We start from the raw sequence: 57,385 nt of genomic DNA on the forward strand, positions 1-57,385 counted from the left end.
CAACAAAGCGCTAAACAGGATGATTCCTCTCAAGATAGGCAACAAAGTGCTAAACAAGATGATTCGTCTCAAGATAAACAACAAAGTGCTAAACAAGGTGATTCGTTTCAAGATAAACAGCAAAACGCTAAGCAAGATGAACCTTCTCAAAGTAAGCAACAAAGCTCTGGAGGTAATAGTATTTATGACTTTACAAAACCAGAAAAAGATCGTATTCATTCTTTACAAAATTTAATAGAGAAGCTGAAAAAGTCTAGTGATTTTGTAAATTATCATACATCCGACGATGAAACGATGCCTTATTGGATTTCTTACTATCGCCCTTCACTTGATGGAGAAAAATTACAAAAGTATTTAATGCCCACTCTTTTAGAACGACCTAACGCATCACTAGAAGAGCTTAAGGAACATATCCCGATGAGCGGCATTACAATTACGAACGACTTACAAAAAATTGAGGATATGGTTTTAAAGGGGCATGCGATTATTCAATTGAATCAGCAAGATCAAAAATGTATGCTTGCAAACATTGCAATTGATAATTATCGTGCACCAACCCCTCCTTTAAACGAATCAACTGTTATTGGTCCGCAAGAAGGTTTCGTAGAGGATATTGATACAAACATTAATTTAGTTCGAAAACGTCTTCCTGTTTTAGATTTACAAACAAAAGAAATGATTATCGGCGAGTTTTCCAAAACAAAAGTTGTCATGATGTATTTAGACAACCTTGCTGAAAAAGATAATGTAGATTTTCTAGAAGAGTCATTACGCGCTCTTGAATATGATCAAATTAATGATAGTGCTTATTTACAAGAATTAATGGGTGAAAAATCGATTTTCCCTCTCTATATCAATACAGAACGTACTGATAGAGTTACAAAAGCACTAATTGATGGAAAAATCGCTATTTTTGTTGATGGTTCTCCAAGTGTTTTACTAACACCCGTATCCTATTTTGATTTTTTCATTTCACCAGAAGACTATAACGTCTCCTGGATGTACGCTACATTTTCAAGGATTTTAAGATTAATTGCCGTTCTATTTTCAATTTGCGCTACACCGTTATACGTTGCAGTTTTAAATTATCATTATGAACTTATTCCAAGTGATTTACTTGAAACCTTAATTTTATCAAGAGCACAAGTACCATTCCCACCTTTAATTGAAGCACTCTTTTTAGAACTTGCGATCGACTTACTGAGAGAAGCTGGCGCGAGGTTACCGATGAAAGTTGGTCAAACGCTCGGTATCGTAGGGGGTATCGTAATCGGACAAGCATCTGTACAAGCAGGTTTAACGAGTAACATTTTATTAATTATCGTTGCACTATCAGCACTCGCTTCCTTTATTACACCTATTTATAAAATGGGTAATGCGGTTCGATTACTACGTTTCCCGTTTCTCATATTTGCAGAAATAGGAGGACTTTTCGGGATTTCACTTGGATTTATCTTTTTATTTACCCATCTATTTAGACTCACTTCTTTACGCAAGCCGTACGCTTTATTTTATCCAACAAGACAACAATCTGTTAAAGATTCTTGGATTCGTTTTCCTTTAACAATGATTGATACAAGAGATGTACAAGCAAGGCCACAACATGTAAAAAAAGCAGCGAAAGGAATTTCAACAAAGCATAGATCAGACTTTGATGATTAAGAAATGAGGTGCATTCGATGAGTAAAGTTCAAGAAAAATATCAAATATCTCCTATCTTTGTTTTCTTCTTAATTCACGGTGCACAGTTCGGTGCTGGCGTTCTCGGCTTCGCTCGAATCATCGCAAAGGCCGCTGGATACGACGGATGGATGGGAGTTATAATCACAGGAATTTTAATCCACATTCTTATATGGATGATGTATGTCTTATTAAAAGAAACAAATGGGAATTTAGTTGATTTACATCGGCAAACATTTGGAAAATGGCTAGGAAATGGCATTAGCATCATCTTTATGGCTTATTTTTTAATCGTTAGTATTTCAGTCATCCGAACATATGTTGAAATTATTCAAGTATGGATGTTTCCTACCGCTTCTACCTTTATGTTAACACTCTTTTTATGCTTAGTTAGCTATTACATTATCTCTTCTGGATTTCGTGTAATTACCGGTATTTGCGTCATCTCTGTTGGTGGTACATTAGGATATTTATTTCTAAGCTTATTCGTTTTGAAATATTCACATTGGGATAATTTACTACCTATATTCACACATTCTTTTTCAGACATTTTAAAATCCGCTCAACTGTCAATCTACAGTATGACCGGTTTTGAGATTTACCTCATGGTGTATCCATTTGTGAAAAAGCCTATGCAATCTCATAAATACGCTCAGTTTGGAGCACTATTTTCAAATCTTCTATATTTATTTAGCACCCTTTTAGCCTTTGCATTTTTTAGTGAAAAACAATTGTTAAAAACGATATGGGCCCAACTTTCTATGACCCAAGTTATTCAATTACCATTTATAGAAAGACTCGAATATATTGCAATTTCAGGCTATGCACTCGTTATTATTTCAAGTTTTATCCTCCCTTTATGGGCGTCAATGAGAGCAACTCATGAAATATTCCGTGTAAAACAAAGGGGTGTTTTAATTGCTTTTATCTTTATCACTCTCATTGTTTCGCAACTTTTAACAAACAGACACGATATTAATAACTTTATTAGTAATGTATCAAAGGTTAGTTTTTGGCTCATTTATGTATACATCCCAATCCTATTTATTATTGTGTGGGTGAAAAGAAAATGGAAAAAATCAAAAGCACAAGCAAATTAATACTTATTTCTTGTATAACATTCTTCAGTCTAATTGGATGTTTACAAAAAAATATTATCGACGATGTACAACTTATTCAAGGATCCGTATTTGACGTTGCAAAAGATAATAAAGTAAAAGTGACATTCGTTTGTCCCATTCAAAAAAAAGGAAATAAAGTTCAAGTTTTTGAAGGCAGTGCAAATGCGGTAAAACAAGTAAAAGCAGACACATCTTTAGAGTCTTCTCAACCTTTTGCTAGTGGACAAATGCGTGTCGCTCTATATACGATAAGACTTGCCAAAACAGGAATGTCTACTTCATTCGATACATTACTCCGAGATGTGAATATAGGGAACGCTTTATATGCTGCTTTATTAGATGGGAATGGTACTGAACTTTTAAAAGGCAAATATTCGACTTCATACAACGTTGCAATTTATATAAAAAAATTGCTAGAACATAACATGGAGACCGGACCTTTACCAGCGGATAATCTACATATAGGAGCATTTCGCTATTATCAAGAAGGAAAAGACTACTATATTCCCATTCTAAAGAAGCATGGTGATAAAATAAAAATTACCGGAATTGGCCTTTTTAAAAAGGATAAATATATCGGTAAAATTGCGGAAAAAGATATGTTCATATTTAAAGGACTATTAGAGAAACATAAATTAGATTCACATGAATTTAAAACAGATTCTGCGTACGTAATGATTAATAATATTCGTTCTGTTCCAACTTACGATATAAAAATTAAAAACGGAAAGCCTTCTTTTTTCATTCACGTTCGTCTTGATGCACGTATTCAAGAACTATCAAAACAAATTAACTTAGAAAATAACAAGAACACAAAAAACATTGAAAAAGATGTACAAAAACAATTAGATAAACAAGCTGCTAAGTTAATTAAGCAATTTAAATCTTTAGGCGTCGATCCTCTCGGGCTAGGTGCAAAGTATAAACAACATTATCGCCCATTCAAATTAGAAGAATGGAGACAAATGTATAAAGATGTTCCGGTTCATATAAAATACACCGTAAATATTACAAATTCTGGTGTTATTGAATGAGAAATGATTGAACTCCTCTCTCCAGCATGATACAACGGAGAGAGGAGTTTTTTATTATCAAATAGAGAGAGAAGATATTTATGGGGGAGCTTATGTCTAAAAAATTAGTAAAGCCTATTTTAAATGGTATTTTATTTCTCGGCGTCTTTTTATTTGCTCATACATACTTAAAAAATGTTTCCTTCACACGTTACTTACTTGTCGTTATACCAATGTTACTCGTCGGTATTTTTGGCATCGATCTTATTTCATCGCTTTTAATAAAAAAAGAAGAATAACGAGCGAACATCTTATTTCGATAAGATGTTCTTTTCATTTCATAATCACCTTATGTTACAATAAACTTCGGCATAACGTAAGAAAGGATGAAACAACATGACAAACGAAAAAGGTTTAGATAAAGGATACGAACTTGTTGCGAAAATGCATGAAGTATTCGGACATCCTGTGACAAATACTCCAACAAAATTAACGGAAGAGCGTGCAAAAATCCGTGCAAGTTTTATGCAGGAAGAACTAGAAGAATTTCTAGAGGCAACGACTGTTGAAGATCAATACGATGCACTGATTGACCTTATTTACTTTGCATTCGGAACGTTTGCAGAAATGGGCGTACGTCCAGATAAAGGATTCGAAATTGTAAACAACGCCAACATGGCAAAACTATTCCCTGATGGGAAGCCTCGATTCCGTGAAGGCGACGGTAAGATTCTAAAGCCAGAAGGCTGGCAAGCACCGGAACCACAACTTCGTGCTGAAATTGAACGTCAGCGTCAAGAAGCTGAAAAAAACTGCTAGGATTTCCTAGCAGTTTTTTATTATGGCTTTTTTTCTGCCAATCATTAATGACCCACGTGCCCTGCGTGTCCTGCTGCTCCACTAATACTAGCTGCTCCTGCTGCTGCCCCTGCTCCTCCTGCTCCAATTCCACCTGTCCAAGGAGAGGATTGTTGTTGTTGTTGATATTGCTGATATTGTTGGTGCTGTTGGTGCTGTTGGTGCTGTTGGTGCTGTTGGTGCTGTTGGTGCTGTTGACCTTGGTGCCCATGATGACCGTGTTGGCCTTGATGACCTTGGTGATGGTGGTGACCTTGGTGTCCATGATGTTGGCCTTGGTGGTGATGTCCATGGTGACCATGTTGGCCTTGGTGAGTTTGATAAAGAACAGCTTGCGGATGAATGTGGTGGTGACCGTGGTGATGTACTTGTTGCCCCTGATGACCATGTTGACCTTGATGATGGTGATGACCATGATGGCCGTGTTGACCTTGATGGTGGTGATGACCATGATGGCCGTGTTGACCTTGATGGTGGTGATGTCCATGATGGCCGTGTTGACCTTGATGGTGGTGATGTCCATGATGGCCATGTTGACCTTGATGGTGGTGATGATGACCATGGTAGCCGTGAACTACTTGCGGATATCCACCTACTCCTCCTGCTACAACACCTACTCCCGGTACAGGAAATCCTGTCTGTACTCCTCCAACGAAAGATGGAAATGCAGTTGGTACGCCTACTGGTACTCCTCCCGCTGCTCCGCCAACAAATGTTGGGATTCCAGTTTGCACTCCGGCTACCGATGATGGAAATCCTCCTGTTAATGTTGGAATTCCAGTTTGTACACCCGCTACTGATGTAGAAAACCCTCCAGGTGTTCCGCCCATCCAGCTCGGAATTCCACCGTATCCTTGTTGTCCTCCTCCCATTAACATCATTTGTTCATAACTATCCGATCCACTCCCGAAGAAACCATGTGGTGCATTATTGTCCATCCCTTTCATTCCTTTCACCTCTTCTACTCAATTTAGCCTACCTTTTTTATCATATTTCCTATAGAAGAATAGGTGTTTGTCTGCACTAGAATTCCGCTTCTTTTTCTTCATTCATGATAAAATTAATTAACTGAATATTTTTTCTAGGAGGTATTTATATTGAAGAATGTAACAAAGGCTTCTATCAATGATTTAGATTCAATCGTCCATATAGATATTGACGTAATTGGAAACGATAGTAGACGAAATTATATTAAGCACACTATCCGTGAAGGCAGATGCATCATTGTAACAGAAGAAAATTCTATCTCTGGCTTTCTAACATACGATACAAATTTCTTTGGTTGTACTTTCCTCTCATTAATCATTGTTTCACCAACTAAAAGAAGGCAAGGCTATGCAAGCTCGTTAATCTCATATATGTTAAGTCATTCTCCTACTCAAAAAATATTTTCTTCAACGAACGAATCGAATGAAAGTATGCAGAAAGTATTTAACTCGAATGGTTTTATACGTAGCGGAATAGTTGAAAACTTAGATGAAGGTGACCCTGAGATTATTTTCTATACAAAAAAGCTCAGAACATAAACGCTCTGAGCTTTTTCAAATGATTTAGTTTGCAACAACGTTAACAAGTTTTCCAGGAACAACAATTACTTTACGAACTGTTTTCCCTTCAATTTGGTCTTGAATTGCTTCAAGTGCAAGTTGTTCCATTTCTTCTTTTGATGCGTCTTTACTCATTGTTAGTTTTGCGCGAACTTTACCCATAACTTGAACAACGATTTCAACTTCATCTTCTACAAGTTTAGACTCATCAAATGTTGGCCAGCTTGCATATGTGATTGTTTCATTGTATCCAAGTTTGCTCCATAGCTCTTCCCCGATATGAGGTGCAACTGGTGCAATCATTTTTACGAAACCTTCTACATATTCTCTTGGAAGTGTTTCAGCTTTGTATGCATCGTTGATGAATACCATCATTTGAGAAATCGCTGTGTTGAAGCGAAGCTCTGCATAGTCTTCTGTTACTTTCTTCACTGTTTGATGGTAAGCTTTTTCAAGCTCTTTATTTGGTGCGTCAGTAATTTTCTCACTTAATTCACCGTTATCTTGAACGAATAGACGCCATACGCGGTCTAGGAAACGACGAGCTCCGTCAAGACCATTTTCAGACCAAGCGATTGAAGCATCTAATGGTCCCATGAACATTTCGTATAGACGAAGTGTATCTGCACCGTGGCTTGCTACGATATCATCAGGGTTTACAACGTTACCTTTTGATTTACTCATTTTCTCGTTGTTTTCACCTAGAATCATACCTTGGTTGAATAATTGTTGGAACGGTTCTTTCGTTGGAACTACACCGATATCGTATAATACTTTATGCCAGAAACGAGCATATAGTAAGTGAAGTACAGCGTGCTCTGCACCACCGATATAAATATCAACTGGAAGCCATTGTTTTACTTTTTCAGGATCTACAAGTGCTTCGCTATTGTTTGGATCGATGTAACGTAGGTAATACCAACAGCTACCAGCCCATTGCGGCATTGTATTTGTTTCACGACGACCTTTTTTACCAGTCTCAGGATCAACAACATTTACCCACTCGTCAATGTTAGCAAGTGGTGATTCACCTGTACCTGAAGGACGGATGTTTTCTGTTTTCGGAAGAACTAATGGTAATTCCTCTTCTTTCACAGCTGTCATTGTACCATCTTCCCAGTGAATTACTGGAATTGGCTCACCCCAGTAACGTTGACGGCTGAATAACCAGTCACGTAGACGGTACGTTACTTTTTGATTTCCTGCGCTCGTTACTTCAAGCCATTCAATCATTTTTGCGATTGCTTCTTCTTTATTTAAACCATCAAGGAATGCTGAGTTTACGTGTGCACCATCACCTGTGTACACTTCTTTCGTAATATCTCCGCCTTTTACAACTTCCTTCATTGGAAGATTAAATACTGATGCGAATTCATAGTCACGCTCATCGTGAGCTGGAACTGCCATTACAGCACCTGTTCCGTAAGTTGCAAGAACATAGTCAGCAATCCAGATTGGTAATTTCTCACCGTTTACTGGGTTAACTGCGTAAGCACCAGTGAATACACCAGTTTTTTCTTTCGCAAGTTCTGTACGCTCTAGATCACTCTTCATTTTTACAGCGTTAATGTAAGCTTCTACCGCTTCTTTTTGTTCTGCTGTTGTAATTTCTGCAACAAGTGCATGTTCTGGAGCTAGTACACAGTATGTTGCACCAAATAATGTATCAGGGCGCGTTGTGAAAACTGTGAATTTCTCGTCTGTACCATCGATGTTGAAGTGTACTTCTGCACCTTCAGAACGACCGATCCAGTTACGTTGCATATCTTTTAAGCTTTCAGGCCAATCAAGCTCATCTAGATCTTCTAATAGACGATCTCCGTAAGCTGTAATTTTTAACATCCACTGTCTCATCGGACGACGCTCAACTGGATGTCCACCACGCTCACTCTTACCGTCAATGATTTCTTCGTTTGCAAGTACTGTACCAAGTGCTGGGCACCAGTTTACAGGTACTTCATCAACGTAAGCTAAGCCTTTTTCAAATAGTTTTAGGAAGATCCATTGCGTCCACTTATAGTAGTTTGGATCTGTTGTATTTACTTCACGGTCCCAATCGTAAGAGAAACCTAATGATTTAATTTGGTTACGGAACGTATTAATATTATGCTCTGTAAATTCAGCTGGGCTGTTTCCAGTATCAAGTGCATATTGCTCTGCTGGAAGACCAAATGCATCCCATCCCATTGGATGAAGAACGTTATATCCTTGCATACGCTTCATACGAGATAAAATATCTGTCGCTGTATAACCTTCTGGATGTCCTACGTGTAAGCCTGCACCTGATGGATATGGGAACATATCTAGTGCATAAAATTTTGGTTTTTCTGTCTCATCTGGCGTACGGAATGTTTTATTCTCTTCCCAGTACCCTTGCCACTTCTTCTCAATTTCTTGATGATTAAAGCTCATGAGATACCCTCCTTGAAATTCTATTTATTTTCACCGCCCAAAATACAAAAAACCTCTCATCCCTAAAAAGGGACGAGAGGTTATAGATTCCCGCGGTACCACCCTAAATTAATGTACAAATATACATTCGCTTAGATCCGTAACGTGGATTAACGGCAATTGCTACTATTAGTTTCACAACTGCAACTCAAAGGCGAGTTCATAACGAAACGTGGATTGACTTGCACCGACCGTCAACTCTCTAAACCAGCTTCTATTACTACTACTCCTTCTCACTGTTATTACACATATAAGTTACGTGAACTATCCTTCACCTAGTATCTCTTAAGAGCTTACTTAAAGCGAGGACTTCTCGGTTAATCGTTACTCTTAATAACTAACGAATTCATCTTAAGACAGCCGAGCTATCTCCCTTGTTCTAAAGGTTGTTTTATTTAAATATATTCTAAAACATGTTACATGTTCCGTCAAACTAAACTGCAATTTTTTCTTCAACTGTTTCTTCTACTTTTACTCGTTTATCATAAATGCTCGTTGCTATAAGCGCTACTACAAGCATTACCATGATTGCTATAAACAATACTTCCATATTGTATAAATCCACAATTGCTCCGCCAACGACCGGCCCGAACATTTTCCCTACAGTCGCCGCACTATTTACAACCCCTTGATAAAACCCTAATTTATCTTTTGGTGCAAGTATATTTGCAATCGTTGGAACCGCAGGCCATACAAATAACTCACCTATTGTTAATGTTACCATCGCAACGAGGAACATCGTAAATTGTTGCGCTTGACTTAACACAATGAATGAAGCTGCAAAAATGAAGATTCCAATCATAATTTGCTGTTTTAAAGAACGCTTCATCCAGCGAATTAGCATACTAACAAGTGGCTGTGCACAAACAATCATTGCTCCGTTTATCGTCCATAATAAACTATAGTGACGAAGGCTAATATTCAATTCTTGCATATGTGTTGCAATCGCTCCTTGCCACTGTACGTATGTAACCCAGCATAAAGCATATGCTACACACACGATAAGAAGTGCTTTAAATCCAGGTGTAAGTGACCAACCTTTTTTCATTTCCACTTCTTTTTGTACTCCTGGCTCCTTCTTGTCTTCCATACCACGGAATCCAATAAAAGCAATTAAGAAGAAAACAAAGTATAAAATAAAGTTCGCTAAGAAAATATAATCAAAACGATACGATGCAACTAATCCACCACATGCTGTTCCGATCGCAATACCAACATTTTGTCCAACGTACATCGCATTAAATGCCCGTCTTCCGCCTTCTGGCCAAACCGTACCAACCATCGCATACATCGATGGGAAGACCATTCCAGAACCGAAGCCGATTAACGCTAGCCATACAACATATAACGGCCAACCGTGGAAGAACACAAGACCTAAAATTGATACAAGTGTAATCACTATCCCTACTAAAGTTGATTTATAACCGCCCCATTTATCAAATAAAACACCGCCGAGCAAGTTTCCGATTACACCAGTAAGCGAGTTGATCATTAATACCATTCCGGCCACAGATAAAGATTTTCCTAAGTGATCATGTAAATAAATTGTATTAAAAGGCCATAAAAAAGAAGCACCCGTGACATTAATAATCATCCCAGCTACTAATAGCCATACTTTCCTTGGCATAGCTTCCCCTCCTATTCTATTTTTTTCGTTCATATATATAACAGTAAAATTGTAGTCGTTTTTAAATAGGAAGGCAACTGATTAATAGTTGATGAAATTCAGATAATAGTTCGTCGGTAAATGAATTTATATTGGTTGCTTCTTGGATTATATCAGCGATTATCAGAATATATCGGCGCAACTACAAATATATCAGCGATTATTAAAATATATCGACTTACCGACAAAAAACGACAACAGTAACAATATATAAAAGGGTAGACTGCATGAAATTTTCATGCAGTCTACCCTTATTTGTACTATCCAACTTCCTTTTCTCGCTTCACACGTTCTTTAGCACTCCATTTAAACACCTTATCTAGTAGCGAGTATATTCTCCCAGATTCTTTCGTTAACAAAGGTCCTAACGATGCTAATATTAAAACATACAAAGCTGAGAACGGTTTAATCGCTGCCATTAAGCCACCCGCAATTCCAATATTCGCGACGATAATAGAAAATTCTCCGCGTGATACAAGTGTTAAACCGATATTCGTAGAAGCCTTATGCGATAACCCAGCTTTACGCCCCGCAACCATTCCAGCAGTAAAATTACCGATAAGAGTAATGAAAACTGCTCCTAATGCCAACCACACTGCTCCGCCAAGTGAAAATGGGTCTATACTTAAACCGAAGCTGAAAAAGAATATAGCTCCAAAGAAATCACGAAACGGAACGACAAGCTGTTCAATTCGATCACTATGCTCTGTTTCAGAAAAAACGAGTCCTAGTAATAATGCTCCAATTGCCTCTGCAACATGAATCGTTTCTGAAAATCCTGCTACAAAGAACAAAATAGCGAATATTACAATAATAAAAATTTCATTGGACGAAATATCTAACATTTTATTTAAAAACCGTGTAGCTTTTCTAGCAACTACAAAGAATAGTAGCATATAACCTACTGCGATTAAAATAGATGTAAGAGCACCTACAAATGATGTTGCCCCTCCAAGTACTAATCCTGAAACGACTGATAAATATACCGCTAAAAAAATATCATCAAACATAATGATTCCTAAAATTAGCTCCGTCTCTTTATTACCAGATCTTCTTAAATCAACAATTACTTTCGCAACAATTGCACTCGATGAAATTGTTATGATCCCAGCAATAATTAATGTTTCTAATAAGGGGAAACCCATTATATATCCGTAAAGTAAACCTAATATAAAATTAAGCGATATATGAACAGTTCCCCCAAAAGCAATTGATTTTCCTGATTTAATTAATTTTTTAATTGAGAATTCTAAACCTAAGTAAAATAGGAGGAATATGACGCCAACACGGCCGAGGAAGGAAATAACTTCTCCACTTTCAATAAATCTTAAATCGATAAGCCCTAAATCTGGGGCATGAGGCCCCACTAGCATACCGAGTATAATAAGAAACGGAATAATCGAGAACTTTAACTTTGCAGCGAGAATAGCTGCAAAAGCGACTAATACTAACGCAGTTCCAACTTCAAAGATTAAAGTATCCATCGATTATGAATCCCCTCCTACTGAAAGCAACTCATTAATAATTCTTTTCACTTCATGTCTTTCACCTGATAATACGAGCATATCGCCAGCTTCAATGATAGAATCTGGGCCTGGATTAAAGAACTTCTTCATATTCTTTTTCAAAATGGCAATAATCGTTACGTTATATGTGTTTCGAACATGTAAACTACCAATTGTTTTTTGTACAACTGGTGCATTATTTTCCACCTTAAACCACTCAATTGATAATCCCTCAAAAGCCATTTCAATCGTATCTAAAGCTTGTGGCCTATATACCATTCCGCCCAATATAGCTGCAATTTGTCTCGCTTCAGAATCACGAAGAGAGACGCTTGAAATACTCTCTTCATGATCAGCATCAAAATGGTACATTTCTCTTCGGCCATCATCATGAATAACGATAACCATCTTTTCATTACCTTTTGTAATCACTTCAAACTTACATCCAATACCCGGCAGTTCACTCTCTCTAATATTCATATTTTCCGCCTCCTAATTTTTTAGTTACGGCTTTTATAAATCGACATCAATCTCCGTTTTAAAGCTCTCATCCTTTGAGATACCTAAATACTTTAGTGTCTCTGATGGAGTCGCGTGATGAAAATGTTTTTGCAATAGTGCAATCGCTATCCCTCTTTTGTACGCATGAAATCCGAACGTTTTTCGCATTGAATTCGTTCCGATTTTACCAACAACTCCAACTGCTTCTGCAGCATTATGAATTACACGATACGCTTGTTGGCGCGTAATTGAATTTGGCGTTTTATTAGATTGGAATACGTAATTTTCTCTTTTAACGCCAATAGATTGTACGTAATCTAAAAGCGCTTCTTTTACTTTTGTATTTAAATAAATATCTTGTTTAAATTTTTCATCTTTCACAGGAAGAGCATAAAACTCTTTAACAGTCCCGTCTTCATTTAATACATCTTCAAATTTCATGCTAAGTAGTTCTGTAATTTTTAATCCTGTGTTAATTCCAATAACAAATAAAAGATAATCTCGCTGGGAGTGCTCTTTTAAATATTTTTTCATAGCCTCAATTTGGCTTATATCTTTTAATGCCTCTACAACTTCCATACATGTATTCTCCTCATCTTATGAACGGTAATTTTCTCATTATGTTGTCCATTTTACCTTATCATGCTATGAGATTTCCATGTGTTATCCATTATTTTCACAATATACTCAGGTGGTTCTGAAAACTTTCAATGTGGAAACTTACGATTGTATAAATACGTTGCGGTAAAAAAATGTGGGGATAAAAGTTCAGCTTCTTTCTACAGATTGGATTCCTCCTTTCCTTATACAGCTACTTCTACTTTTATATTACGTTACTTACTTACATTATATTATACATTTCAGTAACATTAAAGTGTTTTTTCTGAAAATAATAAAAACCGAGCGTTTTTGCTCGGTTTTTATTATTAATCTTCTTTCGGAAGAACAATTCCTTTATACAATTGAACTGTAATGAAGTAATAAATCGCATAAATAACTACGAAAATTACAATTGGTACCCAAATACGGAAGTACGGATCGATTAAAATAAATCCGAAAATATTCATACCAACTAATACGTGAGCGATACCCACAATTGCTGGGAATAAGAATACTAAGAATAGCTCTTTATAAATCGATTTCGTTAGTAACTCACGGCGCACACCGATTTTACGAAGCATTTGATAACGCGTAATATCTTTTGATGCACCAGAAAGAATTTTAAACATAAGGCAGCTTGCCATCATTGCTAAGAACGCAATTCCAAGGAAGAATCCCATAAATACTGTTCCACTCGCAATGCCATAGAACCCACTATAAGCTTGATATTTACTATCCATTTGTTCAACTTTTACATTTTTATATTTATCTAGCTGCAACTCGTCAAGTTTTTTCCATTCTTTTTTATATGTTAAAAAATCATCTGTTTTTCCGATAAATGCTATACCTTCTTTACCATTTATCCCATCGTACATTTTTTGATCTACAATTTTAATTGCATGATCATTGTATAAATAATATGGATGGATTGTACTAAAAGCATCTGTCCATTCCGCTGAAAGTTCTTTAGTATTCGCATCTTTTTGATTCATCTCTCTAGAAACTGCACCTACCGGTAGTTCCTCTGAAACTTTTTTCGTATTTACTAAATCCTTCATAGACTTCATCTTTGCCATATCTTTTACGAAAGGACGATTTTTCTCTAAATCTTCTTTTACATAGTAAACGTATTTATCATCAACTTTATAACGATATTCGCTTTTCTCTTTAAATGTAATACCATCTAAAATTTTCTTTTCTTCAGCTGTTGGATTATGAACTACTGAATCATATATTACTAAACCATCTACCATTTTTATAACGTTATTTTTAAATGCCATACCACCTGAAATTGCACCAGCTCCAAGTGCAACTAACATTGCCACTGTTGCAAGTACTTTCGTTAAACTATTAATTCGGAAGTTTAATTGTGCAAATGTAAAAGCATTAAGTCCTTTTTCACTACGCTTTTTATTACTTTTTAACTTTTTAATAATGACTGGAAGAAGTGAGCCAAATAGCATGTAAGTACCAGCTGTCGTTGTAATTAATGCAATAAGGATTCCCATCTCTTTTAGTTTTTCCATATAGATCATAGATGCATAACCTATACCTAATAAAATAACAGCAAGGAATGCCACTACAACTGTCTTTTTACCTTTTACTGCAACACGCTCTGTTTGTGCATCTGCATGTACTAGTTGCAATACAGAAATACGTGACAATTTAATACTGTTCATAATTGCTGATAATACAAATAGTGCAAAGAAGAAGATGCAAGTAACAGTCATAGATGGTAGATAAAATGCTTTATACCCTTCACCAGCAAATTCAAGCTGTTTCATTAATAACTGTCCAATACCTTCTGCAAGTCCTACTCCAACTGCAATCCCGATTGCAAGAGACGCAGCACCTAATACGATTGTTTCAATAAACATAAGTAATGTAACTTTATGTTTTTTCGCACCTAACATCATATACATACCGAACTCTTTTTGACGAAGAGATAATAAGAAAGAGTTTGCATATAAAATGTAGAAGAACGTTATAATTGCTAATAAAAATGATCCTGCTTGGAATACGAATCCAATAGATTTAATCACTGAATTAGATTCTAAAAATGCTTTATTCAGTGCTAACGTTTGGAACATGTAAAAAATTGAAATCGACATGACAAGACCGACAAGTAAGACGATATAATCTTTCAGCTTACTTTTCAGCCCCGACATGGAAAGTTTAAATAACATACTGGAACCTCCTTTCTTACGCCTTTTGTGTACCTAAATCTGCAAGTACATCTAAAATTTCTTTGTAGAACTCTTCACGCGTACCACCGCGATGAATTTCTTTATATAGCTCACCATCTTGAATGAATAAAATACGCTGACAGTAACTTGCACTATATGGATCATGCGTAACCATCATAATCGATACGCCTTGATCTTTATTTAAGTTTGTCATCGCATCAAGTAAACTCGTTGCATTTTTAGAATCAAGCGCTCCTGTTGGCTCGTCCCCTAAAATAATTGCCGGCTCATGCACAAGTGCACGCGCTGCTGCTGAACGTTGTTTCTGTCCACCAGATACTTCAGATGGATACTTTTGAAGTATTTCTGTAATCCCTAACATATCCGCTACTTTTTCTACTTTCGGTCCAATATTACGTGATGCGACACCTTGAAGAGAAAGTGGAAGTGCAATGTTTTCATAAATAGATAAGTTCTCTAATAAATTAAAATCTTGGAAGATAAATCCTAATTTTTGCGAACGGAAATCTGAAAGCTCACCTTGCTTCATTTTTGTAATATCCGTTCCCGCAATTTCAACAACGCCGCCCGTTGCCTTATCTAACGTTGAAATTACATTTAATAATGTCGTTTTACCAGAACCAGATGGTCCCATAATTCCAACAAACTCACCCTCTTGAATTGAGAATGAAACACCCTTTAACGCGTGTGATTGGTTCTCACCTTTTTTACCGTACACTTTTTGAACGTTTTTCACGTCTACAACTGGTTTCGTCATATATATCCTCCTACGCTTGTTTTTCCATTACCTATTTTGCGCTTTTTAGAGGCGAACTGCTATTTGTTAACATTACATTTACCTTACACTTTTGTAATATAAAGAAGGTGGGCGTGTAAGTTTGGCTTTTCATACTAGTTCGCATTTCGACATAGTAAATCGGTAAATGAAATTATATCGGCGATTGTTAAAATATATCAGCGGTTCTTACACTTTTATCAGCGATTTTTCAAATATATCGGCGATTCTTACACTTTTATCAGCGATTACCAAAATATATCGACTTATCGACAAATGATGACAATAAAAATAGGCTGTTCCGCGAAAGGAACAGCCCACTGATTAAAGTTTCACTTTATTTCTTTAAAGGTGTTACCGTCCAGTACGTAATAACACGCCAAACCCATTCTAATGGACCCATTTTAAAGATTTTCATCCAAATTACACTAAACACAATTTGAATTGCATAAATTGCGATACATACATATAGCGTCTGCATGTATGTTAAGTTACCTGCAAAGTTAAATACACTACCAGCGATTAAAATCATTGCCGTTTGTCCGATATAATTTGTTAAAGCCATACGACCGTAGTATTTCAATGGTGCTAATAATGTTTGAACTGGTTTTAACTGAAGTAATAAAATTAATGCTCCTACATAGAAAGCTGAAATAATTGGTCCAACAGTAATACCAATTTTTAGAAACTGGCTTGCAGCATCCATTGTTCCATCTTCATTCATCAATATCATATTTACAAATGGGCCAGCAGGCACGTGTCCATATTGATACCATACAGCTGCCACACTTAAAACAAACATAATGCCTGTAAAAATAGCGACTTGCTTTATGCTTTTTGAAAGATTTTCAAATACACGATATTGTCCTGCAGCAAGACCTAATAAAATTAAACCAAGTGGTAATAGTTCTTTAACACCCATTACACTAAAGGCTATTGTCAAAATAAGACCAATTACTAAGTTCGCTTGTTTTTTCGCTTTATAAAACGGTAAAACGATTAATCCGCAAATTGCATATAACGTTAACGCTTCTCCAGGCTGAAACATGTAATGAATCAAACCAAAAATAAATAATGCAACTACGCGGCGGAAAAATAGAACATATCCATTTTTCCCTTTCGCAATCGCTCTTGTAATGAAGATATAGAATCCCACTCCAAATAAGAATGAGAAAATCGAGAAGAAACGACCTTCTACAAATAAGTATAGAAACCTTTGATAGCTAGCATCTACTGTATTAGGATCTGGAGTTTTAATATTAAGTAGTGCTAAAATATTTACTAAAATAATCCCCAGTAATGCGAAGCCACGAATGTAATCTAACTCATCAATTCGTTTGTTTGTAATATTGTTCCCCATAAAGCAGCTCCTTGTCCAAAATTTAATCCTCCCTTACTCTACTGGAAAAGGACAATTACAACTATCGGCAAACCTTACAGAAATCTTACACTATTGTCATATAGCAAAATAAAACCAGGTCATATTTCGACCTGGTTTACTCTGATTGTTTTGATTTTTGAGGTTGTCCTTTTTTACTATTACGCTGTTTTACTTGAACAATGGGATCAAGTTCATTCGAAAACTCAGCGTTATGTCCATTTTGTGTTTTTTGCTCTGGGTTATTTTGATCTGAACGTTTCGCCATTACATTCACTCCTTATTAGTGCGGTGTAATAATCATTTGATGTTGCAATTGGCGAATTGCCATACGTGCTCTATTTAATTGCTCACGTTGCTCATCATTCGCATGTTGTTGCATCGTTTGTAAATCGTTATACGCTTGTTCTAATTGTAACTGTGCATCTGAATACTCCATCGTATTGTAATGCTCTTGTCTCATGCCTTGTTCTAATTGTTCTTTTGCATATTCCACCGCTTGTTCCGCTTGTGTAATATACGATTCAAGTGATTGACGCTCTGCCATAATTGTCCCTCCTTGCTTCAATTCCCCTTTAGTGTGTCCCTTCCATCTCTACCTTATGAGTATGTTATAATGGATTTTGTTTCATTTTGACTCGGCTTAGGAGGGAAAATAATGAAGGTTCAAAACCCTTTTCCATATACAAACGACAATAAACGTTATCATACATGGAATTACCATTTACGAAATGAATTTGGTGAAAAAATCTTTAAAGTTTCATTAGATGCTGGCTTCGATTGTCCGAACCGTGATGGTACAGTTGCTTACGGTGGTTGTACATTTTGCAGCGCTGCCGGATCTGGCGACTTCGCTGGTGATCGCCGCGATGATGTTATAACACAATATCATGAAATGAAAGAAAAAATGCGCTCAAAGTGGAAAGATGGAAAATGTATCGCTTATTTCCAAGCGTACACAAATACACACGCACCACTTGAAGTGTTAAAAGAAAAATTCGAACCGCTTCTAGCAGAAAAAGATGTTGTCGGTCTTTCTATCGCAACTCGTCCAGATTGTTTACCAGACGATGTCGTTGAATATTTAGCGGACTTAAATAAACGTACGTATCTTTGGGTTGAACTTGGACTACAAACCGTTCATGAACGCACCGCAAACCTTATTAATCGCGCTCACGATTATCCGTCTTACGTGGAAGGCGTAAATAAATTACGTAAGCACGGCATTAGAGTTTGCTCTCATATTATTAACGGTCTTCCACTTGAAGATTACGACATGATGATGGAAACAGCTCGTGAAGTAGCGAAACTTGATGTACAAGGAATTAAAATCCACTTACTTCACTTATTAAAAGGAACGCCAATGGTGAAGCAATATGAAAAAGGACAACTCGAATTCCTTTCTCTTGAGGATTACGTAAGTCTTGTTGTTGACCAACTTGAAATTATTCCAGAAGACGTAATTGTGCACCGTATCACAGGTGACGGCCCACCTGATTTAATGATTGGTCCAATGTGGAGCTTAAATAAATGGGAAGTATTAAATTCCATCGATGCAGAATTTGTACGCCGCGGAAGCTGGCAAGGAAAATATGCAAATGAGGAGAAACAACAATGAAATTAGAACGTGTATTACCGTTTGCTCGCACACTGCTGCAAACGGCTGTTAAAGAAGGCGACTACGCTGTAGATGCAACTTTAGGAAACGGCCATGACACTTGCTTCCTAGCTGAAATCGTTGGGGATAGCGGAAAAGTATTTGGATTTGATATTCAAAAAGAAGCGATTGAAAGCTCAACAACTCGTCTAAAAGAAAAAGAACTTTTTGAACGTACTGTTTTAGTTCACGATAGTCACGATACACTTCTATCCGTACTACCAGAAGACGCAAAAGGAAAAGTAACAGGCGCTATCTTCAACTTAGGTTACCTTCCTGGCGGTGACAAGCATATCGTTACAAAACCGAACTCAACAATTTCGGCAATTGAACAATTACTAGAAGTAATGGCACCTGAAGGTATCATCGTCCTCGTCATTTACCACGGACACCCAGAAGGACAAGTAGAACGCGACGCTGTTCTCAAATTTGCAGAAGAGCTAGACCAAAAACAAGCTCACGTACTGCGATATGGCTTCATTAACCAACAAAACAACCCGCCATTTATTGTGGCGATTGAGAAACGATAAAGTGAAACTTTAATCAGTGGGGGGAATCCCCACTGATTATTAGTTGAACCAATCGGGCATTTATGGGCAGTTTATTTCCCAACTAACTTCTTTGCTCCAGCCGAATTTTAAGGTGGGAGTTTTACTGCCCGTTAATACGGGGTAATATATCAACGATTTTTCAATTATATCTATCGTAACTCGGGATATATCAACGATTTTTTCGATATATCTATCATAACTTACAATATATCAACGATTTCTCGGATATATCGATTGTTCGACAAAACATAACAAAAAAAGACGTGCACTCATTGCACGTCTTTTTGTTATCCTCCTATATAATGGATATAAACATTCTTAAAGGAGACGACACAATGATCGGAATACTAGCAGGAATGGGGCCAAAATCAACTGGACCATTCGTCGATACAGTTGTAGCAGGGTGTCAAACAATATACGGAGCAAAGCATGATATGGACTTTCCTCATATGATGATTTATTCATGCCCAACACCGTTTTACATGGATCGCCCTATTGATCACGAAGCGATGAAAAAAGCGATTATTGAAGGAGCACAAAAACTTGAAAGTACTGGCGCAAGCTTTATCGCTATGCCGTGCAATACGGCGCATCTTTATTTCGAGGAATTACAGCATTCTCTGTCCATTCCGATTTTAAATATAGTCGATGAGACGTTACAAGCAATTCCTGAAACTACAAAAAGAGTCGCTCTTCTTGCAACGGAAGCGACAGTTCAAGCTGGTATTTATCAAGACGGGATTGCAAAGCGGAATATAGAATACATTCATTATGAAAAATGGCAAACGATGATTAATCAAATTATTACGTATATTAAAAGCGGAGAAGTTGAAGAAGCTCGCAAATTATGGAACGCACTCGTTGTGCAATTGAAGGATGAAGTAGATACCGCAATTATCGCATGTACTGATTTGAATGTTGTGGCTAGTGAGGATTTTGTTGATTCTTCTCAATGTCTTGCGAAAGCGGTTGTTAGGATGTACTTATCAAATATAAAGAGATCTTCATAAACATAGAAAACACTCCTTCTAAAATGTGTTTTATGTTTAATAAAAATCCCACAAACTTTTAACTTTCTTCACAATTCTTTCAAAGTAATCACACTTAATCTCGCTATATTAAATAAGTAGTTATTCATATAGGGAAGGTTAGGGGAACTAAGAGTATGAAAGTAAATCGTTCGCTTCATTACATTTTTTGGCGTTGGCATTTTTATGCTGGGCTTTTTATTACGCCGCTTCTTATTACTTTGTCACTGAGCGGAATTGGGTATTTATTTCGGGAGGAAGTTGAAGATTTCATCTATAAAGATTTATATTTTGGGAAGAGCGCCCAAACAGAGTCTATTTCGATGTCTGATTCTATTTCCTTAACAGAGAAAAAATATCCACATTATAGTGTGGCGAAAATTAGTGAGTTTAATGGGGATTATAATACGAGACTTACGATTACAAATGAATATACAGGGCAACAAAAGTATGTGTATTTAGACAGTAATAATCAAATTGTTGGGGATCAAAATGCAAGTGAAACGTTTGCCAATATAATGCGGGAATTACATAGTTCTCTTTTAGTTGGTGGCACTGTCATCAACTATACTGTAGAACTTGCGGCGTGCTGGACAATCTTTTTAATTGTAACTGGTTTGTATATGAGTATACGACAGTTCAAAAACACACCAGCATCCAATAAGCGAGAAAAAGCAAAACGACGTCATTCTATTATCGGTATTATATTTACAATTCCACTCGTTCTGCTAGTCGCATCTGGATTGCCATGGTCAGGATTTATGGGTAACCAAATTTATAAAATTGCGTCGTCGAATGAATCTCTCGGATATCCGAAATTGTATATGGCGCCGCCTGAATCAAAGGTAAAAGAATTGCCATGGGCAACAAGAAAAGAAGCTCCTCCTGAATCGGATTCAAATGAACCGAAAGCTATTTCTGTCGATGAATTACAAAAAGGAATTGAAATAAAGAAGCCATACGTTATCTCACTACCAGCTGATCCGAAAGGTGTATTCACTGTTTCGAAATCGAGCGGTTCTGGTATTACAGGTATGCATGTTGCACCAAATGAAGAGATAACAGCTTACTTTGATCAATATAGCGGAAAGCTTATTTCCAAAACGGACTATCGTGATTATGGATTACTTGCACAATGGTTCACTTACGGCATCCCGCTTCATGAAGGACATTTATTTGGATGGCCAAATAAAATATTATGCTTACTAACAACATTATCTCTACTACTTCTTATTTATTACGGAGTAAAAATGTGGTTAGCAAGAAAGCCGAAAGGAAAATTAGCAGCACCTCCAAAACAAAGAGATAAGAACAGTATATTCGTTTTCTTTATCATGATGGTTATACTGGGCGCTGTCATGCCTTTATTTGGATTATCTGTATTAGTGATTTTTGCGATTGAACTTCTTATATATGTATTTTCAAAAATACAATCATAATGAAAAGAAAACCACTCTACATGAGTGGTTTTCTTCATCACTGCGCTGTTTTCTTTCGGTACATCTTCCCGTTCCAATAGAAGAATCGTGAAGTGAGGCCTCCGTACTTTACAATGCGCCGTGCCATTTTGTGCATATTCTTTTGTGCTGATACTTTTTGATCTGATAAATAAATACCAAGTAACCCTCGGCTTATAAGGCGATGAAACTTCGCATGAGGCAAATCACCAATGCTCTTCTCCGCTTCTTCTACAAAATGTTTCATCCGATCTAATATCGCTTGCTCGTTTTCGTAATAACTACAGAAATTCAAATCTCCGCCTATACGGTCTTCTTCTTGATCAATGAAATAATCAAGTAAGATATGAAGCCCTTGTACGTAAGGGAAGTATCCTTGTCTAATTTTCGCAATATCTTCATCATGTAATTCATCATGAAAGGCATATGCGACAAGACAGAAGATTCCAAGCGTAGAACCGGCACATGCTGAAAATTCAAACCAACTCATCTCTGGTAAGTTTTCTTTATGCGCTTCAAACCACTTTTGTAATCGTGGTTCTCTTTCTTCTAATTTTACATGTTTATGAATTTGTAAATCACAATAATAACAAGCAAGTTCATGAAGAACAGGAGCAATTTTATCATAGTGCTTCGTTTTCTTTAAAACATCTTGGCATGTTTCAACAAGTTCATCTAAATAACCACCATCATCTTGATCATCACGATAACGATAATAATTACCGCCGCCTTCTACTTCAGGTGATAATGCCATTAACATCGATTCATGCAGTGCGGCAAAATCATTTGGATCAAGTGATGTACTGCGATCACATAAATTATCTAAATAGTCGCTGATCGTTTGATACGCTACGATAAAACGAATACATTCTTCTCGGTGTTCATTTGCTAGCAGAGCTAAAATGCCACCGCCCTCGCAATGAAACGTTTTATGCTCAATACTTGCGATTGCCTGACTATGAAGCTCATCATTCGGAATATGGTAGGCACGCTCTTTCCACATCGCTAGCTCATGGTGTACAACCGGAAACACATCACGGTATACTTTCGCCATGAGCGTTATGGGATTACTCGGTACGTTCACTTCTTCCTTCATCTCCTCTATTAAATGTACAAATAATGATTTATTTGTTTGTTTTTACTATATTATTGACATGCATTTCAGTAAATGACTGAATATAACTCAAAATTTCATCACGCTCATACTCATTTAATAGCTCGTGATAACAATTCGGCCATTCTTTAAAAGCCTTATCACTTATTTTAACATTATCAAACCAAGTGCGGACACGTGTTTTATCTACAAGTTTATCCTCACAAGCTTGCATTAGCAAGAGCGGAACATCTGGAAAATCATCTATTTTTTTATGAGCAATTTCGATAGACTTAATCAATTCACTATACCAACGTACTGATACTTTGCGCAAGAACAAAGAATCATTCTCCATTGCATCTCTCACTTCATGGTTACGTGTTGACATTTCCACCGTAAGATTCGTTGCAAATTGCAATTTTGGAGCCACAACATTTAATATTCTTGAAGCAAATTGAAGCGGAGCAGAGGGTCCAGTCACTACCCCTAAACAAGGCGAACTCAAAATAATACCTTCTACATCTTCTCTCTTCGTTTCTTGCATCATACGAATGACAATAAGACCACCCATACTATGACCGAATAGAAAAATAGGTAACCTATACTTTCTTGCTTCTTTCACCCATAATTTAACTTCCTCTATGTATTCATCAAATGAATCAATATGTCCTCTATTTCTTGAAGTCGTTCCATGTGACGGAAGATCCCCCATCACGACGTGGTAGCCGATATGATTCCACATTTCCGCAACGGCTTCGTAACGTCCGTGATATTCCATTGCGCCGTGCACAATAACAATGACCGCTTTTGCTTCCTCCGCTTCATAATTCCACATACGGCTCTCCTCCATTTCACTCTTTCTCATAATTTGATACACTAAAACTAGTCTCTAGGAAAGGAAGACTTTACATGATATATCCTTACAAAGAAAAAAAACCGAAAATTGCGAGTAGTGCTTTTATCGCTGACTATGTTACGATTACAGGCGATGTTTCCGTTGGCGAGGAATCAAGTATTTGGTTTAATACAGTCATCCGTGGTGATGTGTCACCGACAATCATTGGAGACCGAGTAAATGTACAAGACCAATGTACACTTCACCAAAGCCCGCAGCATCCTCTTATTTTAGAAGATGACGTAACAATTGGGCATCAAGTCATTTTACATAGTTGCCATATTAAGAAAGATGCTTTAATTGGAATGGGATCTATTATATTAGATGGTGCTGAAATTGGCGAAGGAGCTTTTATCGGCGCTGGAAGCCTCGTTTCACAAGGAAAGAAAATTCCGCCGAACACGTTAGCTTTCGGTCGTCCCGCGAAAGTCATTCGTGAATTAACAGAAGAAGACCGTAAAGATATGGAGCGTATTCGCACGCAATACGTTGAAAAAGGTCAATATTATAAATCATTACAGAAGTAAATTTCCGCTGCCATAAGATTGGCAGCTTTTTTTATATAAAATCTAACTTTTTCTTTACAAAACATTATTACTCCCTCAACAAAATCTTATTAAAATAAAAGCTAATATCTCCATATATATGTAGATGAGGGAGGAGAATTTTCATGAAGGTCAGTGGGTTATATAAAATAGAATGTTACATTTTCAGAGGAATTAACCGCTACTTTGATCAAAAAACATTAAATATCTTTTTCAGCAATATTACTCATATCGGTGGCGCGACTTTCTCCATCGCACTCACACTTTTCTTTTTAATTTTCGCAAAGGGAACTTTGCATCAAGCTGCAATTGCAACTGCTATTTCGTTAGCAATTAGCCATATTCCTGTGCAAATATTAAAAAGGTGGTATCCGCGAAAACGTCCTTATTTAACAATTCAGGATGCAAAATATCCAGTCCATCCATTAAAAGACCACTCTTTCCCGTCTGGTCATACAACAGCCGTTTTCTCTGTCTTCATTCCATTTATTTGCTATAATCCAAGCTTACTTGCTTTCCTATTACCGTTAGCATTATGCGTCGGTATTTCACGTATTTATTTAGGACTTCACTATCCGTCAGATGTATTCGTCGGTATGTGCCTTGGCACTTGCTCTGGCATCATCTCTTTTTATCAATTCATCCCACTTTTCACATAAAGGAGTGATATGATGAGAGTCGCCATTTTTACCGATACTTTTACGCCACAAGTTAACGGGGTTGCGAAAACGTTAGAGCGATTAACACAATATTTTCAGAAAGAACAGATCTCCTATTCTGTTTTCGCTCCTCAGCATACAGCTAAAGATAATTTTGTAGCGAATGTGAATAAGATGAGAAGTATCCCGTTAACAATATTATATCCAGAATGTCGTTTTTCTTTTCCTACTCCGCGCATTAAACGAGAACTACTTTCCTTTAAACCTGACATTATTCACATTGCCACACCTTTCAACATGGGACTTTGTGGATTGTATTATGCAAAAAAGTTAAACATCCCAGTTGTCGGTTCTTATCATACTGATTTCGATGCCTATTTACGTTATTACAAAATCGAATTCCTCTCCAATATGCTGTGGAACTATTTAAAATGGTTTCATAGTCATATGCAAAAAAATTTTGTACCTTCCTTTGAAACATTACATCAATTAAAAAACAAAGGCTTTCAGACCCTCTCTATATGGGGACGTGGTGTAGATTGCACACTCTTTCATCCTGCTTACAATACAGACCTATTCCGAAAAAAATATAATATTACAGCGAAGTATGTCCTTTCCTATGTTGGACGAATTGCTCCTGAAAAAGATATTGATACGCTGCAACACCTTATCGTTAAAACAGCACATACTCGAAACGATATTCATTGGCTCATTGCAGGAGACGGTCCTCTAGCAACAAGTTTACGTGAAGCTGTTCCGAAAACAAATATCACTTTTACTAGCTATTTACAAAGTGCAGATTTAGCTGAAGCATATGCTTGTTCTAACATAATGGTGTTTCCATCAGCTACTGAAACATTCGGAAATGTCGTACTTGAATCACTCGCATGCGGTACACCTGTCATTGGTGCAAGTAGTGGCGGGGTTAAAAATATTATTACAGATGGAAAAACGGGAGTTCTTTGTCCGCCTAAAAATGAAGATGCATTTCTATCATCCATTTATTTTTTATTACAAAATGAAGAAAAACTTGAGCAGATGGGAATAGCAGCTTCATCTTTTGCGAAATCAAAGAGCTGGGATGAGATCTTTCACGGTTTGCTTAACCAATATGAAGAAGTCCTGCAGCATAACGCATCAGAGTTGCTTGCTTAAATAGAAAAACTCCCTTCAAAAAAACGAAGGGAGTTTATTACATGGTCATAAATTTTAGTTTAATAAATGATACATAAGGTTAAACATTGTTTTATTTCTATATTAATTATATCAAAAATAAACATAACTAAACAGACTTGTAATAAAAACCCATAAAAATTAATATATGGTTATACAGTATTTTAAACTGTATAATGATTTTAAGAATTCCCCTTAAAATCAACTTACTCACATACCTTTATACAGCAATTGTTCCCCAATTCTGTATATCAAAAAACCTTTCATTCATTTGAAAGGTCTTTTTGAGCCTGCACATATTCTTCTTTCGTATTTACATTTATAAACCAATCCGCATTCGCTTGTACATCTTCTCCAGAAACATACTTCACATTACATAGTGATAAAAGCTGGCCCATACTTCTTTTTTCTTCCTGAAGTAAAGCATAAATCTTTTCTTTCACGCGGTTATGATACGCCGCAAGTAGCGGTTGTTTTCTTCCATTAATAATAGGTACAACCGCATCATATTCATTGCTCGTTTGCTCTAGTAAAATGGCAAACCATTGATGCGAAACGTTTGGTGCATCGCAAGGCATAATAGCGTACCAATCTGCTTCTATGTATTCCATACCTGATACAATGCCCGCAAGCGGTCCATTTCCTTTATAGTGCGGGATATCTTCTATAACAGGAACTTGTACGAATTGCTCTACTCGCTCTTTTATATCAGTATGGCTAATTACTACAATGTCTTGCAAAGTAGTTCCCATCACTTTCACAATATGCTCAACAAAAGTAGTTCCCTTCCAAATTGCTAACGCTTTCGGCTCACCAAATCTACTCGACATACCGCCCGCTAATACAATTCCAGCACACTTACTCATTGGCGATGCAGCTCAAATGTAATATGGCCTAATTCCGGTAAAATTAATTTATTCATCGCAAGTCGAACCGCTCCGCTAGACCCTGGCATCGAGAAGACTACTTTGCGCCCAATTGTACCACCAATCGCTCTACTTAACATTGCGCTGCTTCCGATATCTTCTAAATAACTAATCATACGGAACAGCTCACCAAATCCAACAATTTCTTTATCTAATAACGCTGATACTGCTTCAATTGTGACATCACGTTTCGTAATACCAGTACCGCCATTTGTTAATACAACATCTACATCTTCCTTATGATAACCAGCTAACACCGCTTGCTGAATACTTTCTTTATCATCTTTTACAATTTCATAAGAAGTTACTTTATGTCCCGCTTCTTTTAACAATTCATGTAATAGTTGTCCGCTCTTATCTGTTTCTTCCGTACGTGTATCGGAAATCGTAACAATCTTGCAACGCACTTCTTTGGGGGCTTGTTTTTTATGTTCAGTTACACTCATTTTTTATCTTTCCTTTCTTAAAGACTTTTCTTCATTTTATCATACATACCTTTACACAATTATGTATGAAGCCAATCATGCGCCATGATACAATATAAGTATACTAACCCACAAAAAGGAAAGTGTACTTTCTTATACTCCTAGACTACACATCTTTAGCTACTCTTTATATTTTCTACATAATAGAATTCAATTTTAAAACTTGTACTAAAAAATAAATTGGAGGTCTACATAGTATGGAACTTTATAAAAAATTAACAACAACATTTATCCTCTTATTCATCGCTTCAATCACTGTCGGCTTTTCCTTAAAAGGCGCAATTCCATACGCTACATTAGTAAGCATTATATTCGCGACACTATTTTTACTAAGTAGTGCCTTTTGCGCAAGTAAAGCACGTCAAATGAAAGGTTGATTACATATGTTCAAAAAGAAATCAATCTTTTGTAAATCATGTAAAACAGAAATACAAACGTATGAAAAAGCGTGGATTCATATGCCCTTTCCGGCGAATGGCATGACGAATATGAAAAAGTATATTGAATTAGAAGGACAAATTTATTGTAGTTCGTGTGTTGAGATAATGAACAAAAACCAGTAAATACAAAAGGGGTGTTTACATTGTTTGAATCCAACCGTATCCAGTTACGAAAGTTTTCCGAAGATGATATTCTAACATATTATAAATGGCATAATGATATAGACGTTATGAGTTCAACTACACTCACTCTTGATAAACATTCCTTTCAAGACACAGAAAAACTTTGCCGGCAATTTATTCATTCTTCGAACTCTAAGAGCTATATCATTGAAGAAAAAGCTACGCATCTTCCAATTGGTATTACTTCTTTAATTCATATTGATTCGTATAATCGAAACGCTGAATGCATTATTGATATTGGTAAAAAGGATTACTGGGGGCAAGGTTATGGGCAGGAAGCTTTAACCCTATTATTGGATTATGCATTTTTAGAATTAAATTTACATCGCCTTTCTTTACGAGTATTTTCTTTTAACGATAGAGCAGTTAAATTATATAAATCACTTGGTTTTCAACATGAAGGAACTTGTAAAGAAGCTATATTCCGCAACGGCACTTGGCATGACATTGAACTCTTCGCTTTATTCCAACGTAATTATAAATAAAAAAAGCTTTGCGCTCACCGCGCAAAGCTTTTTTTCATATATTATAGACCAGCTTGCTCTTTTAAAGCTGCAGCTTTGTCTGTACGTTCCCATGATAGATCTACATCAGTACGTCCGAAGTGGCCGTAAGCTGCTGTTTGTTTGTAAATTGGGCGACGTAAGTCTAACATTTTAATAATACCAGCCGGGCGAAGATCGAAGTTGTTACGAACTAGTTCTACTAGTACGTCTTCAGATACTTTACCAGTGCCGAATGTATCAACTGAAATTGATACTGGTTGTGCTACACCGATTGCGTATGCAAGTTGTACTTCTGCTTTTTCAGCAAGACCAGCTGCTACGATGTTTTTCGCAACATAACGAGCTGCATATGCTGCAGAACGGTCAACTTTTGTTGCATCTTTACCAGAGAATGCACCGCCACCGTGGCGAGCGTATCCACCGTAAGTATCAACGATGATTTTACGTCCTGTTAAACCAGCATCACCTTGTGGTCCACCAATTACGAAGCGGCCAGTTGGATTAATGAAGAATTTCGTTTCTCCATCCATTAATTCTGCTGGTACTACAGCTTTAATTACGTGCTCTTTTAAGTCGCGATCGATTTCTTCCCATGTAACATCTGGGTGATGTTGTGTAGAAATTACGATAGTATCAACACGTACTGGTTTACCATTTTCATCATACTCAACTGTAACTTGCGTTTTTCCATCTGGACGTAAGTATGATAATGTATCATCTTTACGTACTTCAGTTAAACGGCGAGCTAATTTGTGAGCAAGCGAGATTGGAAGTGGCATTAATTCTTGTGTTTCATTACATGCAAAACCAAACATTAAACCTTGGTCTCCTGCACCAATTGCCTCAATCTCAGCGTCAGTCATTTGACCTTCGCGTGCTTCTAGCGCTTGGTCAACACCCATAGCGATGTCAGCAGACTGCTCATCGATAGATGTTAAAACAGCACAAGTTTCTGCATCGAATCCGTATTTTGCGCGTGTGTAACCAATGCCTTGAATTGTTTCACGAACGATTTTCGGAATATCTACGTAAGTAGAAGTCGTAATTTCCCCCGCTACCAATACTAAACCAGTTGTTACAGTTGTTTCACAAGCTACACGTGCATTTGCGTCTTTTGATAAGATCGCATCTAAAATTGAATCAGAAATTTGGTCACAAATTTTATCTGGATGTCCTTCAGTTACAGACTCAGATGTGAACAGATGACGTTTTTTTGTCATGTGGTAAACCTCCCTACAGTAATTGTATATATTGTACGGAACTCATCCTTAATTTGCCACAAACTGCGACATACATTTATTCTCCCACACAAGCATACAGAAAAACCTTTCCTACTTTACATAGAGGAAAGGTTTAATTTGCTACTTGCATACTGCTTTTTGCCCTTCGCTCTTATCGTTCGAGACCTGTAGCCTCGCACAGGTTTTAGCACCTATTCACCTGCATTTATCAATACAAGTGAGGTTGCTGGGCTTCATCGGGCCTGTCCCTCCGCCAGCTCGGGATAAGAGAGTATCCGTCCCAACCTATACTAAAGAAATGATATTCATTTGTCAATTAATATTCACATTTTCCTGAAAGTTTTTCTCAATACGCCTGAAATGAAATATTAATAAGGAAATAATGCATTCACACAAACAAAAAGAAATAAATAGTATACATTATTTATATAATTGTGTTATACTCTTGTTGGGGATTACGAGAAATATTTCATTAAATGAAAAGGATGGTATATAAATATGAGTACTGTGAATGTCCAAATTGGTTTACACGAATTATTGAACGGAAGCAATGCACAGATTCAACTAAGTGTTCCGCAATTAGTGGAAAAAGTATTAATGCGAAATGAAGGGAAATTAACTTCTACTGGTGCCGTTTCTGCTTCAACAGGAAAATATACAGGACGTTCTCCTAAAGATAAATTTATTGTGAAAGAAGCATCGGTTGCTGACAAAATTGCTTGGGGAGCTGTGAACCAACCGATTTCTGAAGAACATTTTAATAAATTATATACTAAAGTTTTAGAATACTTAAAAGAAAAAGAAGAGTTATTCGTCTTCAAAGGATTTGCAGGCGCTGACCGCAATTACCGCCTACCAATTCAAGTTATTAACGAATATGCATGGCACAATTTATTTGTACATCAATTATTCATTCGTCCAACTGAAGAAGAATTAACGACTCATGAATCAGAATTCACAATTGTTTCTGCACCGAATTTCAAAGCTGATCCAGCTGTTGACGGTACAAACTCTGAAGCATTCATTATGGTTTCATTCGAAAAACGCATCGTATTAATTGGTGGTACAGAATACGCTGGAGAAATGAAAAAATCAATCTTCTCTATTATGAACTTCTTATTACCTGAACAAGATATTCTTTCTATGCACTGTTCTGCAAACGTAGGTGAAGAAGGCGATGTAGCATTATTCTTCGGTTTATCTGGAACAGGTAAAACAACATTATCTGCTGATCCAAACCGTAAATTAATTGGTGATGATGAGCACGGTTGGTCTGATAACGGTGTATTCAATATTGAAGGCGGTTGCTACGCGAAATGTGTAAACCTTTCTCACGAGAAAGAACCACAAATTTTCGATGCAATCACATTTGGATCTGTTTTAGAAAACGTTATCATTAATGACCAAACGCGTATCGCAGACTATAACGATACTACTTTAACAGAAAATACTCGTGCTGCATACCCTATGCATGCGATCGACAATATCGTACTGCCAAGTGTTGCTGGACACCCAAATACAATCATTTTCTTAACTGCTGATGCATCTGGCGTATTGCCTCCAATCAGTAAGTTATCAAAAGAACAAGCTATGTATCATTTCTTAAGTGGTTACACTAGTAAACTAGCAGGAACAGAGCGCGGTGTTACATCTCCGCAAGCAACATTCTCAACTTGCTTCGGTTCACCATTCTTACCACTTGATGCATCTCGCTATGCTGAAATGCTTGGTGAAAAAATTGAGAAACACGATGCGAAAGTATTCTTAGTAAACACTGGCTGGACTGGTGGCGAATACGGCGTTGGTAAACGTATGAACTTAGGTTACACTCGTGCAATGATTCAAGCTGCATTAAACGGTGAACTTGCGAAAACTGAAACAGCTAAACATGACATCTTCGGTCTTGAAGTTCCACTTCACGTACCAGGTGTACCTGACGAAGTGTTAATGCCTGAACAAACTTGGGCTGATAAAGCTGCTTACAAAGCAAAAGCAATCGAACTTGCAAATGAATTCAAAGCTAACTTCAAAAAGTTCGACAGCGTATCTGAAGACATTATTAACTTAGGCGGTCCAATCGCTTAAATTAAAACTTTCTGTTGGAATAACCCTTTACTCATATGAATAAGTGTCGTGTAACCGTAAAGTTTCGCGTACTCACCGACAAAACCCAATGCGGCTTAACGGTTACACACACTTACATAAAAAAGAAGCTTACGTGAAAACGTAAGCTTCTTTCTATATCTTATATAAAGTGAAGCGCTAATCTCTTCATCTGTGACTTAGATTATAAAATTACAGCTGCAAATTTATACATTATATTCCTACTCGCTACATCTCTCTGGTTTCACACCACATGGGAGCAAAAAAGGCCCTGACCGCTTCTATCCGTGGCTGGATCATCTATTCCATCTAAAAAGAAGTCTTTTATCTTTTTTAGCTCTTTGTTAGTTCTTTCTCATCTTTCATGCTATAGTATCCTAAATTAACAACGATTAAGAAATAACCACCCATAATCCCTACTGCAAATGCCCACATAACCATGTGGTGCTCAATTTCGTACATAATAATAGCACCCAAAATGGCAGCTACAAAACGGTTAAACATACCGAGTGTCGGTGCTTTCGTCTTCTTTACAATACTATCTCCAAGCTTCTCAATTCTTCTCCCTAAAAGCCAAACGCAATACATACTTACAATAAGCCCAATTCCAGCGCCTAAAAAATGTGCCGAAAAAGGTGTTAACATCCAACCTAGTAACAAAATACCTAGTATATAATACGATTGGATTTTAAATGATCTTAGTGACATACTAATCATGCTGTACCTCTCTTCATTCGTTCTTATCTATCCAACAAAAAATTTCTTTCAAATTCATATTCCTTACATCCATTTCACTCAAATTAAAAAAAACATAAACAGTATGTTTATGTTGTTTAAATGTTTTTAGGAAATAATATTATACAAGATTTCAAACATCATATTCTCATATTTTGTGACGGTTTTTCAAACTTTTTTCGTCCATTTATGAAAAAAATGATATCAATCTATGAACATACGGATATGATGTAATAAACACACAAATAAAGGGGGCGTCTAATGATTTATTTTTTAATGGCTCTCATTCACCTCATTATCCCTGCACTTATTGGACTTTCATTGTATTGGTACACGAAAAACCATAGCATTTTTTACGCTGTCCTCGGTGTTCTTCTTCCAGGTATTATTCTTATTACACTCTTCCGTATTCCATTTTTAAACTTAATTCCACTTATTACTGCTATCTTATTTCTCATCTTCTTACCAAAAATAAAAAAATAGGAAAGCAGATCATAGGTGATCTGTTTTCCTATTTTGATATAGGTTCCCCTGCAATAGAATGAACTTTTACTTTCTCCGATTTCACAAACCATAGACCGACAAAAATGATAATTCCACCGATGATTTGTTGAAACGATACATATTCATTTGCCCAGACAGCTGCAAATAAAACAGCTACAAGCGGCGTTATATACATATATACCATCGTATGTGACGCCCCAATTTTTTGAACACCAACATACCACATTACTAGACCAAATACTGTTACAAAGAAAATAGAATATAGTAAAGCAAATAGTGTCATTCCGTGAGTAATGTGAAATGGCATGACAAACACATGTGGACCACTTAACACTAATAGCGGAATCGCACCCACTAATGCAGACCATGCTGTAACACGTAATGCTGAATATTTTTTAATTAATGGTCCTGCTAAAACAGGATAAAGCCCCCAGCATATTGATGTAATAAGTCCAATTCCATTGCCATAAAAAGAACTAGTAAGCGAATGTCCTGCTACTAAAACTAATGCTGCACCAACAAAGGCAGTCATAGAACCGATTAACTTTCGAGAAGAAAACTTTTCTTGTTTCAAGAAAATCGCAAATGCAGTTGTAAAAATAGGTGAAATAGAAATGAGTAAAGAGGCATTTGTAGCAGATGTATATTTGACAGTTTCCATAAATAACGTTTGATACAGTACAATACCTACAATGCTAACGATAATTAATCTAGGTATATCCTTTCGCTCCATATAAACCGACTTTTCAATAAAAAAGGTAAGGAGTAACAGAAGCGGTGCCGCCGCCATCATGCGAAGTGCAGTAAACTCAATTGCTGTAAATTCTAAAAGTCCATACTTCGCAATTGTATAGTTAATCCCCCAAATAATAACAACACTTAAAATTAACAACTCAATTCCCCATCTTCTCATGCGTATCCCCTCCGCAAAGAAGATTATACAGAAAATTCAATCACATGTACATTTCATTATGTGAAAAAATCTTTTTACTATTGAAACGTTTTGGTAAATGAAATTATATCGGCGATTTTCTGAATATATCGGCGCAACTCCATTTATATCGGCGATTTCCCAAATATATCAGCGCAACTCCATTTATATCAGCGATTTTTTCAATATATCGACTTATCAACAAAAATCGACAATAATAGCGACTTATAAAATAAAAAAGGTGATTCCAAAATACATTTTGGAATCACCTTTCCTTTACTATATTCGAACGTGTAACTTCATATTTGGATTATAAAACTGGCTCGGGCTCTTTAACTGAAAAGTTCCTCCACCTTCATGCCAATCAACAGTTAACTTATCATCCATAAATACAAGCTTTGTACGATCAGCGATAAAGTTCATTGTGCTTGATTCAATATCCACATCGCGCTCATCTTTCTCTGCTACAGCTACTAAATCGATAATTCCGCTCATAACACAACCGCAACCTTCATTATCGTAAAATAACTTTATATATTTCGCTTCACTTGGAATCGTATCCATAATCTTTTTATATGCTGCTTCTGTTACAGTAACGTACATACGTTAATCTTCATCCTCTCTTCTCTTATCATTCATATATTGTATCACCATTTTTCTCAAAAGTTATATACAGAAAATTAAGACTAATATACAATGTATGTGATAAAGTTTCAGCAATCGAGCTTTTATGAGTAGTTCATGCAGGAGAAAGGATGTTTACTATCCGTGTTCAAACTACAACGATATCCTATGTTATTAGGTCTATTTAGTAGTTTCTTCATTTCTAGCGGAATGCTATTACAGCATGTACTTCCCTATTCTCCTTCTATTAGCTGGATCCTAGGTTTTATTTGTTACCTATCCACTTCTTATTTTACTACGAAGAATACAAACAACTCATAAAGCAAGAATCATCTTAAGGAGGATTATCAAACATGCCAGCCTTAAAAAAAATAGAGCAATCACTCAATCACTTATTCCAAATTGAAAAATACGGAAAAGATAGTGCCTTTAGTCGATTTATCCCAGCCGTATATGATCCTATCAAATTTCCTTGGCAACAATTTTTCGAAGCAAATTTTGTAGATTTATTTAACGGCCTTATGATGCACGGATCTGAAAATGTAAACAAAGTATTTTTAGCTGTATTCCCTACAGATGACGTTCTCGAAACATTCATTTCACAATCCACACCTGGTGATTTACTCTTTATGCACCATCCCCTTGTAATGGAGTGTGGTGATCCGCTTGGAAGATCAGGTCGCGGTTTCATACCAATTCCTGAAAAATATTTGCAAGGAATAAAAGAAAAACAACTTTCTATATATACATGTCACGTACCAATGGATTTTCATCAAACGCATGGAACGAGTATTTCAATTGCAAAAGCATTAAACGCTACTGTAGTGGACGACTTTGCATATGGAGGTCCAGAACAAGAACCAATTGGCCTTATTTGTGAAATAGATGAAACATCAACAGAAGCACTCCAAAAACATCTAAAACAACTCTTCCAGATTCCTTACACAGACTTCGAAGGTAAACGACATGATTCCATTAAAAAAATCGCAATTATCGCTGGGTGTGGCGATGTTGTATCTTTAATGAAGGAAGCAGAAGAAAAAGGTGCTGAAGCATATATTACAGGAGAAATCCACTGCCATATCGACAATGATTACGGCCGACATAAATACTCGCTCATTATGGATTATGTAAAAGAAACGAATATGTCTCTAATTGGTGTGTCACACTCTGCCTCTGAATATTTAGTGAAAGAGACATTGATGTATGATTGGTTTAAAGAAAATTTTGATGTGGATGTTATTTTGCTTCCGCAGGAGAAATGGTGGCTCTAACGCTATCATTTTTTAAATTTATATACACAATACAATCGACCACAGAAAAATAGAGAAATGTGAAAGCACCACCTGTACCAACGTAAATGCTTTCGTTGTGCCGGAAAACGAACCTACTGGTAGCACCGAGTTTACTGGTGCTACCAGTATTACAGCATGAATATATATTCTATTTTTCTAATCACTGACATATAGCAATTCATTTCATAAAAAAAAGACCCGAGATTCGGGTCAACAAATAGAAATATAAATGAACTACAACAAATAACAGACAAAGCCATTATATATTTTTCATAGTAAAACATCCATTATTTTCTTTTTACACTATCAATATATTATTTTTCGTTATCGTCCTCTTTTTTAGAACGTCTACCTAAGAAGAACACAAAAGCATTACTTCCAAATAAGTGATGTTTTTTCTATTTAATGCAGTGGTAACATAACCTCAACCGTTGTTCCAACCCCAACTTCACTTTCAAAACTCATTTTACCATTGTGGTCTTTAATAATTTTTTCTGTAACTACTAAACCTAGACCAGTTCCTGTTTCTTTCGTTGTATAAAAGGCTTCATTTAACTTTGGAATTTTATCTTTTGGAATACCACATCCCTCATCTTTCACTTGAACGATGATTCCATCTTTTACAGTAACTTTAATCGTAATTGTTCCCCCAACTGACATTGCTTCAATTGCATTTTTGATTAAATTAAAAAAGACCTGTTTTAATCGTTTTTCATCACATGTAATGGACGGTAAGTCTTTACTGTAAATACCTTGTATGTGGACTCCTTGTTTTAAAGCAGGCTTTTCCATAACTCGAATAACATAAGAGATAATTTCTTGTATGTTATGAGTTTCTGATTCTAGTGATTTAGATTTCTCAAATCCACTAAGTTCTGTAGCAATTATATGAATCCGATCTACTTCTTGTTTCATAATATCACTATAAATTTTATCCTCTGGATGCTTGTCGGCTTGTTTATTCACAAGTTTTTTTAAGTTTGCTAAAGGTCTTCTAATCTTATAACCAATAACCGTTGCCATTTTTCCAACAGCTGCTAGTTTTTCTGTTTGTTTTATTTCTTTGTCCATCATCTCAAGCGTACGAACGTAAGACTGAACCCTCAAAAATATAATCCAACATATAATAGTAAATACACTATATAATGCCATTGGGATTAAAACGAGAGAAGATTGAATAATGATTCCTGTAAGAGCGTACTTCCCGACAAGTATCGCTGGAACTAACCAGAAATATCTTTTGTTCACAAAGATTGGTGCGAACAAAATAAAAAATACTTCTACTATATTTCCACCGTCAAATTCCGCATCGCTACCATAATAAATCATAATGTTATGGATACAATCTAATACATTATAGCCAATTAGAATAATATACTTTACCACAAAAACATTCTTCCATTTCATAAAGTATATTCCACTGCAAAACAATACTACCGTCAAAAAGTAAAGCCATAAACCTAAACCATCTTCAAACTTTCCTACGCCTTCTTGCTCTCCCGCGATTAAAGGTACGATAAATTCATAGGCAAGATCATACACAAAAAATATAATAAAAAATAAACTTAAAAATACTTTCAATGCCTTTATTTCTTCATTTTTAAATATATAGCCTTTATTCATATGGTAACTCCTAGCTTTTCTTCCACTTGGATTTCAGTATTTCCACACTTCCTTGGGAGAATGATGTCTATTCTCGTTCCAGTATCTCTTTCACTTGAAATATGCAGCTCACCAAGGTGCTCGGCGACAATTCGATTCGCTACCGTAAGTCCCAGACCAATTTTATCTTGTTTCGTTGTATAAAAGGCTTCTGTAACACGGGTTAAGTTTTCTTGCTTAATACCATGACCATTATCGATTACGCTGATTATTACATATTCTTTCCCTTTATTCTCTAATTGCAAATGTAATATGCCACCTTGTTCCATTGCCTCTAAAGCATTTTTTATCGTATATAAAAAGACTCCTCTTATTTTTCGTTCATCACATTCAACTTCTATTGTTTTTTCTTCCACATTAGAAATAAACTGCACGTTTAATTCATTCATTTTTCCGCGAAGACTTGTTATTACTTGTAATACAATTTTTCCTACATCATGTTTCTTATAAATAGAAGGTTTGCATGTAGCAACTTCCATCAACTCACTTATCATATTATTCATATTTTCTATTTCAAAAATCATACGTTTATAAATAGGATCCTCTTCATGCTTCTCTCGTTGTAATTGCGTAAATCCTTTTAATGAAGCCAGTGGATTTTTAATTTCATGTCCAACAGTCGCTGCCATTTTTCCGATTACTGCTAATTTTTGTGATTCACTAGCAATCGCAATACTTTCCTTTACGGCTGAAAGATATTGTAAAAATCGATTTAAAATGATATATGCAACTATTAACATAAGTGTACACATAATAAGGAACATAAATGCTTTTATTTCCTCTAATACAAATAAATAAATTAAATATTTTCCTACAATAGAGGAAAGCAAAAACACATAAAATTTTTTATTTAAAAATATGGGTACAAAGAAAATGAGAATAATTTCTATTATATTTGTCGCATCAAACGCCGCCTTATTATAAAAAATATACGAAACTATATTAGCGATTTCTATCCCTATGTATGCAAATATCCATGCATATTTAACAAGGTTTGCCTTCTCTTTTTTCAGTAAATATATATTCACGCATAGTATTGCTACTCCGCAAATAACTTGCCATATTATGTTGTATCCCTTATCCATTATTGATTTATCTTCTAATACGATTGCATAGAAAATTTGATATACAATAACAATGACATATAACACCCATAAAAGGAGTTTTGCATTCCTTTCTTCTTCTTTATATGATAGAAAACTTTCTTTCACTTCAACACCCCTTCAAAATAACATCTCAAAGAATACCATTTATTATAATAAATGATTTTCATAGACAAACAAAGATAAATCGAACATTTGAGGAAAATCGTACCAAAAACGCAATATATTTAGACTATATACAGAGCATAAAATCTATGATCATTAATACGTCTATTATGGAGGATGTTTTATATAGACGGCCTAAAAAGTAAAACAAAGCTTTTAGAATGGAGCCTATTGATAGAACAGGGGGAGTTTTATGTTTGTTACTGTCGAGAAAGATGTGCATATTTTTGTGCAAGACGTTAATCCTGGTCCAGGTAGTAAGACTGTTTTCTTCGTTCACGGATGGCCTTTAAATCATCAAATGTATCAATATCAAATCAATGTTTTACCAGAGCATGGCTTTCGTTGTATCGCCATGGATATACGAGGGAATGGGCAATCTGATAAGCCATGGACTGGTTACACGTATGATCGATTAGCCGATGATATCGCAATTGTTCTAGAAGCACTCCAAGTAGAGAACGCTACATTAGTCGGTTTCTCAGTTGGTGGTGCTCTTTCTATTCGCTATATGTCTCGCTATCATGGGCGCCGCATTTCTAAGCTCGCATTAATTGACGCTGTCTCCCCCTCTTTCGTTAAAAATCAAGAGTCCCCTTACGGTGTACCGAAAGAACAAGCAGATGCTCTCATTAATCAAATGTATGCTAATTTACCAAAATTTTTAAATGACGTATCTTTATCCTTTTTCAATAGAAACTTAGGGGCTGCAACCCTTGAATGGTTTTCTTATCTCGGTATGCAGTCCGCTTCTTATGCCCTTATCAAAATTTTACAAGCAGCTGCAAATGAAGATGTAACGAAAGATTTAAATAAAATTAACGTCCCAACAAAAATCTTCCACGGCGTTCACGACCAACTAATTCCTTACAAAAGTGCTGAGCTTACGCAACAACGAATTAAAAATTCTCAGTTACATGCTCTTACAAATAGTGGTCATGGTTCACCAATCGATCAAGCGGATGAATTAAATAAAGAACTGATAAAATTTTTACATGCATAACAACTGCAATACAAGAACGAAAGTTAATATAATAGATTTTTTCACAAAACATAAAATTCACATATTTCTCACAAATACACAAATAAAACGATTACATTTTCATATATACTAAATGTACAGGTAATACTCCCTAAACCCAGCTTGTCTGGTTACCCCGTTAAATACTATGAAAAAAGAACTTGTATCGTTATACAAGTTCTTTTTGTTTCTTTTATTTAAAGAGGATATCTGTACTATATTGATTTCCAACGAGTAAATCATATTGGAGCATTTTATATTGCTCTAACATTTCTTTTTGTTTCTTTGTTAAATCATTGATTACTTCTCCATTTTTATCAACTTTTAATTCATCTCTAAGCACTGGTATTTCCTTGTAAAGTTCCGATAAAAATTGATAAAATAAGGATTTATTTAATCCTGCATAATCAAAAATAAGATTAGAAAAATGAATTGGGCTTACTAAACCTAAATTATCATTTGGCATATCAAAGTTTGCATACATTAATAGCGGCGTTTGCGCCATCGCTAAACGTTCACTCGGTGTTTTTTCATTCGTTATATACCCGTTTTCTTTATAAAAAGATTTATTTGTTCCTAGTGATGGAAGATGATCTCCAAAGAATACTAATAATGTAGGTCTATCTAAATTATCTAGTTGCTCTATTAAATATTGAAGTGCCTCATCTGAACGTCTTAACCCTTCTGTATACGTCTCTAATTCTCCCTTTGATTCTTCATTTTCTAGCCCGCTAATTTCTATTAGGTTTTCACCAAATCGGCCCTCTGTAAATGGAAAATGATTTTGCATCGTAACTGCATGAATAAATGTAGGCTGTTTTTGTTCCTCTAACTCAGCAATTATCTCTTTACTCATCGCTAAATCACTAATATAATCTCCATCAATATCCACATTTTTCATCGTGTCCTCTGCATTAAACTTATCAAATCCTAACACCTTATATACATCATCACGTTTAAAGAATGTGCGACCAAATGAATGAATTGCACTTGTGTAATACCCTTCTTTTTTCAACGCCGTAGGGATTGATGGAATTTCTTTCTTATTTGTAATAACCTGCTGATATGGTATAGAACCTGGCTTTAACAAACTCATTGAATAACTTGTTAATGCCTCAAATTCAACGTTCGCTGTATTTCCCCCAAATGTAGGAGAAATAGTTTGTCCCCCAGGAAAGTTTTCTATATAATGATGCAAATTTGGTACAGGATCTTCACTAAAAGAAAGGTTGGTTACTTTCGTCGGATCCCAAAACGATTCACTCATTACAAAAATAATATTCGGTTTCTCTTTTTTCTTTTGATTCCCTATATTTCCACTATATTGTTTTTTTATATCGTTTGCTATTTGAAGCATATTTTCTTTAGAATAATTTTTTGGTTTTTCCATAACTGTTGTATCTAAATTGCTAATAAACCCAAGTACAAAACCATTTGAAGCGTAGTTCTCATTTTGATTCCACAAAACAAAATCTACACCTGATTTTTGAAATACTTTATTCATAAATGTATTCGCAAAATTACCGTACGCATATAGAACAAAAATAGATCCTACTACTAATAAGGCTCTTATTCCTAGATGAATCTTTACATTTTGAATATACCTTCTCATATATATCCCTGCTACAATACAAGCTACGATACTTACGATAATGACAAAAATATAACTCCAACTAAAATAGTCCATCACCATCGGTATAACAGATTGCATATGCGTAATTTGTGTGAAATCAGAAGGATATAACGGATCACCTCTGAAAATAAGCTTCAAATAATTCACAATACATAAAATGACTAACGTACAGCTCGTTAAAACCATACTTAGAAAAACCTTACCTATTAAATTATATACAAGAATATATATTGCATAAATTACTACAAAACTTAATATAAACTGCATATTATAAAAGTAAATCCAATTCATTGCCTCTATGAAACTCATATTAACTTGCATGACAATATAAAATAACGCTACTGTATGAGCTAATAAAAGTAATATAAAATGCACTCGCAGGGATGCTCTAAGTATAGACATCTCTTTTTTATTGAAATGCGTAATATAAAACGTTATGCCCCATATGAAAATCATCATAACACTTAAAACAAGCTTTTGATTTAAATGATCTTTCATCATGTCTAAATTAAAAACCTTTAAAATCATAAACAGCATAGTTATTACTAATAAAGTCACCATACTACTTATAATGCTAGAAATTAATATATTTCTTTTTGGAAGATGAAAAAGTGTAGAACCATACTTCAATTCATTCCCTCGTTTCTATGTCTTAATTTCCCCCGCATCGAAAGAACTATTTCTATTAAAATAACATATATTACATATTTCGTCTGCATACTTGCTTCTACCATAAATGTATTGTCTTAATATTCCCTTAATCAACAGTTAAATTGTGGTATACAAATTACTCATTCTTGAAAAACTTAATTTCAGCATTCCACTTTATGATATAATAACTATGTTTTGGAAATCCTTAATACTATTAAAGATTTCACATAAAAATACGAAAGAATTAATAAAAAAGGAGTTGCTCATTTTTGCTTACTAAGTTTAAGAGTTTGCCTAAAGCGGTATATGCAATTTTGGCGCTTTCTTTCCTGTTGCACGTTTTTTGTTTAGTAAAACAGCCAGGATTAGATGGAGAGTTAGTCAAAGTAACATATGGTGCAAATGATGCCTTTAACTATTCGTTAACAGCTGAACAACTATTAAAACATGGTGTATTTGGTTATGTGTATTTAGAACCTAGTGAAGTTCCAGGGAAAAATGCATATATTACACCAGGTCAGCCATTACTATTAGCTGGCGCTATGATTATTTCTGATATTACATCCATTCCTTACTATTACGTAGCAACTGTTATTAACATGATCATGAACCTTTGCACAGTGCTATTAGTATTCTTAATAGGAAAAGAATTGTTCGAAAAAAACATTTATGGAATTGTTGCAAGTATTTTATATGCTATTTATCCAAGTAACTATACATACTTCCGTACATTGCTAACAGAAGTTCCATCCATATTCTTATTGGCGTTATGTGTATATGTATTTGTTCTCGCATGGAAATACAATAAAGTGAAATTCCATATATGGTTTGGAATTGTCGTTTCAATTTTACTTATGTTCCGTCCAAATCCAGCTCCAATGATGCTCATTCCTGTTCTTGTTGTGTTATTTACATATGGATTTAAAGAATCCATTCGAATCGGATTGTTATGGTTTATCGGACCTTTCTTTATTATTGGCGCATGGGTTGTTCGTAACTACTTAGCACTCAACCAATTTATTTTATTCTCAACCCAAGGTGCAGATCCACTAATTGCCGGTGCAGATCCATTTAATAAAATTGGATATGAAAATATAGTAAATGAAATGAGAGCTAAAGGCTTAGATGACAAAGGTGCATACGCAAAAGAATTAATTAAGAACGGATTTAAGACGGACTTCACTTATTGGTTCTCTTGGTTCACTGTCGGTAAAACAATTGAATTATTCAAAACAGCTCCTGCTGTAGACCAATATCGTATTCACAACTTTATGCAACTATGTCATAGAGTGTTTATCATCGGTACATTCTTGAGCAGCTTCTGCTTCATGCTAAATTCATTTAAACATAAACGCGTTATGATGCTAGTAGCAAGTTCAATTATTTACATTATCTTCTCAAACTTATTCTTAGCAATTAATCGCTATGGATTTTTCATTAATCCTCTTATGTGCTTAATTCTTGCATACGGATTAATTCACATTGTGCAGAAGCTTCCATTCTTCCGCACTAATCAAGCATAATAAGAAAGAGGTCGTCCACCGTTGGACGACCTCTTTCTTATTCCCCCACACTTTACACACGGCCAATTTGTCCATTCTGTAATCACACTTTAATTCCGTATGTATGTGTGTCTGTATTTGTCAAAATATCTTTCACAACACCACTCACTGTTTTACGTATAAATGCAAGTTTTTTACAACTATTACTATAACGAAAAGAGAAAATGATTAGTATGTGTATTATATAAAAGGAAGCAGCCATATTTTCCATACGATACATACGAGCACTATAACTACAAAATCAAAAAAATCTAATCTCGGTCCTTTTTTCATATTCATATGTAGCCACATATGAAACCATTTTATTTTTGTATATTTATGGATGTTTTTCTTTGCAAATCGGTAAATAAGCATTTGCACGATAAAAAATCCGGCCACAAAAATAAATAATAAGATGAGAAATCCAATCACAAAATTCCTCCTATTTTTGTAGCGTTTTTTCTACTATCCGATTTTTCAAAACCCACTCTTCAAACTGGGCACTTCCAAATTCCCAACTAAGATCGCGAGCATGTACAGAAAAAACGTAATAACCGGCATATTCGTCCATAAACCTACCTAACTCTACATCGTCTTTCTGAATACCGTATACTCCAAAATTAAAATACACATCCCATACGTCTTCATTCTTCCTCTTATAAGCGATCGATTCCATATCACATTCTGTCCCGAAATAATCAAGATGTAAATGTACGCTATCATCGTATTCGTACTCCATTTTATCACCCCTTATATTTGTACTTCTTTACCACCCAAAAAATTCCTGCTATCTACACTCACATATGGGCACTTACCTACATATCATGCTTGTAGAGTGACTTCTAGGAGGTGTTATATAGTGAAAAAATTAATCGCGATTTTTTGCATCATGTTACTAGCTGTTTTTACTTTTGCTGCTTGTAGTAGTAAAAAAGAAAGTACGAAAGAACAAACTCAAAACATTCGCGTTGGCGAAGTTACCCATTCTCTCTTCTATGCCCCATTATATGTCGGGATTGAAAAAGGATTTTTTAAAGATGAAGGACTAAATATTGACCTACAAACAACAGCTGGTGGCGATAAAACGATGACCGCCCTATTATCTGGCGGAATTGATATTGCTCTCGTCGGTTCTGAAACGTCTATTTACGTTCATCAACAAGGAGCGAAAGACCCTGTCATTAACTTTGCACAGCTTACACAAACAGATGGGACATTTTTAGTTTCACGTAAAAAACTAGACTCTTTTAATTGGAATGACGTAAAAGGTGTTACATTTTTAGGACAGCGTAAAGGCGGCATGCCGCAAATGGTTGGGGAATACGTTTTAAAGAAAAATGGCATTGATCCTCGGAAAGATACGAACTTAATTCAAAATATCGAATTTGCTAATATTGCAAATGCCTTTGCATCTGGTACAGGAGAGTTTGTGCAGCTCTTTGAACCGACTGCAAGCATATTCGAAAAAGAAGGTAAAGGTTATATCGTCGCTTCATTCGGAAATGAATCTGGTACTGTTCCTTATACAACGTTCATGGCAAAAGAAAGTTTCTTAAAGAAAGATAAAGCTGCTGCTGAAAAGTTCACACGTGCGCTCTATAAAGCACAGCAATGGGTTGATACACATAGTCCAGAAGAGATTGCTGATGCTGTTTCTCCGCTATTTAAAGACACTTCGAAAGACATTACAGTAAAAGTAATTGAACGGTATAAAAAACAACATTCTTATGCGACAAATCCACTACTAGATGCGGAAGAATGGAAACAGCTCCAAACGATTATGAAAGATGCTGGTGAATTACAAAAAGAAGTCCCACATGAAGCGCTCGTCAATACAAAAATTGCCGAAAGCGTTATTAAGAAATAGAGGCGAAGTGTATGAGTTTTTTACAAATACGTAACGTTTCTCACTGTTTTTTCGCAAAAGAGAATGCCAAACTTATTCTCGAAGATATGAGCTTACAAGTGGAAGAAGGCGAATTTATTTCTATACTCGGCCCAAGTGGTTGCGGTAAAACAACGCTCCTCTCAATCATTGCTGGACTACTTGATCCAATTGATGGTATCGTCTTTTTAGATGGTGAACCAATTACAACGAAAACTTCATCTATGGGATATATGTTGCAGCAAGATTACTTATTCCCGTGGAAAACAATTGAAGAAAATATTATGCTTGGACTTCATATTCGAAAGATTTATGATGAACAGATGAAAGAACATACTTTAAATCTTTTAAAACAAGTCGGTCTACATGGGGTAGAAGGACAATATCCTCGTGAACTATCCGGCGGTATGCGTCAACGTGCTGCTCTCGTTCGAACGTTAGCAACTGATCCGAAAATTTTATTACTAGATGAACCATTCTCCGCACTCGATTATCAAACGAAATTAAAACTAGAAGAACTCGTTTTCAACTTACTAAATAAATATAAGAAAACATCACTACTTGTTACTCACGATATTGAAGAGGCGATTGCGATGAGTGATCGTATTTATTTACTGCAAGCGAATCCTGGAAAAATCGCAAAAACCTTTATCGTCCCGGAAAGTATCCGTTCTTTATCACCGTTAGAAGCACGCCATCACTACGATTTCCCAGCCCTCTTTCAAGATATATGGAAGGAGCTGGAACGACTTGGATAATATAAAACAACTACATGAACAATTTCGAAAGAAAGAACGCAGGCGTGCTTGGATTGCTCGCTCATTACAGCTTTTACTACTTATTCTTTTCTTTGCACTATGGGAAATAGCTAGCAAAAAAGAATGGATCGATCCTTTACTCTTTAGTTCTCCTTCGAGTATTTGGGATCTCTTCTTAACGAAATGGATCGACGGTTCACTTTGGGTCCACATATGGACGACATTGCTGGAAACAGGAGTAGGCTTCATTCTCGGAACGGTACTCGGTGCTATTATTGCCACGTTTCTTTGGTGGATGCCACTTCTAGCCCGCGTACTTGATCCTTACCTCGTCGTCCTAAATGCAATGCCAAAAGTTGCACTCGGTCCAATCATCATCGTTATTTTCGGTCCAAACATTTCATCTTCTATCGCAATGGGAGTAATCATTTCCATCATCATTACCATTCTCGTTATTTACAGTGCATTTCAAGAAGTCGATTCTAACTATATAAAAGTGATGGACACATTTGGCGCAAATAAATGGCAATGTTATAAGCAAGTCGTTCTCCCTGCATCCTTTCCAGCAATTATCTCAACGTTAAAAGTAAATGTTGGTTTATCCTGGGTCGGTGTTATTTTCGGAGAACTTCTCGTTTCCAAACAAGGACTTGGCTACTTAATTAGCTACGGATTCCAAGTCTTTAACTTCACACTCGTCTTACTTAGCGTACTACTCACATGTGTTCTTGCAACTCTTATGTATGTATTTGTTGAGGCATTTGAAAAAATTCTAATTGGAAAAAGAAAAAGAAGCTGACTCAAAACAGTGCGCTATAGTCAGCTTCTTTCTTTTACCTTTTATCACACATTTTCGTTTCATTTGTAATGTTTCCATCCGCAACCGTAACTGTATGGAAACAGTCTTTCACACGTACTGTAACGACATTATCTTTTCGATCTATCACATGATAATCATTAAACTTTTCATTCAAAGCACTACGAATTTGCTCCCCTTCAAAAATCGGAAAACCGTGAGACATTACCCAAATGAGACCAGCAACAGCAAGAATCGTTTTCATACGTTTCATTACCTCCTCGAGAGTAAACTTATAGTCCCTACAACACGCGCATTATAATTGTGTCTAAATTGTGACATTTTTATACTAATTCTATTTTATACCGCAAGTTCCTTCTTCTTTTTAATAAAAATACAGAATTTTCAATTTTATCAACATAAAAAAACGCAAAGAATTAAAAATTCTTCACGCTTTTCTTTAACGAAACTATATCGAAAGCATAACTCACATTAGTCTCCACTTTGTTGTTCTATCGTTTTTGAAACATCATATAATCCCGACAGCACTTCCGCTCTCATTTTTACAAGCTCAGGGAACTGATAGAAGAAAGCAATTTTTTTATATTTTAACTCTGTTCCTTCTTTCACCTTTTTTGAATCTTGTAAAATGAACGCTGTAAATGTATCTGCGATATCCTCCGTTACATTTGTTGTTCCATACAGCGATACAAAATCATCATGCTTTTCTTTATAAAATTCAATTTGTGCCTCTTCACTTTCTTCTACTTTCTTTTCTGTCCACTCTTGCTCAATTGGTTTCCAAAATTCATTATAAAATTGGTTAATATACGAAGTTTTTCTCGCACATCCATTTTTCAAGAACACCGTTTTACATTTATTTCGATATGATGAAATGTCTTTCTCTTCATCAAACGCCTCTAAATATTTCCTATCCACTGGTACTTGTTTATGCCCAATCGTTAATACGTGAGCCGTTTCATGAATTAATGTTTTCATCACTTCATCTATATTCACCCCAGAATCGAGCACGTCTAAACTAAGCAACCAATCTCTCGGGTCATCCATACTTGGCATGACATGGGCAACAACGCCGTCATAACCATCCGTTATTAAATCCAACCCTGTTATATTCTCACGATATTTCACTGGAATGAGAGTGCGATACATGTCCCATAACGTTTCATGATACTCTCTATCTTGCCGCTGGCTTAACAAATCATCTTTTGCTACTTTGTCATCTGCAAAAACTTTATTCAATCTCTTACGATCCAATTTCTCAAAATAAGGATCTACAATTTCATCATCATCGATATAATAAGAAGCTAAAAAGAAGTAATTGTCATCCTCTTCTTTTTTCTGTTCCGCCTCTTTCATATTCATACTTTCATACTCTTCTATGTCATAATCCTCTTCTTTTTCAAGTTCTGAAAGTCCCTCTATCTTTTTATATACTTTTTGTAATGTTTTATCTCCTATTTGCGTACACTCTTCTTCTGTTTTACAAATTTCTTTTTCTTTCGTAACCTCGATAGCACTCTCGCATCCTGCAACTAAACTGCTTGCTATAATACAACACACTAACTTGCCATACAGTTCCTTCATACAATCCCCCATTATTCCATTCTACAAAATATCATAATCATTTTTTTACGAATATGCGATAATTAATTATAAAAACTGCAAGGAGGCTTCCCATGATTCGTGCAATCTTATTCGACTTAGATGGAACACTATTAGATCGGCGCCAATCTTTAGAACAATTTATTTGTGAGCAATATAATCGCTTCGCCTCACATTTGAAGAGCATAGAGAAATCAAAGTATTGTTCTCGATTTCTTGAACTCGATAATAATGGCTATACGTGGAAGGATAAAGTATATGCTACTCTCCTTTCCGAATACAACATTACTACTTTAACGCAAGAACAACTACTACACGACTATATTACAAACTTCCAACATCATTGTATTCCTTTCAAAAACACGCATGAACTACTTCAACAGTTAAAACAGCGAAACATTAAAATTGGTATTATTACAAATGGTTTTACTGAATTTCAGATGAGCAACCTTCGAGCACTACATATACATACGTATACAAACACCATTCTCGTTTCAGAAGCTGAAGGAATTAAAAAACCTCATCCTGAAATTTTCGAACGTGCTTTGCAAAGACTAGATGTGAAGGCAGAAGAATGTCTTTATGTTGGAGATCATCCAGAAAACGATGTGCTTGGTTCTGAACAAGTAGGGATTCTTGGTGTTTGGAAAAAAGATTCGTTTTGGGGGAATTTTAAGCATTCACGTATCGTAGATGATTTGTTGGAGGTGCTTTCGTTTTTAGAGGTGGAGGTATCAACACAATAATAACAAATAAATTATATCAGCGATTTTCACAATATATCAATTCACCAACCAAAAGTAACAATAATAAGAGGAGGCGTTTTTCACAAACGCCTCCTCTTATTATTCATACACTGTAAACTGAGGTTTACTCGGATGATCTTTTACTAGCGCATCATCTGGAAACTTTGAAACTTTTTGATATACGGCAATGTCACCGATACAACCTCCTGTTAGTAGAATTCCTAAAAATGAGAGTGGCTCCAGATTCATAGCTAATCCCAATACAATTGGCAAAATTCCAGTTGGTAAAAACGGAAGCATTAACACTTTCTTCATTTGCTTTACTGTAACCGCCTGTTTAGAATGAGCATATGCAACACCTAATTTCCAATTAACGCCCCATTTTAGTTCACTCCACGGAACACCTCCGATATAGCGAAAGCCAATTAAATGTATCGCCTCATGAATACAAACGAGAACAATCATTGCGATAATAAAAAGAAACATCGTTAATAATGTAACTTCAACTTGAACCCCACCTGAAAGAAATATATGCAAATAACCAATTCCAAACGACAAAGCAATTATTATAAAAAATAAAGAAAAGTTTAATTTAACCATCGAAACAGTAACAGTCGTTTCTTTTCTTTTATCCATCTTCCCCCTCCTAAAATGTAAATATATCTTTACAAAATTGTATAATATACCCAAAATAATGTAAAGATATATTTACATTTATTCTTACATACAAAAAAAGAAACCGGCTACTTTACTTCGTAAAACAGCCGATTTCTTCTATATGTTTCATCGTACGCGCTAATACGTCATCGCGCATTATAAAGCTAAATTTTCTATTCGTTTTAATGTTGTCAGGAATGTCTTTTAATAAAACAGACCCTTTCGTTTCTTCGTAATGCGTATGTTCTTCTACCGCACTAATTGTTGCAAAATAAATGTTTTTAATGATTATTTTGTCTTTTCCAGATACTTTGTATTGTCCTAAGTAAGTTAAATCAGAAACTATGCCGCCGGTTTCTTCATGAACCTCTCGAACTGCCGCTTCTTCCGGTGTTTCCCCTAGTTCTACTTTACCACCTGGAAATTCAAGACCGCGACGTAAATGATGCGTTAATAACCATTGATCCCCGTACCGGCATACAACCCAAACATGCTTTGGCTCAGGAGAAAATGGATAACGTTCAAACGATAATTGTACAGTGTTGTGGTAATAATCTTTAAATTTGTACATGCCATTACTCCCCTATTGATGGTTACAAGTTTTTCCTACCACAAATTGTAGCATATTCTCGCTTTTCTGCATAATATTATCCAATTACAATCCATTGATTATTCCCATTTGCGCGACTAATTCTTTCGTCTCATGATTTCCTAAATCATAAATCATTTTATATGCTTTTTGTAGTTGTTCATCATATCGGTCATTATTTGAATCGTGATGATACTCAACAAATGGAACGTGGGAGCGTACAAATGACCCTAAATCTTCTACATATGCTTGATCGAAGTGCTCTCTTAATTCCGTAATTTCCTCATCATTTGCGGAAATCTCAAAATTATAAGTATCCGCCGTCTTCACTTGTGAAATTTGACCGTTTCCTATTGATATATAATATGTTTTTTTCGTCTCCATGTAACACCCTTCTTTCATCCTTTTAATTTCTATTGTTTTCATCAATTACAAAATTATGTAAAATAAAGAAAAGGAGGGGTTTTATGTTCAAAATATTAATTATCGGTATTATCATCGTCCTAATCATCCTCGTACTCTCCATCATGACAATTAATAAAGGCTATGCTTATAAACATTCCGTCGATAAACTAGAAGATAATCCTTATACAAAAAAGAATAAGGAGGATTCATAATATGCTTCGTATACTCCGCATCATAGTAGCCCTCACTGTGATCGTTATGTCGGCAATTGGATCATATACAGGTCAAAATAAATTTTTACCTCTTTCATAATTTCTATTAGGGGCTTTAATGTTTCTCATCGCATTTGAACAAATAAAGAAAAAGGAATTAGCAACTGGACTTATTTGTATTATTGCCGGTGCTTTCATTTGGATAGTTCTCATTATTACCTACATAAAATAAGAGGAGGTCTTTTATGCTAAAAAGGGGGGCGGATTACTTTATCACTTATTGCCTTATCTATAGCAATCTATGGATTTTTTACTGGTAGTAGAGAAATAATGCCTTATATGTTCATCTTTTTAGGAGGTATGGCCCTCACCATAAGTTTAGAGGAAATATTAAAACGACAAACAGGAGGTAGTCTGCTCGCTCTACTAGCAGGGGCCGCTGCTTTATTTATTGGTTTCACAGAAATATTCTAGTAAATGGTCTAAAGGAGGCTATACAATGCTAACTCTAACTATATTACGGATTTTTTTAGCATTTCTCATGCTTCTCTTACTCACTCTAAGCACTTATGTCCATGTTACCGATAATTTTTCACTTCTTCCATACTTACAATTTATTCTCAGTTGTTCCTTTATTCTTCTAGGAATTAATGAATTAAAATCCGGACGAAAATCAATGAGTATCCCGTATTTTTTCGTTTCTGGTCTTATATTCTTCTTCTTAATATCGAACTACTTTCACTACATGTAGAATGAAATTTTGACCAATTTAGCATTTATAATTATTTTCTCTCAGTAACTATGTCTTTCTACTAAGGGGGATTCCATGTTAAAAAACATTCGAATTATAATCGCCACTATCGCTCTTTCTCTCGCCCTATTTAGCTTCTTTGCAAACTTCACTATTCTTTTACCTTACGTGTTCACCCTTTTGGGAATCGATGAAATAAAGCAGCAGCAAAAAGCGAAAGCATTTGTTTATTTTCTCTGTTCTGCCTTTATTTTATATGTTGGAGTATCTAATATATTTTCATACAAAAGAAGAGTATGGTCGCTCTTAGCACAATAAAAAAACTGCCCTTTCACAGGCAGTTTTTCTTTTTATCCAAAAACTTTCTCAAGTTCATCTTTATCTTGGCTTAACCAGAAGTTCATTAAGCGTTGTGCTCCTTCTAAGTCGTGAAGCTTCGCTTGACCACATTGCGTTTCATTTGCAGCCGGAATTTCTGTAATTTGAACCGCATCTTTTAATGTTAGTTCTAATAAATCAATGATTTCTCGTACTGTCGGTGTTCCGCTTACTACAAGATAATATCCTGTTTGGCAGCCCATCGGTGAAATATCGATAATATCAAAATGCGGATAACGATCAATATATTTACGTAAATTAAATGCTAATAAATGCTCTAACGTATGAATAACATCTGGTTTCATTGCTTGTTTATTCGGTTGACAGAAACGAATATCAAATTTATTTACAATACCGTCACTACCTACATTGTGAACTCCGCAATGTCTTACATAAGGTGCCTTTACAATCGTATGATCTAATTCAAAGCTTTCTACTGATGGCATACAACATCTCTCCCGCTTTTAATTTAATTCCGTTATATCCAATATGATATAACGGAAATGCACATTAGTAAAGTATTATGTACAGTCGTGCTATAATACTTTAAGAATATGCTGAAAAGGAGACCGTTATGAAACAGATTTTTATTGGGATTATACGCTTTTATCAAAAGTTCATTTCTCCGATGACGCCACCAACATGTCGTTTTTATCCAACTTGTTCTCATTACGGATTAGAGGCGTTTCAAAAACATGGTGCACTCAAAGGCTTTTGGCTTACTTGTAAACGTATATTAAAATGTCACCCTTTCCACCCGGGAGGATTTGATCCTGTCCCAGATAAAAAGGATGACAAAGTAAATTCTTAATTGTCGTAACCATTCACAACTAAATCTAATTTTCCTGTATCAGGATCTATAACAAGACCGTGAACAGGTACTTCTTCCGGAAGTAATGGGTGGTTGCGAAGTACTGATACGCTATGTTCTACACTTTCTTCCACACTAGAGAAACCGCGCAAGAATTGTTCTAAATCGATTCCAGAATAACGAAGCATATCTAATTTCTCTTCTGTTATACCGCGTTCTTTCATTCTCTCAATCGTACTGCTTGCTTGAATTTTTGCCATACCACAATCATGGTGACCAACTACACATACTTCATCAGCGCCAAGTTCGTATACAGCGACTAAAATACTACGCATAATACTTCCAAATGGATGTGAAATAACAGCGCCTGCTACTTTAATAATTTTCACATCACCGTTACGCATATTCATCGCTTTTGGTAATAGTTCGACAAGTCGTGTATCCATACAAGAAATAATTACCATCTTTTTGTTTGGAAATTTCCCCGCTACAAACTCTTCATATTTTTTCTCTTCAACAAATTTCTCATTGTACTGCAAAATCTCTTCTAATGACTTCATAGTAAAGGACCCTCTTTTCTCTCGTTTACACTACATAAATAGTGTACCAAAATATGAAAAACTCAAAAAGGATATCGCTTTATAGTAAAAATAAGATATTTTCAGATAATCGACATAATTCTTTCAAAATATACACACATCTTTGTAACAAGTTTCACATACTTTAAACGTATTTTCACTATAAACTGATTGTAGATAATGTAAAAAAGGAGTGAATATTTATTATGTCCGACGTTCTGTTACTGAGTCGTTTTCAATTTGCAATTACTATTTTTTATCACTTTTTATTTGTACCTTTGACAATCGGACTTGTCATTTTAGTAGCATGTATGGAAACTCAATACGCCCGCACATTGAATCCAACATACCGTAAAATGGCAAATTTCTGGGGTAAATTATTTACAATTAACTTCGTAATGGGGATTATAACCGGGATTACGATGGAATTCCAATTTGGAACAAACTGGTCTGAGTACTCCAAATATATGGGAGACATTTTCGGATCACCTCTCGCAATCGAAGCACTCGTTGCCTTCTTCTTAGAATCTACTTTCATGGGAATATGGTTATTCGGTAAAGACAAAATTTCACCAAAGTTCCGTGCCTTCTGTATGTGGATGGTTGCACTTGGAACAAACATTTCCGCCCTTTGGATTATTACAGCAAACGGCTTTATGCAAAACCCTGTTGGATACGTCGTGCGTAACGGCCGCGCTGAATTAAATGATTTCTGGGCACTCGTTACGAATCCATACGCTTGGAACATGTTCTTCCATACTGTAGTTGGTTGTTATATCGTAGGTGCTTTCTTCGTTATGGCAATTAGTGCTTATCACTTATTACGTAAAAATGAAGTAGAATTCTTCAAAAAATCATTTAAGTTTGGTTTAATGTTAGGCTTATTCGCCGCAACAATTACACCGTTTATGGGACATCAATCTGGTGTATCAGCAGCTAAATATCAACCCGCAAAAGGTGCTGCGATGGAGGCAGTTTGGGAAACTGGAAAAGGACAAGGCTTCTCAATTGTTCAAATTCCTGATGTAAAAAATGAGAAGAACTTTGAATTCCTTACGATTCCAAAACTCGGAAGCTTCTTCTACACAAATTCATTTAATGGCGAAATTGTTGGTTTAAAAGATATTCCGAAAGATGAACGTCCAAATGTTAACCTCGTGTATTATAGCTTCCGCTTAATGGTTGCACTCGGCATGTTCTTTATGGCATTAACTTGGTATGGCTTCTATTTAAACCGAAAAGGAAAACTAGAAAACTCAAAACGTTATTTGAAAATTACAATATGGTCTGTCTTACTTCCTTATATCGCAATTAACGCAGGATGGATTGTCGCTGAAGTAGGTCGTCAACCATGGACAGTATATAAACTAATGCGTACAGCAGAATCTGTATCACCTATATCTGTCCCGCAAATTTGGTTCTCATTAATTAGTTTAATTTTATTCTACACTTTACTTTTAATCGCAGACGTATACTTAATGCTGAAGTTCGCGAAAAAAGGACCTGCCGCATTAGAAGAACCTGCTACTGAGGGAGGTGTAGCTCATGTCTCATGATATGCTTGCAATCATCTGGTTCGGTTTATGGGGCGTGATTTGGACAGTTTACTTCATTCTTGACGGGTATGCACTTGGTAACGGAATGATTTTTCCTTTCGTTACGAAAGATCGACAAGAACGAAATCAATTACAAGAAGCAATTGGCCCGTTCTGGGGCGGTAATGAAGTATGGTTAATTACAGCTGGTGGCGCAACATTTGCTGCCTTCCCAGTCACATATGCTAATATGTTTAGTTATTTATATACACCGTTATTCTTAGTATTACTTGCACTATTTGCTCGTGCCGCTGGACTGGAATTCATGCATAAAGATGATTCACCAATTTGGCAAAAAACTTGTAAATGGGCATTTGCAATTGGCAGTTTCCTAATCGCCTTCTTATTCGGTGTTACGTTCGCTAATCTTTATTACGGACTACAAATCGGAAAAAATGGCTATGAAGGAAATTTACTTAGCTTACTAAACCATTACGGTATATTAGGTGGTCTTTTCTTCACTGCTATATTTGTCGTATCCGGTGCCCTTTGGGTCATGATTAAAACGACTGGTGAAGTATCTGATCGTGCTTATAAAATCGCAAGACCATTTTCAATGGCAGCTGCTATTATTTTAGCTATCTTCTATGTAGCAACTGCTAATCGGACAAACTTATTCCAAAACTTTACGGAATATCCGGTACTATTCATTCTTCCAGTACTTGCAATGCTAATGAGTGTACTCGCACTTATTATGGTGTACAAACATAAAATTGGCCTTGCATTCACATTCGTTTGCCTAACAATCGCAATGTTTATGACAACTGGCTTTGCAGGTATGTTCCCAAGAATGTTACCATCTCGTATTAACGATGCATACAGTACAACGTTATATAACGCAGCTGGTAGTCAATTAAACTTAAAAATTATGTTCTTCGTTGCAATGGTTATGGTACCAATCGTTATTGGATATCAGCTTTGGAGCTACAGTATTTTTAAAAATAAAATTCATAAAGACTCTGCTAAAGGGTATCACTAAAGTAAAAAAAGACACTTCGTTTGAAGTGTCTTTTTTTGTACGTATGATTTTCGATAAGATGTTATATTTCTAATCTAACAACTATAATACAGAAGAATCATTAACAGCTCACAGCTAGAGTGTAACATACAACAAACATGTTACTTTATGCAATTTTGCATTTTAAAATTATAACGTTGATTGAATAACTTGATCATACGCATCATTATCCCTTACATCCGCCGTACTAATCCCGCTAAACGTTTGTACTTTCATTCCTGTATTTGATGATCCCGATCCATTATAAGCTTTCGTCTTTTCAATCGGCTGTACGTTATATTTATCCCCTACATTAATTGTTCCATTGCAGTTTTCAATAATAACACCTTCCACAACTGCCGGCATTTTGTCACCCACTTTCATTTCTTTACTTTTATTTTATGAAAATCGCCTAGAAAAATAGCATGTTTCAATAAGAAAAAGCACTCAATTTGAGTGCTTTTTCTTTAAGCATAAAGACAAGTTTGGAGACAG

At 35.8% G+C, this 57,385-nt stretch carries 63 protein-coding genes, 2 pseudogenes, 1 riboswitch and 1 other annotated feature; of the genes and pseudogenes, 32 read left to right on the plus strand and 33 right to left on the minus strand.

Annotated features, from left to right (window positions below; genetic code table 11):
• From HFD78_RS19315 to HFD78_RS19335, 5 genes are all read left to right on the plus strand, one after another.
• Positions 1-1,662, plus strand: a 1,662-nt coding sequence (locus tag HFD78_RS19315; protein ID WP_238797738.1) for a spore germination protein, incomplete at its 5' end; no start/stop codon positions are given.
• A 17-nt stretch (positions 1,663-1,679) separates the two neighbouring features.
• The gene (locus HFD78_RS19320; RefSeq protein ID WP_000049056.1) at positions 1,680-2,780 is read left to right on the plus strand and encodes a spore germination protein; all 1,101 of its coding nucleotides are present in this window, start codon (positions 1,680-1,682) and stop codon (positions 2,778-2,780) included.
• The gene (gene gerHC, locus HFD78_RS19325) at positions 2,750-3,835 is read left to right on the plus strand and encodes a spore germination protein GerHC (RefSeq protein WP_000411387.1); all 1,086 of its coding nucleotides are present in this window, start codon (positions 2,750-2,752) and stop codon (positions 3,833-3,835) included. Before HFD78_RS19320 ends, gerHC begins: the two co-directional genes overlap by 31 nt.
• A 92-nt stretch (positions 3,836-3,927) precedes the next feature.
• Positions 3,928-4,113, plus strand: a complete 186-nt coding sequence (locus HFD78_RS19330; protein ID WP_000038781.1) for a hypothetical protein — start codon at positions 3,928-3,930, stop codon at positions 4,111-4,113.
• Between the two features lie 97 nt (positions 4,114-4,210).
• Entirely contained in the window at positions 4,211-4,633 is a 423-nt protein-coding gene (locus HFD78_RS19335; protein ID WP_000180554.1) for a pyrophosphohydrolase domain-containing protein, read from the plus strand.
• Positions 4,634-4,677: 44 nt separating this feature from the next.
• Here the strand turns inward: HFD78_RS19335 and HFD78_RS19340 are convergent, their stop codons facing one another.
• Positions 4,678-5,619 (minus strand): hypothetical protein, encoded by a 942-nt coding sequence (locus HFD78_RS19340; RefSeq protein WP_098219757.1) that lies wholly within the window; start codon positions 5,617-5,619, stop codon positions 4,678-4,680.
• 150 nt (positions 5,620-5,769) lie between these two features.
• Here HFD78_RS19340 and HFD78_RS19345 point away from each other — a divergent pair, with 150 nt between their 5' ends.
• Positions 5,770-6,198 (plus strand): GNAT family N-acetyltransferase, encoded by a 429-nt coding sequence (locus tag HFD78_RS19345; protein ID WP_000800325.1) that lies wholly within the window; start codon positions 5,770-5,772, stop codon positions 6,196-6,198.
• 24 nt (positions 6,199-6,222) lie between these two features.
• Here HFD78_RS19345 and leuS read toward each other — a convergent pair whose 3' ends face one another.
• The 10 genes from leuS to HFD78_RS19395 all read right to left on the minus strand — a co-directional run bounded on the left by leuS (position 6,223) and on the right by HFD78_RS19395 (position 17,849).
• A complete protein-coding gene (gene leuS / locus HFD78_RS19350) occupies positions 6,223-8,631 on the minus strand; it encodes a leucine--tRNA ligase (RefSeq protein WP_000009466.1) in 2,409 nt (802 codons plus the stop codon).
• 65 nt (positions 8,632-8,696) lie between these two features.
• Positions 8,697-8,916: a binding site (T-box leader), on the minus strand.
• Between the two features lie 187 nt (positions 8,917-9,103).
• The gene (locus HFD78_RS19355; protein ID WP_001137554.1) at positions 9,104-10,297 is read right to left on the minus strand and encodes an MDR family MFS transporter; all 1,194 of its coding nucleotides are present in this window, start codon (positions 10,295-10,297) and stop codon (positions 9,104-9,106) included.
• Positions 10,298-10,596: 299 nt separating this feature from the next.
• The gene (locus HFD78_RS19360) at positions 10,597-11,820 is read right to left on the minus strand and encodes a cation:proton antiporter (protein WP_000380174.1); all 1,224 of its coding nucleotides are present in this window, start codon (positions 11,818-11,820) and stop codon (positions 10,597-10,599) included.
• A 3-nt stretch (positions 11,821-11,823) separates the two neighbouring features.
• On the minus strand, positions 11,824-12,321 hold the full coding sequence (locus tag HFD78_RS19365; RefSeq protein ID WP_001026053.1) for a cation:proton antiporter regulatory subunit: 498 nt from the start codon (positions 12,319-12,321) through the stop codon (positions 11,824-11,826).
• A 33-nt stretch (positions 12,322-12,354) separates the two neighbouring features.
• Positions 12,355-12,921 carry a tyrosine-type recombinase/integrase gene (locus tag HFD78_RS19370; protein ID WP_000454205.1) on the minus strand — a complete coding sequence of 189 codons (567 nt, stop codon included), beginning with the start codon at positions 12,919-12,921 and terminating at the stop codon, positions 12,355-12,357.
• Positions 12,922-13,268: 347 nt separating this feature from the next.
• Complete coding sequence (locus HFD78_RS19375) at positions 13,269-15,128, minus strand: FtsX-like permease family protein (protein ID WP_000897800.1); 1,860 nt, start codon at positions 15,126-15,128, stop codon at positions 13,269-13,271.
• Between the two features lie 16 nt (positions 15,129-15,144).
• On the minus strand, positions 15,145-15,906 hold the full coding sequence (locus HFD78_RS19380) for an ABC transporter ATP-binding protein (RefSeq protein WP_000165837.1): 762 nt from the start codon (positions 15,904-15,906) through the stop codon (positions 15,145-15,147).
• Positions 15,907-16,261: 355 nt separating this feature from the next.
• Positions 16,262-17,284 carry a DUF418 domain-containing protein gene (locus tag HFD78_RS19385; protein WP_098219760.1) on the minus strand — a complete coding sequence of 341 codons (1,023 nt, stop codon included), beginning with the start codon at positions 17,282-17,284 and terminating at the stop codon, positions 16,262-16,264.
• Between the two features lie 136 nt (positions 17,285-17,420).
• Positions 17,421-17,570: a hypothetical protein gene (locus HFD78_RS19390; protein ID WP_001129340.1), complete on the minus strand. Its 150-nt coding sequence runs from the start codon at positions 17,568-17,570 to the stop codon at positions 17,421-17,423.
• 15 nt (positions 17,571-17,585) lie between these two features.
• Positions 17,586-17,849: a YtzC family protein gene (locus tag HFD78_RS19395; protein WP_000840871.1), complete on the minus strand. Its 264-nt coding sequence runs from the start codon at positions 17,847-17,849 to the stop codon at positions 17,586-17,588.
• A 111-nt stretch (positions 17,850-17,960) separates the two neighbouring features.
• On the opposite strand from HFD78_RS19395, the gene mnmL reads away from it, so the two are divergent.
• From mnmL to HFD78_RS19415, 4 genes are all read left to right on the plus strand, one after another.
• A complete protein-coding gene (mnmL, locus tag HFD78_RS19400; protein ID WP_000868034.1) occupies positions 17,961-18,920 on the plus strand; it encodes a tRNA modification radical SAM protein MnmL/YtqA in 960 nt (319 codons plus the stop codon).
• A complete protein-coding gene (gene mnmM / locus HFD78_RS19405) occupies positions 18,917-19,489 on the plus strand; it encodes a tRNA 5-(aminomethyl)-2-thiouridylate-methyltransferase MnmM (protein WP_000764497.1) in 573 nt (190 codons plus the stop codon). The genes mnmL and mnmM overlap by 4 nt, the downstream gene beginning before the upstream one ends.
• 356 nt (positions 19,490-19,845) lie before the next feature.
• Positions 19,846-20,520 (plus strand): aspartate/glutamate racemase family protein, encoded by a 675-nt coding sequence (locus tag HFD78_RS19410; protein ID WP_000579320.1) that lies wholly within the window; start codon positions 19,846-19,848, stop codon positions 20,518-20,520.
• A gap of 155 nt (positions 20,521-20,675) precedes the next feature.
• Positions 20,676-21,977 (plus strand): PepSY-associated TM helix domain-containing protein, encoded by a 1,302-nt coding sequence (locus HFD78_RS19415; protein WP_000867838.1) that lies wholly within the window; start codon positions 20,676-20,678, stop codon positions 21,975-21,977.
• A gap of 37 nt (positions 21,978-22,014) precedes the next feature.
• On the opposite strand, the gene HFD78_RS19420 is transcribed toward HFD78_RS19415, so the two are convergent.
• Entirely contained in the window at positions 22,015-23,079 is a 1,065-nt protein-coding gene (locus HFD78_RS19420; RefSeq protein WP_001102467.1) for a tetraprenyl-beta-curcumene synthase family protein, read from the minus strand.
• Positions 23,080-23,119: 40 nt separating this feature from the next.
• Positions 23,120-23,923, minus strand: coding sequence for an alpha/beta hydrolase (locus tag HFD78_RS19425; RefSeq protein ID WP_000267424.1), 804 nt, complete (start codon positions 23,921-23,923; stop codon positions 23,120-23,122).
• A 74-nt stretch (positions 23,924-23,997) separates the two neighbouring features.
• Between HFD78_RS19425 and HFD78_RS19430 the strand changes: the two genes are divergently transcribed.
• The 3 genes from HFD78_RS19430 (at position 23,998) to HFD78_RS19440 (ending at position 26,342) form a co-directional block, all read left to right on the plus strand.
• Positions 23,998-24,510 (plus strand): gamma carbonic anhydrase, encoded by a 513-nt coding sequence (locus HFD78_RS19430; protein WP_000640184.1) that lies wholly within the window; start codon positions 23,998-24,000, stop codon positions 24,508-24,510.
• A gap of 143 nt (positions 24,511-24,653) precedes the next feature.
• Positions 24,654-25,187 carry a phosphatase PAP2 family protein gene (locus HFD78_RS19435; protein WP_000868592.1) on the plus strand — a complete coding sequence of 178 codons (534 nt, stop codon included), beginning with the start codon at positions 24,654-24,656 and terminating at the stop codon, positions 25,185-25,187.
• Positions 25,188-25,199: 12 nt separating this feature from the next.
• Positions 25,200-26,342: a glycosyltransferase family 4 protein gene (locus HFD78_RS19440; protein ID WP_001261607.1), complete on the plus strand. Its 1,143-nt coding sequence runs from the start codon at positions 25,200-25,202 to the stop codon at positions 26,340-26,342.
• A gap of 281 nt (positions 26,343-26,623) precedes the next feature.
• Here the strand turns inward: HFD78_RS19440 and HFD78_RS19445 are convergent, their stop codons facing one another.
• Positions 26,624-27,226: a molybdenum cofactor guanylyltransferase gene (locus HFD78_RS19445; RefSeq protein WP_000030834.1), complete on the minus strand. Its 603-nt coding sequence runs from the start codon at positions 27,224-27,226 to the stop codon at positions 26,624-26,626.
• Positions 27,223-27,732, minus strand: a complete 510-nt coding sequence (locus HFD78_RS19450; RefSeq protein WP_000117124.1) for a MogA/MoaB family molybdenum cofactor biosynthesis protein — start codon at positions 27,730-27,732, stop codon at positions 27,223-27,225. Before HFD78_RS19450 ends, HFD78_RS19445 begins: the two co-directional genes overlap by 4 nt.
• A 236-nt stretch (positions 27,733-27,968) precedes the next feature.
• Between HFD78_RS19450 and HFD78_RS19455 the strand changes: the two genes are divergently transcribed.
• Genes HFD78_RS19455 through HFD78_RS19460 form a run of 3 tightly spaced genes read left to right on the plus strand, consistent with a single transcriptional unit; the run spans position 27,969 to position 28,879 of the window.
• Positions 27,969-28,148, plus strand: a complete 180-nt coding sequence (locus tag HFD78_RS19455; protein ID WP_000424800.1) for a hypothetical protein — start codon at positions 27,969-27,971, stop codon at positions 28,146-28,148.
• A 6-nt stretch (positions 28,149-28,154) separates the two neighbouring features.
• Entirely contained in the window at positions 28,155-28,334 is a 180-nt protein-coding gene (locus tag HFD78_RS29565; RefSeq protein ID WP_000473617.1) for a hypothetical protein, read from the plus strand.
• 20 nt (positions 28,335-28,354) lie between these two features.
• Positions 28,355-28,879: a GNAT family N-acetyltransferase gene (locus HFD78_RS19460; protein ID WP_000464118.1), complete on the plus strand. Its 525-nt coding sequence runs from the start codon at positions 28,355-28,357 to the stop codon at positions 28,877-28,879.
• Between the two features lie 41 nt (positions 28,880-28,920).
• Here the strand turns inward: HFD78_RS19460 and metK are convergent, their stop codons facing one another.
• Entirely contained in the window at positions 28,921-30,120 is a 1,200-nt protein-coding gene (gene metK, locus HFD78_RS19465) for a methionine adenosyltransferase (RefSeq protein ID WP_000163123.1), read from the minus strand.
• A 169-nt stretch (positions 30,121-30,289) separates the two neighbouring features.
• Positions 30,290-30,411: riboswitch (SAM riboswitch) on the minus strand.
• A 228-nt stretch (positions 30,412-30,639) separates the two neighbouring features.
• Between metK and pckA the strand changes: the two genes are divergently transcribed.
• Positions 30,640-32,226 (plus strand): phosphoenolpyruvate carboxykinase (ATP), encoded by a 1,587-nt coding sequence (pckA, locus tag HFD78_RS19470; RefSeq protein WP_000108802.1) that lies wholly within the window; start codon positions 30,640-30,642, stop codon positions 32,224-32,226.
• 351 nt (positions 32,227-32,577) lie between these two features.
• Here pckA and HFD78_RS19475 read toward each other — a convergent pair whose 3' ends face one another.
• Positions 32,578-32,961, minus strand: coding sequence for an ATP synthase subunit I (locus HFD78_RS19475; protein WP_098515659.1), 384 nt, complete (start codon positions 32,959-32,961; stop codon positions 32,578-32,580).
• A 279-nt stretch (positions 32,962-33,240) separates the two neighbouring features.
• Here HFD78_RS19475 and HFD78_RS19480 point away from each other — a divergent pair, with 279 nt between their 5' ends.
• Positions 33,241-33,462, plus strand: a complete 222-nt coding sequence (locus HFD78_RS19480) for a hypothetical protein (RefSeq protein WP_000639042.1) — start codon at positions 33,241-33,243, stop codon at positions 33,460-33,462.
• Positions 33,463-33,490: 28 nt separating this feature from the next.
• On the opposite strand, the gene HFD78_RS19485 is transcribed toward HFD78_RS19480, so the two are convergent.
• Together HFD78_RS19485 and HFD78_RS19490 are read right to left on the minus strand one after the other, a co-directional pair.
• A complete protein-coding gene (locus HFD78_RS19485) occupies positions 33,491-34,396 on the minus strand; it encodes a DMT family transporter (RefSeq protein WP_097813947.1) in 906 nt (301 codons plus the stop codon).
• Positions 34,397-34,693: 297 nt separating this feature from the next.
• Positions 34,694-35,017 carry an iron-sulfur cluster biosynthesis family protein gene (locus HFD78_RS19490; protein WP_000289569.1) on the minus strand — a complete coding sequence of 108 codons (324 nt, stop codon included), beginning with the start codon at positions 35,015-35,017 and terminating at the stop codon, positions 34,694-34,696.
• Positions 35,018-35,391: 374 nt separating this feature from the next.
• On the opposite strand from HFD78_RS19490, the gene HFD78_RS19495 reads away from it, so the two are divergent.
• A complete protein-coding gene (locus tag HFD78_RS19495; protein ID WP_001111132.1) occupies positions 35,392-36,312 on the plus strand; it encodes a Nif3-like dinuclear metal center hexameric protein in 921 nt (306 codons plus the stop codon).
• Between the two features lie 423 nt (positions 36,313-36,735).
• Here HFD78_RS19495 and HFD78_RS19500 read toward each other — a convergent pair whose 3' ends face one another.
• Both HFD78_RS19500 and HFD78_RS19505 read right to left on the minus strand, forming a co-directional pair.
• Positions 36,736-37,956, minus strand: a complete 1,221-nt coding sequence (locus HFD78_RS19500; RefSeq protein ID WP_001032637.1) for an ATP-binding protein — start codon at positions 37,954-37,956, stop codon at positions 36,736-36,738.
• On the minus strand, positions 37,953-39,206 hold the full coding sequence (locus tag HFD78_RS19505) for an ATP-binding protein (protein WP_061654617.1): 1,254 nt from the start codon (positions 39,204-39,206) through the stop codon (positions 37,953-37,955). Before HFD78_RS19505 ends, HFD78_RS19500 begins: the two co-directional genes overlap by 4 nt.
• A 250-nt stretch (positions 39,207-39,456) precedes the next feature.
• Between HFD78_RS19505 and HFD78_RS19510 the strand changes: the two genes are divergently transcribed.
• Positions 39,457-40,266 (plus strand): alpha/beta fold hydrolase, encoded by an 810-nt coding sequence (locus tag HFD78_RS19510; protein WP_097813950.1) that lies wholly within the window; start codon positions 39,457-39,459, stop codon positions 40,264-40,266.
• A 211-nt stretch (positions 40,267-40,477) separates the two neighbouring features.
• On the opposite strand, the gene HFD78_RS19515 is transcribed toward HFD78_RS19510, so the two are convergent.
• Complete coding sequence (locus HFD78_RS19515; protein WP_061654618.1) at positions 40,478-42,547, minus strand: LTA synthase family protein; 2,070 nt, start codon at positions 42,545-42,547, stop codon at positions 40,478-40,480.
• 290 nt (positions 42,548-42,837) lie between these two features.
• Here HFD78_RS19515 and HFD78_RS19520 point away from each other — a divergent pair, with 290 nt between their 5' ends.
• Entirely contained in the window at positions 42,838-44,091 is a 1,254-nt protein-coding gene (locus tag HFD78_RS19520; RefSeq protein WP_000956220.1) for a glycosyltransferase family 39 protein, read from the plus strand.
• 82 nt (positions 44,092-44,173) lie between these two features.
• Here the strand turns inward: HFD78_RS19520 and HFD78_RS29570 are convergent.
• From HFD78_RS29570 to HFD78_RS19535, 3 genes and pseudogenes are all read right to left on the minus strand, one after another.
• Positions 44,174-44,245, minus strand: a pseudogene (locus HFD78_RS29570) (DUF2196 domain-containing protein); the annotation flags it as partial.
• A gap of 65 nt (positions 44,246-44,310) precedes the next feature.
• The gene (locus tag HFD78_RS19530) at positions 44,311-44,541 is read right to left on the minus strand and encodes a hypothetical protein (protein WP_030028720.1); all 231 of its coding nucleotides are present in this window, start codon (positions 44,539-44,541) and stop codon (positions 44,311-44,313) included.
• 10 nt (positions 44,542-44,551) lie between these two features.
• Positions 44,552-44,848: a DUF3986 family protein gene (locus HFD78_RS19535; RefSeq protein ID WP_000455580.1), complete on the minus strand. Its 297-nt coding sequence runs from the start codon at positions 44,846-44,848 to the stop codon at positions 44,552-44,554.
• Positions 44,849-44,968: 120 nt separating this feature from the next.
• Here HFD78_RS19535 and HFD78_RS19540 point away from each other — a divergent pair, with 120 nt between their 5' ends.
• From HFD78_RS19540 to HFD78_RS19550, 3 genes are read left to right on the plus strand one after another with little or no spacing between them, the layout of a single operon-like run.
• A complete protein-coding gene (locus tag HFD78_RS19540) occupies positions 44,969-45,976 on the plus strand; it encodes an ABC transporter substrate-binding protein (protein WP_000733151.1) in 1,008 nt (335 codons plus the stop codon).
• Between the two features lie 11 nt (positions 45,977-45,987).
• Positions 45,988-46,752, plus strand: a complete 765-nt coding sequence (locus HFD78_RS19545) for an ABC transporter ATP-binding protein (protein ID WP_000009025.1) — start codon at positions 45,988-45,990, stop codon at positions 46,750-46,752.
• Complete coding sequence (locus HFD78_RS19550; protein ID WP_000368771.1) at positions 46,745-47,551, plus strand: ABC transporter permease; 807 nt, start codon at positions 46,745-46,747, stop codon at positions 47,549-47,551. Before HFD78_RS19545 ends, HFD78_RS19550 begins: the two co-directional genes overlap by 8 nt.
• A 34-nt stretch (positions 47,552-47,585) precedes the next feature.
• On the opposite strand, the gene HFD78_RS19555 is transcribed toward HFD78_RS19550, so the two are convergent.
• Together HFD78_RS19555 and HFD78_RS19560 are read right to left on the minus strand one after the other, a co-directional pair.
• Positions 47,586-47,813: a hypothetical protein gene (locus tag HFD78_RS19555; protein ID WP_000849112.1), complete on the minus strand. Its 228-nt coding sequence runs from the start codon at positions 47,811-47,813 to the stop codon at positions 47,586-47,588.
• A 227-nt stretch (positions 47,814-48,040) separates the two neighbouring features.
• The gene (locus HFD78_RS19560) at positions 48,041-49,153 is read right to left on the minus strand and encodes a recombinase family protein (protein ID WP_114159786.1); all 1,113 of its coding nucleotides are present in this window, start codon (positions 49,151-49,153) and stop codon (positions 48,041-48,043) included.
• 92 nt (positions 49,154-49,245) lie between these two features.
• Here HFD78_RS19560 and HFD78_RS19565 point away from each other — a divergent pair, with 92 nt between their 5' ends.
• Positions 49,246-49,917 carry an HAD family hydrolase gene (locus HFD78_RS19565; protein WP_000617256.1) on the plus strand — a complete coding sequence of 224 codons (672 nt, stop codon included), beginning with the start codon at positions 49,246-49,248 and terminating at the stop codon, positions 49,915-49,917.
• 99 nt (positions 49,918-50,016) lie between these two features.
• On the opposite strand, the gene HFD78_RS19570 is transcribed toward HFD78_RS19565, so the two are convergent.
• The 3 genes from HFD78_RS19570 to HFD78_RS19580 all read right to left on the minus strand — a co-directional run bounded on the left by HFD78_RS19570 (position 50,017) and on the right by HFD78_RS19580 (position 51,547).
• Positions 50,017-50,553 (minus strand): DUF3267 domain-containing protein, encoded by a 537-nt coding sequence (locus HFD78_RS19570; protein ID WP_000361289.1) that lies wholly within the window; start codon positions 50,551-50,553, stop codon positions 50,017-50,019.
• A 112-nt stretch (positions 50,554-50,665) separates the two neighbouring features.
• Entirely contained in the window at positions 50,666-51,145 is a 480-nt protein-coding gene (gene mutTA, locus HFD78_RS19575; protein ID WP_000276385.1) for an antimutator 8-oxo-(dGTP/GTP)ase, read from the minus strand.
• A gap of 84 nt (positions 51,146-51,229) precedes the next feature.
• Positions 51,230-51,547, minus strand: coding sequence for a hypothetical protein (locus HFD78_RS19580; RefSeq protein WP_000448409.1), 318 nt, complete (start codon positions 51,545-51,547; stop codon positions 51,230-51,232).
• Positions 51,548-51,630: 83 nt separating this feature from the next.
• On the opposite strand from HFD78_RS19580, the gene ytzI reads away from it, so the two are divergent.
• The 4 genes and pseudogenes from ytzI (at position 51,631) to HFD78_RS19600 (ending at position 52,849) form a co-directional block, all read left to right on the plus strand.
• The gene (gene ytzI, locus HFD78_RS19585; RefSeq protein WP_000472790.1) at positions 51,631-51,780 is read left to right on the plus strand and encodes a YtzI protein; all 150 of its coding nucleotides are present in this window, start codon (positions 51,631-51,633) and stop codon (positions 51,778-51,780) included.
• A 1-nt stretch (position 51,781) separates the two neighbouring features.
• Positions 51,782-52,012: pseudogene (locus HFD78_RS19590) on the plus strand (DUF3953 domain-containing protein).
• 32 nt (positions 52,013-52,044) lie between these two features.
• Complete coding sequence (locus HFD78_RS19595) at positions 52,045-52,254, plus strand: DUF3953 domain-containing protein (protein WP_097813953.1); 210 nt, start codon at positions 52,045-52,047, stop codon at positions 52,252-52,254.
• Positions 52,255-52,606: 352 nt separating this feature from the next.
• On the plus strand, positions 52,607-52,849 hold the full coding sequence (locus HFD78_RS19600) for a DUF3953 domain-containing protein (protein ID WP_061138891.1): 243 nt from the start codon (positions 52,607-52,609) through the stop codon (positions 52,847-52,849).
• Positions 52,850-52,881: 32 nt separating this feature from the next.
• Here HFD78_RS19600 and luxS read toward each other — a convergent pair whose 3' ends face one another.
• Positions 52,882-53,355: an S-ribosylhomocysteine lyase LuxS gene (gene luxS / locus HFD78_RS19605; RefSeq protein WP_001141371.1), complete on the minus strand. Its 474-nt coding sequence runs from the start codon at positions 53,353-53,355 to the stop codon at positions 52,882-52,884.
• 128 nt (positions 53,356-53,483) lie between these two features.
• On the opposite strand from luxS, the gene yidD reads away from it, so the two are divergent.
• Positions 53,484-53,720, plus strand: coding sequence for a membrane protein insertion efficiency factor YidD (gene yidD / locus HFD78_RS19610; RefSeq protein ID WP_000809334.1), 237 nt, complete (start codon positions 53,484-53,486; stop codon positions 53,718-53,720).
• On the opposite strand, the gene HFD78_RS19615 is transcribed toward yidD, so the two are convergent.
• A complete protein-coding gene (locus HFD78_RS19615; protein WP_000838164.1) occupies positions 53,717-54,280 on the minus strand; it encodes a beta-class carbonic anhydrase in 564 nt (187 codons plus the stop codon). The two genes, yidD and HFD78_RS19615, sit on opposite strands and share 4 nt — an antisense overlap.
• Before the next feature lie 224 nt (positions 54,281-54,504).
• Here HFD78_RS19615 and cydA point away from each other — a divergent pair, with 224 nt between their 5' ends.
• A complete protein-coding gene (gene cydA / locus HFD78_RS19620; RefSeq protein ID WP_001286194.1) occupies positions 54,505-55,854 on the plus strand; it encodes a cytochrome ubiquinol oxidase subunit I in 1,350 nt (449 codons plus the stop codon).
• On the plus strand, positions 55,844-56,872 hold the full coding sequence (gene cydB / locus HFD78_RS19625; protein ID WP_000017662.1) for a cytochrome d ubiquinol oxidase subunit II: 1,029 nt from the start codon (positions 55,844-55,846) through the stop codon (positions 56,870-56,872). Before cydA ends, cydB begins: the two co-directional genes overlap by 11 nt.
• 168 nt (positions 56,873-57,040) lie before the next feature.
• Here cydB and HFD78_RS19630 read toward each other — a convergent pair whose 3' ends face one another.
• A complete protein-coding gene (locus HFD78_RS19630; RefSeq protein WP_002062565.1) occupies positions 57,041-57,274 on the minus strand; it encodes a spore germination protein in 234 nt (77 codons plus the stop codon).
• Between the last annotated feature and the right edge of the window lie 111 nt (positions 57,275-57,385).

The organism is Bacillus sp. EKM501B, assembly GCF_011800505.1.
Lineage (GTDB): Bacteria > Bacillota > Bacilli > Bacillales > Bacillaceae_G > Bacillus_A > Bacillus_A cereus.

Excerpts from the sequence above, each read along its gene's own strand:
- HFD78_RS19320 (WP_000049056.1), top strand. The coding sequence starts at position 1,680 with ATGAGTAAAGTTCAAGAAAAATATCAAATATCTCCTATCTTTGTTTTC.
- gerHC (WP_000411387.1), top strand. The coding sequence starts at position 2,750 with ATGGAAAAAATCAAAAGCACAAGCAAATTAATACTTATTTCTTGTATA.
- HFD78_RS19330 (WP_000038781.1), top strand. The coding sequence starts at position 3,928 with ATGTCTAAAAAATTAGTAAAGCCTATTTTAAATGGTATTTTATTTCTC.
- HFD78_RS19335 (WP_000180554.1), top strand. The coding sequence starts at position 4,211 with ATGACAAACGAAAAAGGTTTAGATAAAGGATACGAACTTGTTGCGAAA.
- HFD78_RS19340 (WP_098219757.1), bottom strand. The coding sequence starts at position 5,619 with ATGAAAGGGATGGACAATAATGCACCACATGGTTTCTTCGGGAGTGGA.
- leuS (WP_000009466.1), bottom strand. The coding sequence starts at position 8,631 with ATGAGCTTTAATCATCAAGAAATTGAGAAGAAGTGGCAAGGGTACTGG.
- HFD78_RS19355 (WP_001137554.1), bottom strand. The coding sequence starts at position 10,297 with ATGCCAAGGAAAGTATGGCTATTAGTAGCTGGGATGATTATTAATGTC.
- HFD78_RS19360 (WP_000380174.1), bottom strand. The coding sequence starts at position 11,820 with ATGGATACTTTAATCTTTGAAGTTGGAACTGCGTTAGTATTAGTCGCT.
- HFD78_RS19365 (WP_001026053.1), bottom strand. The coding sequence starts at position 12,321 with ATGAATATTAGAGAGAGTGAACTGCCGGGTATTGGATGTAAGTTTGAA.
- HFD78_RS19370 (WP_000454205.1), bottom strand. The coding sequence starts at position 12,921 with ATGGAAGTTGTAGAGGCATTAAAAGATATAAGCCAAATTGAGGCTATG.
- HFD78_RS19375 (WP_000897800.1), bottom strand. The coding sequence starts at position 15,128 with ATGTTATTTAAACTTTCCATGTCGGGGCTGAAAAGTAAGCTGAAAGAT.
- HFD78_RS19380 (WP_000165837.1), bottom strand. The coding sequence starts at position 15,906 with ATGACGAAACCAGTTGTAGACGTGAAAAACGTTCAAAAAGTGTACGGT.
- HFD78_RS19385 (WP_098219760.1), bottom strand. The coding sequence starts at position 17,284 with ATGGGGAACAATATTACAAACAAACGAATTGATGAGTTAGATTACATT.
- HFD78_RS19390 (WP_001129340.1), bottom strand. The coding sequence starts at position 17,570 with ATGGCGAAACGTTCAGATCAAAATAACCCAGAGCAAAAAACACAAAAT.
- HFD78_RS19395 (WP_000840871.1), bottom strand. The coding sequence starts at position 17,849 with ATGGCAGAGCGTCAATCACTTGAATCGTATATTACACAAGCGGAACAA.
- mnmL (WP_000868034.1), top strand. The coding sequence starts at position 17,961 with ATGAAGGTTCAAAACCCTTTTCCATATACAAACGACAATAAACGTTAT.
- mnmM (WP_000764497.1), top strand. The coding sequence starts at position 18,917 with ATGAAATTAGAACGTGTATTACCGTTTGCTCGCACACTGCTGCAAACG.
- HFD78_RS19410 (WP_000579320.1), top strand. The coding sequence starts at position 19,846 with ATGATCGGAATACTAGCAGGAATGGGGCCAAAATCAACTGGACCATTC.
- HFD78_RS19415 (WP_000867838.1), top strand. The coding sequence starts at position 20,676 with ATGAAAGTAAATCGTTCGCTTCATTACATTTTTTGGCGTTGGCATTTT.
- HFD78_RS19425 (WP_000267424.1), bottom strand. The coding sequence starts at position 23,923 with ATGTGGAATTATGAAGCGGAGGAAGCAAAAGCGGTCATTGTTATTGTG.
- HFD78_RS19430 (WP_000640184.1), top strand. The coding sequence starts at position 23,998 with ATGATATATCCTTACAAAGAAAAAAAACCGAAAATTGCGAGTAGTGCT.
- HFD78_RS19435 (WP_000868592.1), top strand. The coding sequence starts at position 24,654 with ATGAAGGTCAGTGGGTTATATAAAATAGAATGTTACATTTTCAGAGGA.
- HFD78_RS19440 (WP_001261607.1), top strand. The coding sequence starts at position 25,200 with ATGAGAGTCGCCATTTTTACCGATACTTTTACGCCACAAGTTAACGGG.
- HFD78_RS19445 (WP_000030834.1), bottom strand. The coding sequence starts at position 27,226 with ATGAGTAAGTGTGCTGGAATTGTATTAGCGGGCGGTATGTCGAGTAGA.
- HFD78_RS19450 (WP_000117124.1), bottom strand. The coding sequence starts at position 27,732 with ATGAGTGTAACTGAACATAAAAAACAAGCCCCCAAAGAAGTGCGTTGC.
- HFD78_RS19455 (WP_000424800.1), top strand. The coding sequence starts at position 27,969 with ATGGAACTTTATAAAAAATTAACAACAACATTTATCCTCTTATTCATC.
- HFD78_RS29565 (WP_000473617.1), top strand. The coding sequence starts at position 28,155 with ATGTTCAAAAAGAAATCAATCTTTTGTAAATCATGTAAAACAGAAATA.
- metK (WP_000163123.1), bottom strand. The coding sequence starts at position 30,120 with ATGACAAAAAAACGTCATCTGTTCACATCTGAGTCTGTAACTGAAGGA.
- pckA (WP_000108802.1), top strand. The coding sequence starts at position 30,640 with ATGAGTACTGTGAATGTCCAAATTGGTTTACACGAATTATTGAACGGA.
- HFD78_RS19475 (WP_098515659.1), bottom strand. The coding sequence starts at position 32,961 with ATGATTAGTATGTCACTAAGATCATTTAAAATCCAATCGTATTATATA.
- HFD78_RS19480 (WP_000639042.1), top strand. The coding sequence starts at position 33,241 with ATGATTTATTTTTTAATGGCTCTCATTCACCTCATTATCCCTGCACTT.
- HFD78_RS19485 (WP_097813947.1), bottom strand. The coding sequence starts at position 34,396 with ATGAGAAGATGGGGAATTGAGTTGTTAATTTTAAGTGTTGTTATTATT.
- HFD78_RS19490 (WP_000289569.1), bottom strand. The coding sequence starts at position 35,017 with ATGTACGTTACTGTAACAGAAGCAGCATATAAAAAGATTATGGATACG.
- HFD78_RS19495 (WP_001111132.1), top strand. The coding sequence starts at position 35,392 with ATGCCAGCCTTAAAAAAAATAGAGCAATCACTCAATCACTTATTCCAA.
- HFD78_RS19500 (WP_001032637.1), bottom strand. The coding sequence starts at position 37,956 with ATGAATAAAGGCTATATATTTAAAAATGAAGAAATAAAGGCATTGAAA.
- HFD78_RS19510 (WP_097813950.1), top strand. The coding sequence starts at position 39,457 with ATGTTTGTTACTGTCGAGAAAGATGTGCATATTTTTGTGCAAGACGTT.
- HFD78_RS19535 (WP_000455580.1), bottom strand. The coding sequence starts at position 44,848 with ATGGAGTACGAATACGATGATAGCGTACATTTACATCTTGATTATTTC.
- HFD78_RS19545 (WP_000009025.1), top strand. The coding sequence starts at position 45,988 with ATGAGTTTTTTACAAATACGTAACGTTTCTCACTGTTTTTTCGCAAAA.
- HFD78_RS19555 (WP_000849112.1), bottom strand. The coding sequence starts at position 47,813 with ATGAAAACGATTCTTGCTGTTGCTGGTCTCATTTGGGTAATGTCTCAC.
- HFD78_RS19560 (WP_114159786.1), bottom strand. The coding sequence starts at position 49,153 with ATGAAGGAACTGTATGGCAAGTTAGTGTGTTGTATTATAGCAAGCAGT.
- HFD78_RS19565 (WP_000617256.1), top strand. The coding sequence starts at position 49,246 with ATGATTCGTGCAATCTTATTCGACTTAGATGGAACACTATTAGATCGG.
- HFD78_RS19570 (WP_000361289.1), bottom strand. The coding sequence starts at position 50,553 with ATGGATAAAAGAAAAGAAACGACTGTTACTGTTTCGATGGTTAAATTA.
- mutTA (WP_000276385.1), bottom strand. The coding sequence starts at position 51,145 with ATGTACAAATTTAAAGATTATTACCACAACACTGTACAATTATCGTTT.
- HFD78_RS19580 (WP_000448409.1), bottom strand. The coding sequence starts at position 51,547 with ATGGAGACGAAAAAAACATATTATATATCAATAGGAAACGGTCAAATT.
- ytzI (WP_000472790.1), top strand. The coding sequence starts at position 51,631 with ATGTTCAAAATATTAATTATCGGTATTATCATCGTCCTAATCATCCTC.
- HFD78_RS19600 (WP_061138891.1), top strand. The coding sequence starts at position 52,607 with ATGTTAAAAAACATTCGAATTATAATCGCCACTATCGCTCTTTCTCTC.
- luxS (WP_001141371.1), bottom strand. The coding sequence starts at position 53,355 with ATGCCATCAGTAGAAAGCTTTGAATTAGATCATACGATTGTAAAGGCA.
- yidD (WP_000809334.1), top strand. The coding sequence starts at position 53,484 with ATGAAACAGATTTTTATTGGGATTATACGCTTTTATCAAAAGTTCATT.
- HFD78_RS19615 (WP_000838164.1), bottom strand. The coding sequence starts at position 54,280 with ATGAAGTCATTAGAAGAGATTTTGCAGTACAATGAGAAATTTGTTGAA.
- cydA (WP_001286194.1), top strand. The coding sequence starts at position 54,505 with ATGTCCGACGTTCTGTTACTGAGTCGTTTTCAATTTGCAATTACTATT.
- cydB (WP_000017662.1), top strand. The coding sequence starts at position 55,844 with ATGTCTCATGATATGCTTGCAATCATCTGGTTCGGTTTATGGGGCGTG.
- HFD78_RS19630 (WP_002062565.1), bottom strand. The coding sequence starts at position 57,274 with ATGAAAGTGGGTGACAAAATGCCGGCAGTTGTGGAAGGTGTTATTATT.